The sequence below is a fragment of the Actinomycetota bacterium genome (genome assembly GCA_030018275.1).
Lineage (GTDB): Bacteria > Actinomycetota > Aquicultoria > Subteraquimicrobiales > Subteraquimicrobiaceae > Subteraquimicrobium.
Map to the genome: position 1 here is coordinate 1 of JASEGB010000004.1, position 57,671 is coordinate 57,671.

A 57,671-nucleotide genomic window follows, 5' to 3' on the forward strand; every position below is an offset into this window, starting at 1 on the left:
TAAAGAATAAATTTGAAAACTAAATTTGCCAAAATTTGGAGGTTTTAAAATATTTACATTTTGATTTGTGATTTTTATTTTTGATTTTTGCATTTTGCATTGACCTGGATAAACAGCATGCTGGAAGGAACTCCTATGAACGAATTATGTCCAGGGTTAAAGCTCATTTTTGTGGAACTAATCTATCCTTACTTTCCCCACAATCTCCCAAATGGCTTCAAACCCTTTTTCTTCTAAGAACTTTTCCAACCCCCTGATGATTTCGATGGTTATCTGAGGATTGATTAAATTGGCCGTTCCAATGGCGATCGCCGTTGCTCCCGCCAGAAAAAACTCGATTGCATCCTTCACACTCGCAATTCCGCCCATACCTATGATGGGAATATCGATGGCCTGGGCAACTTGCCAAACCATCCTTATGGCTATGGGTTTTATAGCCGGACCGGAAAGACCTCCAATAATGCTCGCCAATTCCGGACGGAAAGTTTCCACATCTATACACATTCCCAAGAGGGTATTGATCAGTGATACACCATCAGCTCCTGCAATCTCGACAGACCTGGCTATCTTGACGATGTCGGTGACATTTGGGGTGAGCTTGACGATGAGGGGTAAATTGGTCACCCTCCTTACCTCGGTGACAACCTTCGATGCTGATCTTGAACTGGAACCGAAGATTGCTCCACCCTTTTTCACGTTGGGGCAGGAGATATTGAGCTCGATTCCGGAGATCCCATGCACCTGATTTAGCCTATCGCAGACGGCGACGTACTCATCGATGGTGCTCCCTGCAACATTGACGATAATTGGAACATTATAATTTCTAAGATATGGCAAATCCTCTTGAACGAAGCGATCGACACCCTTATTTTGAAGTCCTATGGAGTTAAGAATACCAGAGGCGGTTTCGCACATTCGGGGAGGTGGATTACCCCTTTGTTCCTTCAGAGTAATACTTTTAACCACAATCGCCCCCAGCTTACTTAAGTCTATGAACTGGGCATACTCCCAGCCGCAACCAAAGGGTCCCGAAGCGTTCATCACCGGATTCTTCATTTTAATTCCAGCTAAATCTATACTCAAATCTGGTTTCATACCCAATCACAACCTTTAACCTTGAACCTACCACACGATCTCAGTTGCATCAAAGACCGGACCATCGATACAAACTCTCTTGTAACCATCCCTCGTATCGCAAACACAGGAAAGACAGGCACCAATTCCACACCCCATGCGCCTTTCCATGGAAACTTGGGCGGGAATTTCAAATTCCGAGGAAATTTCGGCGACTTCCTTTAGCATTTCTTCAGGACCACAAGCATAGATGCAATCGGGCTTACACTCTTTGATTGCCACATGTAGAAGATCCGTGACAAGACCCTTGTGGCCAATGCTTCCATCCTCCGTAGCCAGAAAGATTTTTCTGGCTATCCTCTTTAAATACATGAAATAGAGTAATCTCTCTCTAGTTGCCGCTCCCTGGAGGATATAGAGCCTAATCCTTTGTAAATCGATTTCTTCTATCAGAGACACCAAGGGGGCAATCCCCATTCCTCCGGCGACAAGTATGGTGCTTTTGAGACCATCATCGATGGTAAAGCCACTTCCCATGGGACCGATGATGTCCAGAATCTCATGAGGGTGAAGTTGAGCCAGGCAGGAGGTCCCCTTGCCCACAACCTTGAAGAGTATCTCGAAGGTATCCGGACCCAGAATTCGATGGATGCTGAAGGGACGGCGAAGAATGAAATTTCTATTCTCTCCGCATTTAACGTGGATAAATTGTCCAGGTTTGGCTCTGGAAGCAATTTCGCGACAAAAAAATCTTAAGGTATAAATCCCCGGTGCTATTTGTTCCTTTAAAAGAACGTGCGCTTTCACTTGGAACATTTCTTTTCCTCCACAGCCGAAGCTGATTCGGTCTTGGTTTCTAGGAGAAATTCTTCAATGTGATAATCTTGAATGGCTTTAACGGCGATGTCGCCAACTATCATGGCCTCAATCCCCTTGATAGCTGCAGAAGCTCCTGCAATGGTGGTGATGCATGGAATACCATAGGCTGATGTAGTGGTTCGAATATAATATCCATCCGTTCGAGGACCTTTGCCCCAAGGGGTATTGATCACTAGGTCGATCTCCCCGTTCTTTATCAGATCTACCACATTGGGGCGACCCTCCCGAACCTTCAAAACTTCTTTGACCTTAACACCACTCTGGGTGAGCACCTCCGCTGTCCCCTTGGTGGAGACGATCTCAAAACCCAATTCCGCGAGTTTCTTGGCGATGTGAACTATGGCTTTTTTATCTCTATTGCGAACGCTTATAAAGATAGTGCCCTTTGTTGGTAGAGGCACGCCTGCACCCATCTGAGCTTTAGCGAAAGCCTGCCCGAAGCCTTGATCTATTCCCATAACTTCGCCAGTGGATTTCATCTCTGGTCCCAAGACCGTGTCCACCTCTGGGAATCTTCCAAAGGGAAGGACAACTTCCTTAATGGCAATGTGCTTTAATTCATGGCGTTCTTCGTAGCCTAACTCTTTGAGAGTTCTCCCAACCATGGCTCGAGCTGCAAGTTTAGCCAGAGGTATGCCCGTTGCCTTACTCACGTATGGCACCGTTCTAGAAGCTCGAGGATTAACTTCAAGCACATAGAGAGTTCCATCCTTTATGGCGTACTGGATGTTGATCAGTCCCACAACATTTAAAACTCTGGCCAGAGTGCGGGTACACTCCTTAATCTCCTCAATTTGATGATCAGTTATAGAAAGTGGGGGTATCACGCAGGCACTATCCCCCGAGTGGATTCCAGCTTCCTCTATGTGCTCCATGATTCCCCCTATGAATATGGTTTCTCCATCGGACACCGCGTCGACATCGATCTCTACCGCATCCTCAAGAAATTTATCGAGCAAAATGGGGTGTTCCGGCGAAGCCTTGACCGCCGAGGCGATATAACCATCGAGCATTTCCTCTGAGTAGACAATTTCCATGGCCCGACCACCAAGGACGTAAGATGGGCGAACCAGTAAAGGATATCCTATTCCTCGGGCGACCTTTAACGCTTCTTTAAAAGAGGTTGCCGTGCCATGAGGTGGTTGGTTTATCCCTAACTTCCTCAACAATGCTCCGAATCTCTTTCTATCCTCGGCGAGATCGATGCTATCAGGTGAAGTACCTAGGATTTTGACTCCAGCTTTCTCCAGAGGAACAGCCAGTTTTAGAGGCGTTTGTCCACCAAATTGAAGGATGACCCCTTTGGGTTTCTCTGCTCCAACGATGTTCAAAGCATCCTCCAAGGTAAGAGGCTCAAAATAGAGTCTATCGGAGGTATCATAGTCTGTGGAAACCGTCTCTGGATTGCAGTTGATCATGATGGTCTCAAAACCTTCTTCCTTGAGAGCAAAAGCGGCATGGACGCAACAATAATCAAATTCTATTCCCTGACCAATGCGATTGGGACCGCTTCCGAAAATGGCTATCTTTGGCTTAGTTGATGGTCTAATCTCACTCTCAACCTCATATGTAGAGTAATAGTATGGTGTGTACGCCTCAAACTCAGCTGCACAGGTATCAACGAGCTTAAAAGTGGGAGTAATTCCAGAATCTTTTCTTTTCTCGCGAACTGCCTCCTCGGTCGACCCCGTAAGGTAAGCAATTTGAACATCTGAAAAACCATGCCTTTTTGCTTGTTTAAGAAGCTCCTTGGGAAGGGTTTTCAAATTATACTTCGAGATTTCTTGCTCCACTAGGACAATTTCTTGAATTTGGTACAGGAACCAGGGATCGATTTTGGTCAGCTCATAGACCTCTTCAACGGACATTCCCATGGATAGAGCATATTTAATGTAAAAGATTCGATCTTGAGTGGGAACGGCTAATTTTTGATGGACTTGCTCCTCGATAATCTCCTCGCGCCCGTCAGCCCCCAAACCATATCTATCGATTTCCAGAGATCTAATGGCCTTCTGAAGTGCTTCTTTGAAGGTTCGCCCGATGGACATCGCTTCTCCCACGGATTTCATCTTCGTGGTGAGGCGTGCATCGGCTTCGGGAAATTTCTCAAAAGTCCATCTTGGGATCTTTACCACCACATAGTCTATGGTCGGTTCAAAGCAAGCCGGAGTCTCCTTGGTGATATCATTTGGAATTTCATCCAGAGTGTATCCCACAGCAAGCTTAGCAGCGATTTTGGCGATGGGAAAACCGGTAGCCTTGGAAGCAAGGGCTGAACTTCGAGAAACCCTGGGATTCATTTCAATGACCACCAGACGCCCTGTTTCGGGATGAACAGCAAACTGGATGTTGGATCCACCGGTTTCCACCCCTATCTCCCTCATGATGGCGATGGCAGCGTCTCGAAGTTGCTGATATTCCTTATCGGTCAGGGTTTGAGCAGGAGCAACGGTGATGCTATCTCCGGTGTGGATCCCCATGGGATCAAAATTCTCGATGGGACAGACGATGACCACGTTGTCCTTGAGATCTCTCATCACCTCTAGCTCGTATTCCTTCCAACCGATCACCGACTCCTCGATTAAAACTTCATTTATGGGGCTGAGCATGAGACCCGTAGAAACAATATTTCTAAACTCCTCCAGATTATAAGCGATGCCTCCACCGGTCCCACTCAGAGTGAAACTGGGTCGAATGACTATGGGAAAACCGATATCCTCCACAATTCTTAAAGCTTCACTTAAGCTATAGGCAAAACCGCTGCGGGGTAGGTCCAGTCCAATTCTACTCATTGCCTTTTTGAACAAGCTTCTATCCTCAGCCTTTTTAATTACCTCGAGTTTCGCTCCAATGAGCTCAACTCCAAATCGATGAAGCACGCCACTTTCAGCGAGAGCAACGGCGGTATTAAGTCCCGTTTGACCACCCAACGTTGGTAGCAAAGCATCGGGTTTTTCCTTTTCAATTATCTTTTCTACGACCTCCGGTGTTATGGGCTCAATGTAGGTTCTATCGGCGAACTCGGGGTCGGTCATGATGGTTGCCGGATTGGAATTGACCAGGATGACTTTGAATCCATCCTGCTTTAAAACCTTACAAGCCTGGGTCCCCGAATAATCAAATTCGCAAGCCTGTCCAATGATGATGGGTCCCGAGCCAATTATCAAGATTTTTTTAATATCCGTTCTTCGAGGCATGATATATGTTCTCTCCCTTATGCCCTTGACATAACTCTAGAAATTAAGTTTGCAAACCCTAAATTCGAAATCCTAAATCCTAAACAAATTCAAAATCCAAATTTTTTGAAATCCTAAACCTTGTTTCATTTTGTTTTGAACTTTGGATTGTTCAACTGAGTTCACAACGAAGTTTTGGTCATTTAATATTGTTTAGAATTGGCAAAAAAAGCTTCTGCCGTAGGCGATTTATGTCTAACCTATGTTCTCTTCCTCCATTAACTTCACAAACTGCTCGAATAAGTACCTGGAATCATGGGGACCCGGTGAAGCCTCTGGATGATACTGCACAGAGTAGGCGGGAATATCCAGACATTGCAAGCCTTCCACAGTCCCATCATTCAAATTAATGTGGGTGATCTCGATGCTCCCAAACTCGGTTTCTCCTTTCCACCCACCAATTGGGATCGTCTTTCCCACACGCCATTCCCTCTCGCTAACCTTAAGAGAATTTTGATCCACGGCAAAGCCATGGTTTTGGGCCGTTATTTCAACGCCTCCTGTCAGCAGATTTTTAACTGGCTGATTTCCGCCTCTATGACCGAACTTAAGCTTATAAGTCCTGCCCCCTAAAGCTAAGGCAAGTATCTGATGCCCCAAACAAATTCCAAAGATGGGTTTTTTGCCTAGGAGTTTTCCTGTAGTTTCAATGGCGTAAGGCACACCCGCGGGATCTCCCGGACCATTGGATAGCAAAATTCCATCGGGATTTAAGGCTAACACCTCTTCGGCCTTGGTGCTGGCGGGCACAACGGTTATCTTGCACCCTACCGTTTCAAGAGATCTTAAGATACTGCGTTTTATGCCAAAATCAAAGGCGACGACATGAAAGTGCTTAACTCTCTTCGTTTCCCACCATATATGGGGTTTATCAGTGGTAACGTTTTTAACCAAGTCTCTGCCTATAAGTCCTGGAGATGCCTTGGCTTTCTCCACTAGGCTCTGGGTGTCCAGATCAACTGATGAAAGAACGCCTTTCATGGCTCCCTCGCTTCGAATGTGCTTGGTTAAAGCTCTGGTATCGATATCCTGAATCCCCACAATGCCGTAAGAATTAAGGAAATTTTCCAGGGAATCCTCAGCCCTCCAGTTACTATAGATTCTGGAGTATTCTCTGACCACAAATCCCTCCACAAAGGGCCCTCGAGACTCGTAATCCTCGGAATTTACCCCGTAATTGCCGATATGAGGGTAGGTCATTGTTACTATTTGACCCGCATAGGAGGGGTCGGTCAACACCTCTTGATACCCAGTCATACTGGTGTTAAAGACGACCTCTCCTACTGCCTCACCAATTGCCCCAAAAGCTGTTCCCTCATATGTGGTTCCATCTTCCAATGCCAATATCGCCCTTTCCCTCATATCACTATCCCCTAATGTCTTCGACTCTCGTCCCTCGATTCTCAATGCTCGACCCTCGACTCTATTCCGTAACCTTTGACGATATTACCTTCCCTTATAACTATCTCCCCCGCCACTAAAACATATTTCACAATACCATTCAATTCCCAACCGTGGAAGGGGGAATTTTTGCTCTTGGATTCAAATTTGTCGATATCAACCTTAAGTTTAGATTTGTGATCAAATATGGTGATATCAGCATCACTTCCTATGGATAAACTTCCCTTGTGAATTCCTAGAGTATTTGCGGGATTTATCGCTAACTTTGCGATCAACCGCGGCAAATCAAGCACGCCAGTTTCCACGACCTTGGTGAGCATCAAGGGAAGGGTCGTTTCAAGCCCCACAATTCCAAATGGAGCGTGGTCAAACTCCCTCTCCTTTTCATGCAGCGCATGTGGAGCGTGATCGCTGGCAATGGCATCAATTGTCCCATCGGAAAGTCCCTTCAAAAGTGCCTGCACATCTCGCTGGGATCTGAGCGGGGGATTCACCTTAAAATTAGTGTCGAAATTCATTAAAGCCTTGTCAGTGAGTACCAAATGATGAGGAGTAACATCGCAAGTCACCCGAATTCCCGCCTTTTTAGCCATGCGGATTAAAGCTACGGTCCCCTCCGTACTAACATGGGCTATATGAAGTCTTCCCCCAGTTACCCCAGCTAGAATAATATCTCGAGCGACCATGACCTCTTCAGCAGCCGCTGGGATGCCTTTCAATCCAAGCAGTGTGGAATAAAAACCTTCATTCATCTGACCATGGAAAGAAAGATTTTTGTCTTCCGAATGAGCAATCAGTGGGATGTTAAACATTCGTGAATATTCAAAGGCTCTCCTCATCACCTCGGCATTCATCACCGACTCTCCGTCATCCGAGAAAGCCACCGCACCTGCTTTAACCAACTCGCCCATCTCAGCGAGTTCTTTACCCTTTAAACCCTTGGTGATGGCAGCGACTGGAAAGATACTGGCCATTCCCTCTTCTCTGGATTTCTCCAGTATCATCTCGATCACAGATGCTGTATCGGCAACTGGATTTGTGTTTGGCATGCAAGCAACGGAGGTGAAACCACCTTTAATAGCGGCTCGGGTGCCAGTTCTTATGGTTTCCTCATCCTCTCTACCGGGTTCACGTAGGTGGACATGCATATCTATGAGACCAGGTGTTACAATCATATCCCTGGCCTCAATAGTTTCAGCATCCTCTGCCGCTAAATTCTCCGCAATGCTCATTATCTTTCCATTTTTAACCAGAATATCCAAGGTGGCATCAACTTCATTTGCGGGGTCGATGACTCTCCCCCCTCTTATTAGCACCTTAGACACTCTCACCGCCCCCTATAAGCAAGTATAGTATGGCCATCCTCACCGCCACTCCATTCGTTACCTGATCCGTCATCACCGATTGGGGGAGATCTGCAACTTCAGAGGTTATTTCTATCCCTCGATTCATGGGTCCCGGATGCATAATGAGTGCGTTTTCCCTAGCCCTTGTGATCCTCGCCATATTCAAACCGAACAGCGTTGTGTACTCTCTCAAAGAGGGAAAGAGATTTTCCGTTTGACGTTCGAGTTGCATCCTCAGGCAGTAGACGACGTCGACCTCTTTTATGACCTCATCGAGATTATAGCTTACATCCACGCCGAAGGCCTCGATGTTCACTGGGAGTAAAGTAGGTGGAGCAACCAGGGTAACCTTTGCTCCCATCTTTGTGAAAGCCAGAATATTGGAGCGCGCTACCCGACTGTGAGCGATGTCACCAACTATGGCTACATACAAGTCCTCGATTCTTCCAAGTTTCTCCCTGATGGTGAACAAATCGAGGAGGGCCTGTGTGGGGTGTTCGTGAGCTCCGTCTCCTGCATTTACTACTCCGCATCTGACCAGCCTGGCTAAAAGATGCGGTGCCCCGGCGGCGGAATGCCTGATGATTACAAGGTCCGCATTCATGGCCTCGATGGTTTTGGCAGTATCTTTAAGACTTTCCCCCTTCACAGTGGCACTGTCTTTACCCGAAATATTCACAACATCAGCACTCAAGCGCTTAGCGGCCAGTTCGAAGGATGTCCGTGTGCGAGTACTTGGTTCCAGAAAAAGATTGACTATTGTTCTTCCCCTTAAAGTAGGAACTTTTTTGATGGTACGAGTGGAAATCTCTTTGAAAGACTCGGCTGTATCCAGAATCAATTCGATCTCCTCGCGATTTAGTTCTCTTATTCCCAAAAGGTTCTTGCTTTTAAGCTGGATTTTAATTTTCACTTAAGAAACCTCCCCAATGACCACGGTATCAAGGCCATCCTCCTCCTTTAAATTCACCTGTACTCGTTCCTTACGAGAAGTTGGTATATTTTTCCCCACATAATCGGGCCGGATGGGAAGCTCTCTGTGTCCTCTATCGATCATCACAGCAAGCTGAATGCTTGCTGGTCGACCGAAGTCAAAAATGGCATCCATAGCTGCCCTTACACTTCTCCCGGTGTATAAGACATCATCTACTAACACGATATCCCTACCGGTGACGTCGAAATGTATCTGCGTGGAGGAAACCCTGGGTTGTGGATGAGTGCCTATATCGTCTCGATAAAATGTGATATCCAACACTCCCACGGGAGGAGTCATATTTTCTATCTCGCCTATTTTTTGGGCCAACCTTCGGGCTAAATGGACTCCCCTGCTCCGAATCCCTACGAGTGCCAAATTCCTAGCGCCCTTATTCCTTTCCAAAATCTCATGTGCGATCCTTATGAGAGCCCTTTGAATGCCATTCATATTCATTACGGTGGTTTTCTCCTTAAAGACCATTATCTTCTCCTTTAAAATGCCATTATATTTCCAAATGGACCTGCAGGTTTTGAGACAAAAAAATACCTTCCTGTCCGACACAAGAAGGTATTCGTATTCATGTTTATTTTACCTCCTTCCTAGCCTCGCAGGACTAGATTTAAAGGTTTTTTTTATCATAACAGAACAAGGATTTGACGTCAACGCTTTGCTGGAATAAAATGCTTTTAATCGTAACTGATTTGAAAATAATTGTAACAGTAATATAATTTAAGTTGAGACTCTGGTGGCCATAGCGGAGGGGAAACACCTCTTCCCATTCCGAACAGAGAAGTTAAGTCCTCCAACGCCGATGGTACTGCCCTGGTGACGGGGTGGGAGAGTAGGAAGCTGCCAGGGTCTTATTGTTGTTAGTACTTTGGGCTACGTGAACTGTGCATTTTCTTCCAAGATTCAAGTATCAATCTTTTTGCCCTGCTCTTTTTAATTTTTTTAGCCCAAGCTATCTCGGTACTCAACAGGTAAAGTCCTCTTTTAAGGAGTTCTCGTTCCCTCAAACTTAAATTTTTTCTATTTCTTTTACCCAAGAAATCAGCCACGGCTTCGGCAACTTCGAGTATATTTGAACTCTCTATCTTTTCAAGGCAATTAGCATACCATTTGTAATAGTCCTTATCCTTGGAGCATAGATGATTTCTTTCCTCCAGGATGCGAAGAACCTTGGGGACATCTCGTGATGAAATAACCCTCCTTAATCCCACACTCTCCGCGCGCTCAATGGGGATCATTACCTTCATTTCCTCGGGGGATATATCTATTACGTAATATTCCTGTTCATGTCCTTGAAAATCCCCCACTATAATATCTTGAACTGTTCCAATGCCGAAATAAGGGTAGTATACCTTATCCCCGATACGATGCACCTCATCACCTTCAAATCAAATTTGATTAATTCTATTATACCGCTGACAAGGAATTCTGCCAAAAATTTACATTCATATTTTAATGAGTGTTGAAAAAAATTTGACAAAAAATTGACTCGAACATTAGTTCGTTATACAATAAATTGAGTTAATTTTACTCTTTCGCTACTAGATACTGTATAGGAGGAATTGTGCTGAAGCATAGGTCATGTGAACGAAACTTAAGACTTAGCTTTTCTTCCATCGCGGTCTATCAAAACTGCCCCCTTTCCTATAAGTTTCAGTTCATTGACAAACTTCCCACTAAGAAGACTCCTCTTCGGAGCTTCGGTAGCAGTGTTCACGCCGCTTTAGCTCATTTTTACAATGTGCCCATTCCTAAACCACCCACACTAGATGAACTCCTAAAGCTTCTGTCAAAGGTATGGGAACCGGAAGGATACAAGGACCGAAGCGAGGAATCCATCTATTTCGAGCACGCCAGGGAAATATTGACAAATTTCTATTACACCAACGTCAAAGATTTTCGTATTCCAGCGGCGCTAGAGCATAAATTCCAAATAGAGTTAGATGGCGAAGGCTTAGAGAAATTCACTCTGAGTGGTGTCATTGACAGGATGGACAAACTCCCCGAGGGAGGCTACGAAATAATCGACTATAAGACGAGCCGAAGGCTTCCCCCTCGCTCAAAGGTCGAAAGCGATCTACAACTTTCAATTTACCACCTGGCAGCTCAAAAAATTTGGGGAATCGAACCGGAAAAATTGACTCTATATTTTCTCATCCCCAATGAGAAAATAAGCACCAGTAGAACGCGGGAGGATGTTGAAGAAACCAAGGATATCATGAGACAAGTTGTTAAGGCTATTAAGTTGGGTGAGTTTGAACCGAGGGAAAATACTCTCTGTCCCTGGTGTGATTTTCAAGCCCATTGTCCTCTCCGTAAGCACAAATTTTTAAAGGGAGACGGAGGCTCCCTACGGGTCTGTAGCCCATCCAGGGGGATGCAGGAAGCCGCCATCGAGGTCGAAAAAGTCGTGGATGAATATGCGGAGCTTAAAAGGAAATTAAAGGAGATCAATTTGAAATTAGATGAGCTACAGGAAATCATCCATGATTATTGCGAAAAACATGGTCTTTCCCGTCTTTATTCGGATAAGGTGGCAATCTCACGCAAACCAAGGCTCATTCAAAGCTATAACATTGACAAATTAAGGAAGGTTTTAGAGCCCTTAGGGCTTTGGGAACGCATCTTAAGGGTAGACGGGAGAGCCCTTAAAGAACTATTAAATAGCGATGATATAAAGGAAGAAGTCAAGGGATTAATTGAAAGTGCCAAAGAGGTTGAGGATATAACGTACGCTCTCTATGTTAGAGAAATTCAAAGGGAGCCGGATTGGTCGATGATTGATAGATCATAGTTGTCGTTCGAGGTTCTAGGTTGAAGTTAAACTTATATTAATCATAGACATTGGTTACACCCTTACACGGTTCACAGTAATTATATCGAGATTAAGTTCATATTTTGGGACGGATATCCTGGAGAGTGCATCTTAAGAGAACCGTTAAGCCCCGACTCGTCGGGGCAGCAGCTAGCACTCGGAAGGATGCCCCAAACAATATATAAGTGTTACCAATATGCGTAAACATTAGTTAAAGGTTAAGGTTCAGGTTAAAGGCTGGGTTTAGGGAGTGATTACTGATACGGCATGGGGCAATATCGTGAAGTGCATTGGAGTTTGCCCTATGAGTTCCCCATCGGCTTGAACCAGTGTTGATACTGGTGCAATAATTTGGATTCGCTTGGCTCTCCTATAGTAAACATCTGAATACGCGAGATGCTTTCTCAATAAAACTCCCGTGATGTACCGAACGAAGCTTGCGATATCCCCTTTTTTGAAGATGCAGATATCCAACCATCCATCTTCAATGCTCGCCTGAGTTGTGATGCTGAAATAGCGTCCAGCATAACACCTGGCATTGCCGACAACCACAAAGTAACCCTTCTCCTTTTTCTCTCCATCGAGCTCGATTTCCATCAAAGTGGGCTTATAAGTGAAGAGAGTCTTTATACCAGTTAGAATATAGGCTAAATCCTTGAGCATCCTTTTGACTTCGGGGTCAACTTCCTGCACAATCTGAGCGTCAAATCCTACTCCAGCCATGAGTACAAAGTGACGATCATTAACTCGCCTCTTTTTGCTTCGGGGCACAACCGGGCAAGCTTTCCCAATATCGATTTTCCTGGTTGAACCGCTTAAAATGACTTCGCAAGCCTTAAAAAGGTTAAAGGGTATACCCATCTCTGCAGCGAATACATTTGTTGTACCGCAGGGAATCACACCCAAAATGGCTTTTGAACCAATAATTCCATTGACCACTTCGGAAACCGTTCCATCACCGCCCATCGCCACTAATATTTGAGAATCTTGATTTAAAGCCTTTTTAGCTATGGGGATACCATCTCCAACCCTCTGAGTACGATAAACTTGCAGATTAAATACCTCTTTGAGTTTTCTTTTCACTTGTGGCAAAGCTTTCTCTGTTCTTCCTTGCCCCGCTAAGGGATTAACGATTAATGCCAGTTTCAATCTCATTTCCCCTCTAATTCGCGTGTCCACCTGGCGGCAGGTGATCTGAACTATTAACGAGTTAGGTTTGAATTTTAAAACATTCGAGGAGGGGTAAGTGTGTTAACCCGTCTTGTTAATAATACAGGTAATCCTAAGATTATAAATGGTCACCGCTGCGTAAAAGAGTTAGCACTTTGTTTAGATCCTCTGGGAGTTTATCTTCGAAGGATATACTCTTTTCCGTTCCGGGATGGGTAAACTGCAAACGATGGGCATGTAAAAATTGTCGATTTAAACCCAATTCTTTTCTAGCCTTTCGATAGCCATACTCCGGATCTCCAACTACCGGATGTTTAATATAGGACATGTGAACCCGGATTTGATGAGTCCTTCCCGTTTGTATATCAACCTCCAAGAGGGTATAATCTTTAAATCTCTCTTTGACCTTAAAGTTGGTCACGGCATGTCGACCGGCGCTGATGACCATCATTTTCTTCCGCAGGTGAGGGCTCCGACCGATGGGAGCTTCAATTGTTCCGGAATCAATATCGAAGGTTCCGTGCACCAAAGCCAAATATATTCTTCGTAGTTTCCTTTTTTTAACCTGCTTCGCCAAACTCAAATGGGCCATGTCATTTTTGGCCACTACCATGAGTCCGGAAGTATCCTTATCGAGTCGATGTACAATCCCTGGGCGTTTGACTCCACCGATTCCGGAGAGATCCTTGGTATGAGCCAAAAGAGCATTCACTAGAGTCCCCGTGGTATGCCCATAGGCTGGATGAACTACCATACCCGCTGGTTTAGAAAGTACAATTATGTCCTCGTCTTCGTAAATGATGTTCAGGGGTATGAGCTCGGGTAAAATCTTGGGTTCCTCGGGAGAGGGAATCGTAAGTGAAATCGTCTCTCCTTTTTTTAAGCGATGGTGTTTGGTCATGATTTTACCATTAACCTGAACTAAACCTTGAGAGATCAAATTTTGGGCAAATGAACGGGATGGGATTTTGCGCCTTTTAGCGAGAAAGGCATCGAGGCGTTGCCCCACGTCACTGGCTTTGACCACTATTTTGTAAACTTCCCTTTTCTCATCAGGCATTTTAACCTCAAATATATAAGTCATAATTTCAGAATTTGCTACATGATTGTCTAAAGAAAAATATTCGGGATTTATGACCCACTTATAACATCAAGTATCATGACAATTTTCTGCGGGAGAAGTAACCAGTTGCTAAAGCGACCGAGGCTAAGACGCAGATTCCAATGCTGGTGAATTGAGAAGCTGTGAGCCCCAAAGCTGCCCTTGGACTCTCCCTCAAAAACTCTACGCCAAAACGCGCTGCAGAATACATGAGCACGTATAGCCAGAAAAGAATTCCAGGACGAGCTACCTTAGCTCTCAAAGACCATAAAATGCCAAAGATAATCAAGCTATAAAGGGAACTGTAAATTTGTGTGGGATGGCGTGGGACGTCAAAAAAGTTCACTCCCCAGGAAAGATTAGTTGGGCGACCATAACAACATCCATTAAAAAAACATCCAATACGGCCGATGGCATATCCCAGGGCAAGACACGGTGCAATCATATCCCCAATCTCCCAAAGGGGAAGCTCTCTCAACCAAATAAAGAGGATTACAGCGAGGGTGCCGCCGGCGAGTCCCCCGTAGAAAACCAATCCTCCCTCCCATATGGCAAAAATTCTCAAAGGCTTCGTCAAAAATTCCCTTAAATGGCCGATCACATAGAAGAGTCTGGCTCCCACTATTCCACCAATAGCCGCGTAAGGGACCAGATCGAAGACAAGATCGGGGTTTAGCTCTCTACGCCTCGCTTCCCGGCGTGCCAAAAGTATACCCACTACGAAGGCAAGAGCGAGCATGAATCCATAAGATTTAATGGTTATTGGTCCTATGCGGAATAAAATTGGATACATGTAATCCCCCTGAAATCCGTTATTCGGGGCTCGGAATTCGGGACTCGTTACTCGAAACTTGATGCCCGTTTTTGTCTTTTTCCCAACAGCAAAGTCAGAACCAAGAGAATGAGACCAATCACGATAGCCGAATCGGCTACATTAAATACGGGCCAAATGCGAAAATCTAGAAAATCTGTGACCAAACCGTAAGCCGTGCGATCGATGAAATTCCCTACGGCACCTCCCAATTCCATACCCAAGGCCACCTGCATGAGCATTTCTCGCGGTCGGATGCGACCATAATAAAAAAATATGAATACAATGACAATAAATGTCACCAGGAGAAGAAAGAAATGATGATTGGGTAGAAGACCAAAGGCGGCACCAGGATTGTTAACATATGTGATATGAAAAATACCATTTATGATATGGATTGATTGTCCAGGAGAAAGGATTTGACGCACAAGGCTCTTTGTCAACTGATCCAGTATAATTACAACCCCTGCAATGATCAGAAAAATCAATAAAACCTCCGTCGAAATTCATCGACGATTGAAATTAAACTCCATTTTACCAACTTTCCTCTTCCTTCTTCTTGCAGGTAATACATAAATCGGCATAAGGGAGGGCTTTCAGACGAGCCATGTCTATCTCCTTGCCACAAGAGGCGCAAATGCCATAAGTTCCCTTTTCAATCTTTGCCAAGGCCATATTTACTCTCTGGAGGATATCCTTAATATTCCTTTCTAGGGAAAGATCTCTTTCTCGCTCAAAAGTAGCTGTAGCACTATCAGCGAAGTGGTCTTCATAGGAATTTTCCCCGAAAAGTTCAGATTGAGACTGACCTAATATACCAGTATCGATTGCCTTGAGCTCACGCTCCAAGCGAGATTTTTCCTTCAATAATATTTTCTTGAAATAAGCTAGCCTTTTTTGATCCACAATAACCTCCAACTTTGTGCGTCTACTTAGAATCTCACTTAAGGTCTTCGATTTCCCTTGAAAGTAAAAAAAGTTGAGGCAGCAGTATTAACCGCTTTGATTATATACATTTTGCCAAGGAAAGAAAAGACTATACTCTCAACCGGTGAAACTTTTCACCACTTCAACGCAGCGAGCACAAAGTTTTTTATGCTTGGCATCCCTTCCTACACTTTCACTGAAATTCCAACATCGTTCACACTTTTCCCCCACAGCTTTTGAAATCAAGATGGAAACGTCCCTCAATCTCTCGCTTCTGAAGGCTTTGCCTGGAGCCTCCGTTGAGGGAGATAAGTTAACCTGTGAAACGATGAAGATAGTGGGTAGCATATCTTTATACCCGTCGAGAAAGCCATATAAATCGGAAGGAGCATGGATGGTCACCGCCGCTTCCAGAGAGTTGCCTACGAGCTTTTCATCGCGTGCAATCTCCAAAGCCTTCAATACTTCATCTCGAACCTCAAGCAACCTATCCCATCTTTCCTCAAGATATCGGTCTAAATATTCCTCCTGCACTTCCGGCCAGGGACAGAGCTGCACGCTTATTTTGTCTCTGTATTCTTCGGGGATATTTTGCCAAATCTCCTCGGATGTAAAGGCCAAAATGGGTGAAAGAATCTTCGCTAAGTTAACCAAAATCTCAAATAAAACCGTCTGAGCCGAACGGCGTTTCGGAGAATCCACCTTTGATGTGTATAGTCTGTCTTTCAGAACATCCAGATAGAAAGCACTCATATCCGTCACGCAAAAATTGTAAATGGCATGGTAAACAAGGTGAAACTTATATTCTTCGTAAGCCTTAGTCACTTTGAGCAAAAGTTTGTGGAGCCTGAGTAGAGCCCACTTATCTATCTCCTCTAAATCCTCGTAGCGGAGGGCGTCTTTCCTGGGATCAAAATCATGAAGGTTCCCCAAGAGATACCGAGCCGTATTTCTAAGGCGACGATAGGCCTCGGAGATTCGCTCCAATATCTCCCGGGATACGGCGATATCGGTAGTGTAATCCGCCGAAGCAACCCACAACCGCAAAATATCCGCACCTGACTCCTTTATTACCTCCAAGGGATCGATGACATTCCCCAAAGACTTGGACATTTTCCTCCCCAGCTGATCTACCAGGAAACCATGGGTTAAAACTGCCCTATAAGGAGCCCTGTCTTCGACTCCGACAGAGGTTAAGAGAGAGGACTGGAACCAACCTCGATGTTGATCGCTCCCCTCGAGATAAAGGTCAGCGGGCCATACAAGCTCGGAGCGGTTTTTAAGAACCGCGGCATGACTGATCCCCGACTCAAACCATACATCCAGGATGTTTGTCTCCTTCGTGAATTTGGAACCGCTGCATGAGGAACAGACCATCCCAGAGGGTAGTATCTCTTCAGCCGACTTTTTAAACCAGGAATCTGCACCCTCTCTCTTAAATAGATCAACCACGGCTGCAATCGTTCCCTCGCTTACGAGCGGTTTCTGACAGTTCTTGCAGTAAAAAACGGGGATGGGAACGCCCCACGATCTTTGACGGGAAATACACCAGTCGGGTCTTTCCTTGACCATGGAGGCTATTCTATTCTCACTCCACTCGGGAATCCACTTTACCTTGGTTATCTCCTCTAAAGCTTCTTTCCGGAGCCTATCCTTATCTACCGAGATAAACCACTGCTCCGTAGCCCGAAAGATAACTGGCTTTTTACACCGCCAACAGTGTGGGTATGAATGAATGATGGTTGTGTTGTATAAGAGTAAATTCCTTCTTTTCAGATCATCTATGATGAATTGGTTGGCCTCAAGGATGTGTTTTCCTCTGAACTTTCCAGCTTCCTTGGTGAAGAAACCCTTGCCATCAACGGGCATCGGAGCTGGGAGGTGGTGTTGTAGACCTACTTCGAAATCCTCCTGACCATGTCCAGGGGCGATGTGCACACAACCCGTTCCCTGATCAAAGGCAACAAAATCGGCGAGCACCATGGGGCAATCCCAACCCTGCAGCGGCTGCACATAGACGAGGCCTTTAAGCTCCTTCCCCTTAAACTTCTTCAAAATTTTGTAGTTTTGAATCCCCACCTCTTTGAAGACCTGCTCCAGTAAATGATCGAGTAAGAGGTAAATCTCTCCATTAACCTCAACTGCGGAATAGTAAACATCGGGGTGAACGGCCACGGCTACATTCGCTGGAAGTGTCCAGGGGGTGGTGGTCCAAATGAGCACAAATTTGGGCTTTTTATGACGACCTAATGGAGCAAAATTGCCCTTGATGGGAAACTTCACATAAATCGATGGAGATTTTTCTTCTTCATATTCGATCTCAGCCTCAGCTAGAGCGGTTTCACATCGATAACACCAATAAATGGGCTTCTTTCCCTTATAAATCAAACCTCGACCATAAAGCCTCCCAAATATCTCGATATTGGTAGCTTCGTAGCTGTAATCCAGGGTGAGGTAGGGATTTTTAAAGTCCCCACGCACTCCAAGACGTTTGAATTGCTCTCGCTGCCGGTTGACGTATTTTAAAGCATAGTTTTTACACCGCTTCCTCAACTGCATCCGGCTTATCTTGCTTCTCTCCACACCCAGTCTTTTCTCCACCTCGTGCTCGATGGGTTGCCCATGGCAATCCCAACCGGGCACAAAGGGGCAAAAGTATCCCCTCATGGACTTATATTTGACCACGATGTCTTTGAGGACCTTGTTTAAAGTGTGTCCTAAGTGGATATCCCCATTGGCATAAGGTGGACCATCGTGCAGAACGAAGACGGGTCTACCCCTTGTTTGCTCTAAGACGAGTTTGTATATATCCACCCCTTCCCAAAATTTGAGTATATCGGGCTCCCTCTGGGCCAGATTGGCCTTCATGGGAAATGCCGTCCTGGGAAGATTCAATGTTTCCTTGTAATTAATACTCTTGGACTCATTCATCTCTCAAAGTCTCGCCTTCTTTCAGACCTGCCCGTCCGGCAGGCGGGTCCGTCTGGACATCCTTACCTGTTAGTCATTTTCGCTCCCGACTACCGCCCAGACGGGCGCCTGTATAGGCGACTAACAAACTCCGAACTTAATGGAAGACCCTCTCAGACGTCAAGGACGAGAGAGGGTCTTTATCTCGCGGTACCACCTTGCTTCCCCGATATTTCACACGGGACACTTAAGCTTGGCCACACCTGCCCGTCCGGTCCCAAAGGGAGGCTTCGCTCCAGGCGGGCCTGTGGCTGTAGCAATGTAACGGTTGCACCCGTCGGAGTCTACTCATCTCATTCACCGTTCACGATTCACAAGCTTTCGGTCCGAAGCTCCAAGGTGATTTTCAGTTAGCTTCGATGCCGAGCTTCCACTCCCCCTCGGCTCGCTTTAAACTACCACTAACCTACTCGTCCTCTTCACAGCCTTTAAACCACTTATGCTTCTATATTTTGGATTTTGATAAAAAGTAGCATAATGCTATTCCACTGTCAACTTCAAAGCAACGGAAAAAACTGAATTAAGCAGGAAAGATTCGCGAAGAGTTTCAATCCCTCATAGGTAGGCTCAAATGTGTTTCTTCTTGAGATTTGCCTCTAGGAGATCGGAAAATTCATTTTCAAAGGGAGAGTAGTAATAGGTTTTCCTCTTACCATCGGGTGACTTTGGGTACTATACATCGTCACGGGTGAAAGCATTACGACAAGAAAATCGGAATCAAATTGGGGCTCGAAATAAACATTTATGGACTCCAAGAATGCAGGTGCCTAAAAAATTGCATTTGTCTTGCGTGACTCCTTCAACGAAAATTTGAAAACATATTTGGTTCCACCAAGTTCACTTAATAAAGCATGGAGCAAACCTAAAAATCAATTTTGAATGCAAGTATCTTCTTCATGAGCAAAGAAATTTAGGATATCTCTTGGATGTCGTTTTCTTCGCTTACCTGCTTTGGGGCTTTTTGTAATCTCTTTAAAATTTCCTCAATGTCCTGACTTCTCTTCTTTTTGGATTCTTTTTTGGTCTCTGTCTCCTCTGCCATCTTTACTTCCTCTCCGGCACCTTCCTCCCCAAGCGGCTCAAAAACTGGGGCTTCGATGGTTGCTTCTTCCTCAGCGAGTTCTTCCGCCCTCTCAGCGAGCTCCTCCACATGCTCCTCGGCAATCTCTTCCTCAGCCGCGGGAACCTCTTCGACTTCCTCGCCTTTCAATTCCTTTTCAGCCTCGGCTATCATACCCAGGTAAGATTCTAGCATTGCCTTAAATCTCGCGCGAAACTCCTCCTCAGCCTGTTTTAAATTGCTGTAGGTAGCTTGGAGGTTTTGCTTTTCTTCCAGTATATCCTGGATCGTTGCCTTCGCCTTAAGCTCCGCATCCTTCACAATAAGCTCCGCTTCTTTCTTGGCGTTGGCTTGAACTTCCTCAGCCATCTTTTGAGCAGTAACGAGAGTTTTTTGAAGAGTCTGTTCAATGTTTTCGTATTGTGTCACTTTTTCCTGGAGCTTCTCAAGCTGCTCCTTTAACTCGATGTTTTCCTTAAAGAGCCGCTCAAATTCCTCGGCTACTTCATCAAGGAATGCATCGACTTCCTCTTCACTGTAACCTCTTATTGCGCGTCGAAACTCTTTGTGGTGAATATCTAGGGGAGTTAATTTCATCTTCCTTCCTCCTTCTTTGAGATTTGCTTAAAGCATGAATTGGAATAGGATATTTAAAACCAACCTACGTATAAAATGTAATACTATAATGGCAATAATTGGTGATAAGTCGAGACCCATTCCACCCAGACTTACCATGGGTAGCAATCGCCGAAATAATCTCAGGTAAGGTTCGGTGATATCATACACAAAACTCCTTATCCGCTCCACAAATTCACTCGAGGACAGTGGAATCCATGAAAAAATTATCCGAACGATGATCAACCAGAAGTAGACGGTGAATGCAAAATCAATGAACCGAACGACCGCTACCAGCCTTTTTAACCTCCCAACTCCACAGCGCGTTTGATCGCAGCTTCGATGGCTTTAAAGGTAGCCGCTCGCAAGCCTCCCTCTTCGAAAGCCTCCAGAGCAGCTATGGTTGTCCCTCCTGGTGACGTCACCATTTCCCTGAGCAATGCGGGGTGTTTCCCAGTTTGTTTTAACATGGCACCCGCTCCGATCAATGTTTCAACCACTAATTTAGTAGCTATCTCTCGAGTGAGCCCAGATCTAACACCCGCATCGATGAGAGCCTCCACGAAAAGATAGAAATAAGCAGGACCACTACCGCTGATGGCCGTTGCCTCATTCTGATACCTCTCATCTAATTGGATGGTCTCGCCGACTCCCGAAAAGAGCTTTGAAACCAAATCTATGCTCTCCCTTGTAGCATATCTACCGGGACTGGTCACGGAAATTCCGGCACCCACTAGAGCCGGGGAATTTGGCATAACTCGAACAAGGGGTATTTTTTTGTCTAGTTTATCGTAAATATGTTTAGTGCTTATCCCAGCGGCGATTGATATTAAAATCTGTTTTTCCTTAATTACCCGACTTATTTCTGTTAAAACACCATCTATCTGCTGGGGTTTCACAGCTAATATGACTACATCGGATTTTTCAAGAGCATTGATGTTATCTTTTGCCACCTCGACCTGATACTTCGCCTTAAGTTCAGAAAGTCTATCCTTCCTTATATCGCTCAAGATTATCTGACCGGGACTCAGGATACCTGATTTCAGGAAACCCTTGAGGAGAGCTTCACCCATCTGGCCAGCACCAATTATTGCCACCCTCTTACCGAGCATCTGTACACTTCCCATCAATTTTAGTATTTTTCACTAATGCTCTCGGCTTTCAGCCCCTCAGAAGATAATTTGAGCTGAATGCTGAAGGCTGAAAGCTAATCTTTAGTATTGGTTGAAAAGTCCTCTCTCCTGCCATCTCCGTTTTTCTGCTTCTGAGACCTCAACATTGCTCGGGGTGAGCAAGAATACCTTTTCAGCAACCCTTTGTATTCCCCCATCCAATCCATAAGTTAGACCACTGGCGAAATCGATCAGGCGTTTTGACAGATCGGTATCCGCTAATTGCAGATTCACGATGACTGGGACGTTGGCCTTAAATTTATCGGCGATCTGTTGAGCATCGTTGAAACTTCTGGGTTCTACGATGTGGACCTTCGTTTGAGGCATGGCAATGGCTCGCAGCGCTGCAGCGCGCTGAGTTCTCTCAAGGTCCGGAGAACGGACGATCTTTCTTACGGAAGGTGGTGCTTGCTCATACAAATCCGTATAATCTTCCTCTTCCTCAAATTCCTCATATTCATCTTCCTCGGCCAATCCAAAATAGATGAGCGCTTTCCTCAACAGATTTCTCATAATCTCACCTCACCATCTTGGTTGCTGGGTATTACCTAATCACCTTTAAAAATACCGGTTCCGATTCTAACCATATTTGAACCTTCTTCTATGGCTATTTCAAAATCGTTGGTCATGCCCATGGACAGGTACTCCATTTCAACCCGAGAAAGATTTAATTCCTTCACATGCTCTCCAAGCTCTCTCAGGGTTCTGAAGACCGGTCTTATTTCCTCAGTATCTTCTACCAAAGGAGCCAAAGTCATTAACCCTTTAACTACGATGTGATCGAGTTTTGCAATTTCTTTCATAAAGCTCACGAGTTTTTGAGGATCGATTCCAAATTTACTTTCCTCCCGGGAGACATTCACCTCCACCAATACCTTCTGAATCCTATTTGCTTTTTGAGCACGCTTCTGTATCTCTTGGGCCAGTTTCAAGCTATCAACGGATTGGATGAGCTCCACAAAATCTATAATGTACTTTACTTTATTCGTTTGCAAATGTCCAACGAAGTGCCATGTTACGGCATTCCCCAGTTTTCCGAATTTTTTCCTCATCTCCTGAACTCTATTCTCTCCTATATCGGTTATCCCTGCCTCGATGGCTTGATTGATTTCTAAGACGGGGACATTCTTGGTCACAGCCACGAGTTTTATTTCCGTTGGATTACGACCTACCCTTGATGCGGCTTTTGCCATTTTATCTCTTATCAATCTTAAATTTTGGGCGATAACCAAACTCATACCCGAAATATCCTTCAAAACTCAGCCAATATTACATGGGCGATGCTATCGGTGTGATCACCTGTTCTCTCCAAGTTTCTCACAATATCCACGAACAATATCCCCGCCTCGGGTAGACAGATACCATCCTCGATTCTCTTAATGTGATCAGCATGAAGCTTTTTCTCAATATCATCGATTTCACTTTCTCCCTGTATCACTTTATAAGCTATCTCACTATCCTCATTTTTTAAAGCCACGACTACATCATCATATACCTCGTTTACCTTAGAGAACATATATTGTAGTTGATCCATAGCCTTTGCGGAAAAGGGCAGATTTCGATTTATTTTATGTTCAGCTAACTGTGCAATATTATTGACATGGTCTGCTATCCTTTCGATCTCGGTTATGACATGGTTAAGTCCAGCTAACTTTCGGGATTGATCTTTAGTCAAAGGCTTCTGAGAAAGTTTCACCAAATAATCGCTAATCGCCAGGTATATTCCATCCGAAGCTTCCTCCATTTTCACCAAGGTTTTAATCAAGGTTTTAATCAGCTCGCGATTATTGCGATTGGAGTTCAGAAAGATTCGCTGGCAATCATGGAGCATCTTCGCGACCATCTCGGCGAGTCTTATGGTCTCCTTGGTTGCCTGGGTCAAAGCCACTGAGGGCATGACCAGAATGTGTTTCTCAATGTATTTTATTCCTCTATCTATGACTACTTCCTCGCCAGGAACTATCCTTTTAACCATGGCTACCAGAAAAGATATAAATGGAAGTACGATAAGTGCATTACCCACATTAAACAGAACTTGGGCATTCGCAATTTGTCTAGGAAGGTAAGTCGATGTCCTCGAAACGACCTGCACGAAAAGGGGCAAAATGAGGAGAAATATTAATACGCCCAAGACATTGAAGAGTATGTGGGCTACAGCCGTTCTTTTAGCGGAGATCGATGTACCGATTGAGGCTAAAAGGGCGGTAACACAGGTTCCAATGTCTGCTCCAAAAATTAAACAGATAGCTGAGGTTAGATTTAACAACCCTTGCATCGAAAGAGCAATAACCAAACCGATTGTCGCACTACTACTTTGAATAACGGCCGTAAATAACGCAGCGGCAAATACTCCTAAAATCGGTTGTTTTCCGAAATTTACAAGCATATTTACGAAAAAAGGTAGCTCTCTAAGAGGTTTGGCTCCCCCGCTCATGAAATTCATTCCCAAAAATAAAATTCCGAATCCTATTAGAATTTGCCCCGGTGATTGGTATTTATCCTGTGGCATAAACCACAAAAGACATCCGATCGCTATTATGGGTAAAGCGTACATTCCAACCTTGAATGCGACGATCTGAGCTGTGACGGTGGTCCCAATGTTAGCCCCCATGATCACACCCACGGATTGTTGAAGGGTCAAAACCCCCGCGTTTACCAATCCCACAAGGGTAACCGTGGTAATACTGCTGCTCTGTATTATAGCCGTAATACCGGCTCCGACCATTATGCCTCTCAAGGGACTTCCAGTAAATGTCTCTAAAATTTTACTGGTTCTTTCCCCAGCGACCTTCTGGAATCCCTTGCTTATCAAGGAGATGCCATAGAGGAAGAGCGCTAACCCACCAATTAAACTGAAGACTATTTGCGCAATCATTCCCATCCCTCCGCATTTAGTTTTAGGGATTTTTAGAGTAAAGCAACGAGACCCGCTTGGCGACCGGTCTTGCAATTCTCGGCACGATAGGAAAAGAATAAGTCAGTATTGCAAGAGGTACATATATCTGCCGAATAAATATTCTGCCTCGGTATCCCCACTCCTTCAAGCTGTTTTATATTAAGAGCTTCGAGGTCAAAGGAGTCATTTTGATGGACTTCCATCAACCGGGGAAATTCCCTCTTAAATCGATCGAGCTTTGTGGATTCCAACCAATAACAACAAGGACCAATGCAGGGGCCCATAAATACCAGAAGGTTTGAAGCTTGGCAATTAAAGCGACTCATCATGAGATTTGCTAGATTTGAACTGATTCCAAGGTAAGTGCCTTTCCAACCCGCGTGAGCGATGCCTATTACCCTCTTTATTGGATCAACAATGGCAATGGGTACACAATCCGCAAAGAATAAAGCGAGGGATACCGTATTAAGGTTTGTAACAAGGGCATCTACTCCTGGTATCGGTATTCCTCCAAATGCTCCTTGTCCAACAGAATCTTCATTTACTTGAGCGACCCGATCTTCGTGGGTCTGTTCAGCAGTAGTAAACGATGCGGCATCTAAACCGAGAGCTAAACAAAGCATACGCCGATTCTTGATCACATTTTCCCACTTATCTCCTACATCGAAAGCAAGATTGAGAGAATTATAGGGGGATGGGCTAACTCCTCCCATCCTCGTGCTAAACATTACCAAGATAGATGCCTCATCCAACAATTTCGGAGAGGTGAGAAACTTGATATCTCCTCTTTCTTTATATAGCAAATCAAAAGCCAAGAGCAGTGCTCCTCAAGCGCCTTGGATTTGTTTTAGCTCAGATTTAACCTGGACTATTAACAAGATGGGTTAACACTATGGTCGGGATGAAGTGCTTCGAATGTCTAAAGTTTTCATAGATGTAAACCTAACTCGTTAATAATATATTAACCTGGTCTAAAACAAGCTCTATATAGCTTACCCGAGACCATTATAAACTGCAAGACTTTTTTAATTTTCAAGGTTGTAGATTTTTGAATATAAATAAGCACAGCCCGTACGGACTGTGCTATGAAAGCGACAATCAAATCTCGCTCAAATTGACTAGGATTTGTAATTTCTTTTCCTCAAAAAAGTGGGAATATCCAAGTCCTCCGTGTCAAAGGTGGGGACTTCTTTCTCTCCCAGCAATTCCAATCTTTCCTGCTTTCTTACATCGAAGCCGGTGGCGATCACGGTAACCCTAACTTCATCGCAGAGTGAATCATCGATAACCGCTCCGAAGATGATATTCGCATCGGGATGAGCGGAGTTCGCAATGATCTCAGCAGCCTCATTGACCTCAAAGAGACCGAGATCTGAACCACCTGAAATGTTTAAAAGGACTCCCTTTGCTCCCTCAATGGATGCTTCAAGCAAGGGGCTGGAGATGGCAGCTTTTGCGGATTCGGTCGCCCTATTCTCGCCACTGGCAACACCTATTCCCATCAGTGCTGAACCTGCATTAGTCATAATCGCTCGCACATCGGCAAAATCAAGATTAATCAACCCCGGGACGGTAATTAGATCGGTTATCCCTTGGACACCCTGGCGAAGGACATCATCAGCGACTCTGAATGCATCTAAAATGGTGGTTTTCTTTTCGACAACCTGAAGTAATCTGTCATTGGGGATAATGATTAGAGTATCCACCTTTTCCTTGAGTTTGGTTATTCCCTCATCGGCTTGTAAACCCCTCTTTCTGCCTTCAAAACCGAAGGGCCTTGTAACCACACCTACTGTGAGTGCATCCAGCTCTTCTCTGGCAATTTCCGCTATCACAGGAGCAGCTCCCGTTCCTGTACCGCCCCCCTTACCGGCTGTGACGAACACCATATCCGCGCCTTGTAAGACCTCTTTTATTTGTTCACGGTTTTCTTCCGCAGCTTGATAACCAATTTGTGGATCGGAACCAGCTCCAAGTCCTTTGGTTATATTGGCACCTATGTGAACCTTATAGTCTGCATCAGACATCAAAAGTGCTTGGGCATCGGTATTTATCGCTATAAATTCCACACCAGTTAAACCAGCCTCTATCATCCGATTAACTGCGTTAGTTCCTCCGCCACCGATTCCTACAACCTTAATCACGGCTAAATAATTCGCTCCGGCATCAAACACAATTTCACCTCCTCAACCTTCAAGTAGAACTTAAGAGTTTTTCTTACCTGATAGCCTAATTCTCGGCAATAACCTTATCTCATTCCAAAAAAAATTGCAACCCGAAATTTCTTAAACTTGGCAAAACTCAAGGATAATAAGGAAGAAAAAATTTGTTTTCAACTTGAAGGTTTAAACTGAAGGGTGAGCGCTTAAGTTATTTTTAATGCCAGAATTTACCAATATTAAATACCTCCCTAAACCAACCCTTTATACGTTCTATGATCTCCTCCACGAAATTAGATTCCCTAGCGGCTAGGAGGGGCTCGATCTCGGGGCTCTTTTCCGCGTAATGCAAAAGCCCAACCCCCGTTGAATAAATGGGGTTATTTACCGCCTCCACCGCACCCACAATTCCCTTGGGAAAACCAATCCTCACCGGTAGGTCAAACATTTCAGAAACCAACTCCGGTAGACCTTCTAATAGCGAAGAACCGCCGGTGATGACCACCCCGCCTGGGAGGAGTTCAAACCTACCCGTCGCTATCACTTTTTCCCTAACCAAATTGAATATTTCCCGCATCCGGGCTTCAATTATTTCCGCCAGTAGCTTTCTGGGTATGGGTTTTCGCCCACGCTTGCCGAATGTGCTTACTTCAATGATCTCCAACTCATCAACCAGTCCACTAAAGGCACAACCATACTCAATCTTCAGCGATTCTGCCTCAGAGAGAAGAACCTTTAACCCCACAGCTAGATCGTGAGTCACCTGGTTTCCTCCCAGTGGAAGAACACTGCTATACCAAATGCTCCCCTCGGAAAAAATAGCTATGTCCGTAGTTCCTCCACCGATATCCACCAGTATGGTTCCCAACTCTCTCTCCTCATCGGAGAGAACGGCCTCGCAGGAGGCAATGGGTTGGAGCACTATATCTTCAACATCGATTCCGGTTTGATTGACACATCGAACGATATTTTGTATGGATGTAACCGCTCCCATAACGATGTGAACTGCAGCCTCCAGGCGCAGGGCAGCCATTCCTAAAGGATCTTTGACCCCCTCTTGTCCATCAATGAAGAATTCTCTGGGAACTATGTGAATTACCTCACTATTTGATGGAATATCCACAGCACAAGCTGCCTCAATAGCTTTATTACGGTCTTTCTCGGCGACGATGTGATCTCCATGAGTTATGTCAATGCCTCCGCGACTATTGAGGGAAGTGACATGGGCTCCGGTGATCCCCACATAAGCGGATTTTATCTCCGTTTTACATGCTCTTTCGGCTCTTTTCAGAGCCGCGGAAATAGAAGCCGCTGTCCTTTTCATGTCCACGACAATGCCCTTCCGTAAGCCGTAAGATGGACAGGCTCCAACACCCATGATCTCTATTTCTCCATCAATCGGTCTCCCCACAATGGCACAAATTTTAGTGGTGCCTATGTCCAAAGCCACTATGGCTTCTCTTCTCGCTTTACTCACTTTTTGGAACTCCTTCTAAGCGTTTGACGACGGGGTTTGAGACCACCCTCACATCGATGAAGATGATCTTCCCCCGCGGTTCAGATAGAATCTTTTTGATTATAAAATTCTTCTTTGAATTATTTTCCGCTTTTCCATAAAGTATCTCCACATCATCCTTTGTGTATAGTGAGAGCTTATCCACGGAAGAAGCGGAAACCAAGTTAAGAGAACCCCTAAGGTCCGGATCGAGTTCTCTAAGGCAGGTAAGGGCATTAGAGAGAGATTTTGATCTTAATCTTTTCCCAACCTGGAAGGAGCCAATCTTTAAATCACTGATGACCGGCATATTTGATCCCCTTAAGTCCTCCTTGCATTCCAGAACAAAACCCTCACCATCGATGAGGATAAAAGAATCATCGATGGGAATAATAGCTATGGGTCTTCGCTCCGTTATCCTAATTTCGAGCGTATTTGGAAGATGACGTAGGATTCCTACCTCCTTTATCCATGGTTCTTGAAGAAGTCTATTTCTTATTTGCTTAAGCGGAGTCTTAAGCAGACTAGTTTTCCGGGTTACCTTGGCAAGTTTTACGATGTGCTCATCGGATAGGTGACTGTTTCCAGTTACATTAATCCTTTTGATATTAAATAAGTCGGAGTTGTAGATTCTTATTCCACCCCACACAATTAAGGCTAATACCAGTAAAATCAGCAATAATCTCAAACGTCTTTGTCGCCTGATCCGAGCAACTTTTTTGCGGCGTTCTCGGACCTTTTCCTCGACGGTCTTCATGATGTCACCTTTTTACCCTGAGCTGGACTATTAACGAGTTTGGTTTACACATATATTTAAGGGAGGAGTAAGTGTTAAGAAAGTGTCGGAGCCTCGCTTATGAAAACTTTTGAACAGACTCACAGTTCTGTAGCGAGGCGAGACCCGAGCGGCCCCGAAGGACTCGTTTCACTCGCCAACGGGGTAAACGGCCGTAACTGCGTCTGCCCCGTAGACGCGACAGCGTTCTTCGGGGTGTTTTCGGAGCACTTCACCCGACCATAGTGCTAACCCATCTTGTTAATAATACATCTGAGCCTTCCAGCTTAAACTCAAAAATATATGGAAGCCCTAGCAATCTCATTCAAAGTCGCCAACCAAGGTAACCTCGGGTTCCAACAAAATCCCCTTAACTCTGAATACCTCCTCTTGAACCATCCGCATTAGAGAATAAACATCACGAGCAGAAGCATTGCCCAAATTAACGATAAAATTGGCATGTTTGAGCGAAACTTGAGCATCTCCCGTTCGAAGACCCTTACACCCGACTTCCTCGATGAGTTTACCAGCTGAAAGACCCGGTGGATTTTTAAAAATACTTCCCACATTTGGGAGTTTAAGGGGTTGCGTTCTCTTCCTTTTTCTGAAGTACCTTTCCATCTCAGCTCTAATCAGATTGAATTCTCCCTTCTCTAACCTCAGAACCGCTTCCACGATTACCCCTTGGGAAGATAAAGAGCTACTTCGATAACCAAAGGAGATTTCAAACCCATCAAATGCTTTAAGTTCACAATCTGAGGTATAGACGGTCACATTCTTGACTACGTCTCCAATGGCCTGACCATGAGCTCCCGCATTTAACGTCAAAGCCCCTCCCAAACTCCCTGGGATACCAATGGCAAAAGCGAGTCCCTTTAATCCATTCTCAAGAGCTTTTTGAACTAAAACCTGTAAGGGAACACCGGCGCCCGCTCGAATATGGCAACCATCCACGGAAATCCCTTTAAAATCCTTACCTAATACCACAACTATTCCTGGGAATCCCTTGTCTGAAACTAAAAGATTTGACCCTTTTCCCATAATGAAGCAGGGAAGTTCAAAATCAGCGGAGGTTTGCAACAGCAGGCGAAGTTCTTCCAAAGAATTGGCGATGGCGAAGATGGTTGCAGCTCCACCAACTCTTAAGCTTGTATACTTTGAAAGAGGCTCGTCTCCAACTACATTGCTTTTTAACTTGTATTTTAATCGATTGAGGGCTTCACAAGTCGCCACACGATTCACTTCGCACCTCTAACCTCAAGTGGTTTGACCTAAAGATTCAAGGAGTTCTTGCCCCACAGTCCAGATATCACCAGCGCCCATGGTTAGAACCAAATCCCCGCTCTCTACAATACTAGCCAGAAATCTCTTTGCCTCAAATTTGGTGGGAAGATATGCAACTTGACTTTTGGGATTGTTTTGTAGCACCGCTTCCAAAATCAATTTTCCACTCACGCCGGGAATGGGTTCCTCCCCAGCTCCATAAACGTCGGTGAGAATCACCAAATCCGCATCATCGAAAACATCAGCAAATTCTCGACTCAAAAACTTGGTTCTGGAGAAGCGATGGGGTTGAAAAAGACAAATTATTCTACTCCAATTCCCCTCTCGCGCGGTTTCTAGCGTCACCTTAACCTCCGTAGGAAGGTGAGCATAATCATCTATGAGGGTGACACCATTGTAGGATCCCACTACTTGATACCGCCTTTGAACTCCTTTGAATTGACCCAAAACATCGGAAATAGTTTCAAAGCGTAAACCAATGGACATACCTAGGGCAATTGTTGCCATTGCATTATAGATATTATGAATACCAGGGATATGTAATAATGTCTCTCCAAGCTTCTTATTGGCTTGATAAACCTCGAAACTACTACTGAATTTCTCCAATCTGATATCTTTAACACAAAAATCGTTTTCTTCCTTCACCCCGTAAGTAATGCACCTGCGATCGGTTCGCTCCAGTAGCCTTTGGACGTTAGGGTGATCCCCGCACACCACACCATAGCCTTCTTCGGGCAAGCTACTGATGAACTTGAGGAAAACCTCCTGAATTCTATCGAAAGTTCGATAATAATCGAGATGATCGGGTTCGATGTTCGTCAATACAATAATTTTTGGCTTCAGATACAGAAGGGAGCCGTCACTCTCATCAGCTTCAGCAATGAAGAAATCACCTTTACCATATTTTGCATTGCTTCCGATATCATTCAATTCTCCACCAATGAGGAAGGTGGGATCAAGATGGTTTTTCTGGAGAACCATTGAAATCATCGAAGTTGTAGTCGTTTTTCCATGGGTTCCCGCTACTGCAATTGCAATCTTATTTTCCGAGAGTTTGGCGAGCATTTCTGCCCGGCGAAGTACGGGGATTCCATTCTTGCAAGCATATTTCAATTCGCAATTATTTGGAGGGATTGCGGAGGACACCACAACCATATTCGCCCCTTCAACATTGCTAGGGTGATGTCCGATGCTGATCTTTGCCCCCAAATTCGAGAGTCTGAGAGTATTTCTGGATTCCTTAAGGTCGGATCCAGAGATTTGATATCCAATTTCAAGTAATACTTTGGCAATAGCACTCATTCCAGCGCCACCTATCCCAATGAAGTGTATCCCTTTTGTTTCCGCGTTTTTCACTAACTTTCTCCCCTCTTGTTACGAGTTATCATAATGGTAAATTCTAAAATTATGACCCGGCTTCGAGTTATTGCTTTTTAGCTAAGCTGAGTACTAGATTGGCTAATTCTCGTGAGGCTTGTGGCTTTCCCAAATTGCGAGAGTTTTCTCTCATGCTACTTAGGGATTTTTGATCGAAAATTAGTTTTGTCACCTGTTCAAAGAGTGTTTTTCCATTTAAATCTTCGTCGGGTATTGCCCGAGCGGCACCGTACTTCTCCAAAATTTTTGCATTCTTCCATTGATGATCATCCGTAGCATAAGGATAGGGAATCAGCAAAGCTGGTATCCCTCTCGCTGTGATTTCGGCGATCGTCGTCGCCCCCGCTCGGCAAAGTGCTAAATCCGCTACGGCATAGGCTAGATTGATCTTATCTAGATAGGGGAAACATTTATAAATCAATTTATCCTGCGGTTTCTCTATATTTTTTATGGCATATGAAACATTTTCAAAGTCAATCATACCCGTGGCGTGAACTATCTGCAAGTCATAAAAATTGCGAAAGAGTGGATAAGCCTCAACTACAGCATGATTTATTCTCCGTGCACCTCTACTTCCTCCAAAGATTAAGAGAGTTTTCCTCCCCGGATCCAATCCCAGAGCAAGAATTCCATCCTCATGAGTGGGTTTCAAAATTTCGCCCCGGATGGGATTTCCCGTTAGGATAATTCTCTTCCTTTTCGGGAAAAATTCTTCAGTATCGGCGTAGGATATGGCAATGACGATTGCAACTCGGCTCAATAGGCGGTTTGCCAAGCCGGGGATCACATTCTGTTCATGAATTACCGTGGGAATTTTTAAGAAGGCTGCAACTCCCACCACGGGTACGCTTACATACCCTCCCATACCCACCACTATGTGGGGTCTAAATTCCCTCAAAATTTTCAAAGAATCGAAAGCGCCCTTGCCCAATGAAAAAGGCGTTTTTAATAAATCAATGGCAAATCTTCGAGGAAGTCCCCTCGCATCGATGGTTTTGAGGGTATATCCCATTTGGGGCACCATCTCTGACTCCAGACCCGATTCAGTGCCCACAAATACAATCTCAATCTCTTCCACCAGTGATTTTAATTCTTCCGCTAGAGCGAGGCCGGGATAAATATGCCCGGCGGTTCCTCCTCCACCTATGAGTACTCGCATTTACCTTCGCTCCCGCTTTTCGTGGCTCTTGAGAAGCTATATTGAGCAAAATTCCGATGGAACATAGCGTAAAGAATAATGATGATCCACCGAAACTAATTAAAGGCAGGGGAATGCCCGTTATGGGAATGACTCCCGTAACTGCCCCCATGTTGATGAGCGCCTGAATCAAAATCATACAAATGATCCCAGCTCCTAATAACTTTCCAAATCTTTCGCGAGATTTTAAAGAAATTCTCAATCCCGCAATGGCAAGGATTGAGTATAGCACCACCACAAGAAGTGTCCCCAACAGACCAAGCTCTTCACCGATCACAGCAAAAATGAAATCCGTGTGTGAAGCCGGGAGATAAAAAAATTTCTGACGTCCCAGACCAAGTCCCACCCCTCTTAAGCCACCGGAACCAAAAGCGAGCAAAGATTGAATGATGTGAAATCCCGATCCCCGGGGGTCGGACCAGGGATTGAAGAAGCTTAGGAATCGCTGGCGCCGATATCCGGCGGAAAAAATGAGGAGAAAAATGGAGACACATCCCACCAAGCCCACGCCAAAAATATGGTGAATTCTTGCTCCGGCTAGAAACATTAAGATGAAGATGGAAAGACATATGGCAAAAGCGGTACCCAAATCGGGTTGGAATATCACCAGCAAAGCGATGAAGACCGCTATTGGGACGAGAGGGATCAAAAGATGAGATAAATTCGTGATTTCCCGACGTTTTTTAGTGAGGATATCTACAGCGAAGATGATGATGGCCAATTTGGCAAATTCCGAGGGTTGAAAGGTGAACTGACCAAAAGTCAACCATCTGCTGGCACCACCAGCAGTCCTCCCCATCCCGGGAATTAAGACCAGAGCTAAAAGAGCAATCGTGATGATTATTCCCGTGGTAGATAGCTTTCGTAATTTGTGATAATCGAATTTAGCTAGTAAACCCATGCTTATAAGTCCCAAAAAGGCCCATAAAAGTTGCCTCTTCAGGTAATAATAGCTGTCGCCTTCCTTTGTATACGCTGTACTTAAGCTTGCGCTAAAAATCATGATTATTCCGAACAATAGTAGCACAATGGTGGTACCCAAAAGCCAATAATATGAAATTGGCTTCCTCCTAAACCTCTTCATAAGCGTTAACTCCACCTATATTAGATTTATGCCATAGACATAATTTCAGAAAGGTGGCTCAAATCCTAAATTCAAAATGCTTTGTGCTTAGAATTTGAAATCATCCTTTGCTTAAAGATAATATTTTGGCAAAAGAGCTTCTGCCGCAGGCGATTTATGTCTAACCTATATTGGATTTCTAAAACTCAATACAGTCTCCTTGAAGACTTCCCCCCTCTCCTCAAAATTAGAGAACATATCGAAACTGGCACAAGCTGGAGAGAAAAGTACCACATCTCCCAACTTCGCCAGTTCCTTTGCCATAAAAACGGCTTCTGGAACGGAGGAGGCGCAATGAACCTTTGATCCCTTACCCAAAATAGCTTTAATTTCTGAGGTAGCCTCCCCGAATAAAACCACGGCTTTTACTCTCTTCTTAATCTCTCGAGCCATATCTTCAAAGCTATTTCCCTTATTCCTTCCCCCCAAAAGCAAAATTACGGGGCGATTAAAAGCCGTTAAAGCCTTAATCGTCGCCCCGGGATTGGTGGCTTTGGAATCGTTATAATAATCTATGCCATCGATGGTGAGGACATATTCCAATCTGTGTTCAACTCCCGAGAAATCGCAAAGGGCTTGATTTATGGCTTCCGGGGGAACCCATGATAAAAGAGCAGCTGCAGTAGCCGCAAGGGCGTTATCTAAATTATGCTCGCCTTTTATCTTCACTCCATCGACGTCGCAGATTTCGGTTTCATTGCCCCTCAAATTGGCCACAATTTTATCGCCTTTTATATAGACCCCCTTTCCGAATGTCCTAAATTTACTGAAGGGCATCAGGGTAGTTTTCACGGCGGGGAGAAGCCATCGAGCTAGAGGATCATCGTAATTTACTACGGCGTAATCTCCTTTATCCTGGTTTAAAAATATCCGACTTTTTGCCTGGATATAATCCTCGAAATTCACGTGCCAATCCAAGTGATCCTGTGTGATGTTGAGAAGTACACCGATATGGGATTTAAAATGAACTATATTCTTAAGTTGAAAACTCGAAAGTTCTACGATTAAGGTGACGCCGTCTTTGAGTTCTTCAATGCATTTTACCAAAGGATGTCCGATGTTCCCAGCAACGATGGCTGGGCGTTTGGCCCTTTTAAAAATCTCCCCCAATAATAAAATGGTCGTTGTCTTCCCATTGGTTCCCGTGACTCCAATTATGGAAACACTGAGCTCTCTCAAGTTAATGAGAGAATAGGCGAGTTCGATCTCGCTCCACACAGGGATGCCGCGTCGCCTCGCCTCTGCCAGGAATGGTATTTTATCGGGAACGCCCGGGCTGACAACCACCAACTCTTTGCCGTTGAGATCATCAAAACTATGATTCCCCAACCTGGTGCTGATATCCTTTTTCTCCAATTGCAAAGCCCTCTGTTCAAGGACAGTATTCCTGGCACAATCCACTATGGATACCGATGCGCCCAAATCATTCAGCTTCTCTGCAGCGGCCATTCCACTGCGAGCCATTCCCACTACGAGTACTTTCTTCCCAGAAAAATCCATATTTTAACCACCTTTCATGGCAGCTATGAAGTACAGAGCGAATCCCAACCCAGCTAAGGCTCCAGATACAATCCAGAATCTTATCATCACCTTTGTTTCCGACCAACCAAGGATTTCAAAGTGGTGGTGGATGGGGGTCATCTTGAATACCCGCTTTTTGAATCGCTTGTAGCAAACGACCTGAATGATGACCGATAGAGTCTCTATAACGTAGATACCTCCTATAAGGAGGAGGAAAAGCTCCGTTTTGGTCAAAACGGCTAGAGCTGCAATGGCTCCTCCCAAACCCAATGCACCGGTATCACCCATAAAAATATCAGCGGGATACGAATTATACCATAGAAAACCAATGCAAGCTCCACCCATAGCTGCACAAAAAATCGCTAAATCGAGGCAATCCTGTCGAAAGGCTATACCAGCATAGGCCATCATAACTAAAGTTACCGTGCCTGCAGCTAGACCATCAAGGCCATCCGTTAGATTGACGCTATTTGTGGTGGCAGAGATGATGAGAAAAAGAAATATATAATAAAACCAGCCGAGATCAAGAGTGATTCCGGTAAGGGGAAGGGCGACGGATGTCGAAAGGTGAAGATATTTTACGGCTATCCAACCAAAGGCAAGTGAAATAATGAGTTGCCAAGAAAGCTTGGTTCTGGCCTTAAGTCCTAAAGACCTCGCCTTTATAACTTTGCAATAATCATCAAAAAAACCCAACAATCCACAGGATAAAGCGGTCAGCAGCGCTAAAATGCTTGAGTACGTAAACCCTCTAAATCGGGACATCAGAAGGAAGGTGAAGGTTACAACCACGAGGATTAGAAGACCTCCCATGGTAGGAGTACCCTGTTTTTGTAAATGTTCCTGAGGTCCATCGGTCCGCACAATTTGTCCAATATTTCTCGATTTTAAAATCTTTATCCATAAGGGTATAAGAATAACGACTCCCAAAAGGGAAAGACCAGCTGTTAGAAAAAGTTGATAAGTTGGATAATAGTATATTCTTAAGATTACCATCTAATCTTCCTTATCCCAAACTATTGAAACTTGAAATTATGGAGTGTCGTAAATCTAATCTCTTGTGCCCTAAACATAAATAGAGTGACTTTAAGAGCCATCCTTACAGGCGCTAGCTGCTGCCCCGACTTGTCGGGGAGCCTGCGGCCTTTGAGCCGCGCGGATGACAATTTAGCACTGCAACAAGAGCAGTCTAAAGCGAACCCCAAGCTCAAGGCCCTTTGTTTTATTCACAACCAGGAACTATGACCCACACTTGAAATTGTGAATGTACATAGAAAGTTCTACAGCAAAGAATCGGCTACCTCCTCTAACTTCATTGCCCGAGAGGCCTTTATCAAGACTATATCCCCCTGTTCTAGCATCCGATTTAAAATCCGCGCTGCTTCGGTGGAAGTATCACAAGAGATAACTTCCTTCGAATCCATGCCACTTTGTAAGGCTCCCTCGGCTATTCGTTTACTCCTCTCCCCAACCGTGATGAGGGTATTTACGCCTACCTCTTTTACAAATTTACCTAGTTCGAAATGGGAAACGTCTGTGATTTCTCCCAGTTCCAACATATCCCCCAAAACGGCTATTTTTCGCGACTGCGATTTTATATCCCCGAGAGCTATTAAGGCTGCCCTCATGGAGGTAGGATTGGCATTGTAAGCATCATTTAAAATGGTGATTCCCTTGGGCGTGGTCAATAATTGCATTCGCATCCCGGATAAAGTGCACGTCTCCAAACCGTTTTTGATATCCTCCAGGGGTAGACCCAAATAGGAAGCTATGGCAAAGGTAGCCAGAGCATTGTAAACATTATGTCTCCCTAGAATGGGCAAATTCACCCAAATATCTCCCCTGTTCGAAAGGATTTTAAAGGAAGGCTTACCCATGGAATCCACATTAATATCGCAGGCACGAAAATTTGAAAGTTCTGAAAGTCCGAAGGTTAACACTTGTGCCAGGCTTAAGGATTTTAACCTCTCTGTCCAGAAGTCATCTTGATTCAAAAAGACAATGCCATCTTCGGGTATAGCTTCAACCAATTCGCTTTTTGCCTGGGCAATTAACTCCTCAGAGCCCAAGAATTCAAAGTGGGTTTTCCCAACATTCGTTACCAATCCTATTGTGGGATGAGCAATCTCAGCAAGCTCACGAATTTGGCCCAACCCTCGCATGGCCATTTCCACGACCAGTATCTGAGTACCCTGCTCGGCTTTAAGAATGGTAAGGGGGACACCGATTTCATTATTGTAGTTTCTTTCGGACCAAATCACCTTCATCCTTTGAGATAACACGTTGGCGAGCATATCCTTTGTGCAAGTCTTTCCCGTACTGCCCGTGATCCCAACGACTTCGACTCTTAGCTGTCCTCGCAAATACTGCGCTAAATCCTTAAGAGCTTTTAGACCATCCTCAACCCTTATTACAATTGTTTCCTCCTTTAACTCGCCAAAGATATTCTTTAACGCCTTATCCCACTTCTGGGTGAGGAAACCAAAAGCTCCTTTCTCCAAAGCGCACTTAAGAAACTGATGGCCATCGTAATGATCGCCTTTAATGGGAATGAATAAATCACCCGGCTTCAAGGTGCGAGTATCGATGCTAATATCGTTTATAACCCGCTGAGGTAAGCCATTCAAAAGTTCTCCATTTGTGGCCAATAGAATCTGAGATACAGTTAGTGGGAACACCTTCTCAACTCCCTTAAAATTTCATGAGCCACCAAGCGATCGTCAAAGGGAATCGTTTTATCAGCGAATATTTGGCCGACTTCATGCCCCTTCCCGGCGATTATAACAGTATCCCCCTCATTTGCTAGGGAAATAGCTCTATAAATGGCTTCCCTTCTATCCATAATTTTGCAATATTTTTCGGAAGTTTCCCGTTTTATTCCCTTCTCAATCTGGTCGATGATCTCCCCTGGATCCTCGCTTCGGGGGTTATCGGAGGTTATTATGGTATAGTCGCTCAAGCGACTCGACACTGCACCCATTAGGTGTCTTTTAAGTCTATCTCTGTCTCCTCCGCATCCGAATACTGTGATCACCTTTCCCTTCGTTATCTCTCGGGCTGTACTGATTACCTTATCTAAACTATCCGGCGTGTGGGCATAATCCACCACCACGGTGAATTTTTGACCACAATCGATGATCTCAAATCTCCCGGGAATACCCTTTACCTTCCTGATACCTGTTCTTATAACTCTAAGGGGGAGCCTGAGGCTTAGACTTGTTGAAATCGCTGCTAGTGCATTGTAAACATTGAACAGCCCTAGAAGGCACATTGAAAAATCACAATCTATACCTGAGCTTAAGACTTTGAATCTCGTCCCTTTATCGCTCAATCTAACTCGCGAAGCTTTAATATTTGCCAAGGGACCCAGACCATATAAGTAATTTTCCTCCGAATGAGAAATCTCAGCGATCCTTCGTCCATATGGATCATCTATGTTAACAATATGGCAGCTAGCATCGTTGCTTCTGAATAATTCGCTCTTTACCCTGAAATATTCTTCCATATTTTGGTGATAATCGAGGTGATCCTGGCTCAAATTCGTAAAAACCAAAACATCGAACTGACAATGATCGGTGCGATGTAAGTCGATGGCATGAGAGGTGACTTCCATAACCCCTACATCTACATGTTCCCGAACCATTTCCCCCAATATTTTCTGGAGATCACAGGACTCTGGAGTCGTTCTTTCCACGGGAAAAATCCTTTCCCCAATTTTATATTGGATAGTTCCCAATAATCCCACCTTATATCCCGCCTCGGTGAGAATGCTTTCCACGAGATGAGCGGTGGTAGTCTTGCCATTGGTACCCGTAATCCCCACTAAGGTAAGCCTAGAACTGGGACGTCCATAGAAAATATGAGAAAGATGAGCCAGAGCTTTTCTAGAATTGGGAACCAAAATTCGAGTGACGGGGGAAGCAATTTCCGTCCAATTCTCCATCACAATAGCCACAGCGCCATTAGTGATGGCTTCTTCTATATAGAGATGTCCATCGGTCTTCAATCCTTTAATGCACACAAAAAGATCTCCAGGTTTAACCCTTTTAGAATGATGGGAGAGACCTCTTATATCCACCTCGCGGTCCCCTTCGATTCTTAAAATGTTATCTACACAAGAGATTAACTCCACTAATTTCACTTGAATTCTCCTTATACAATGTCTACGGCTATAATATAATATCATTCGTCAGCTCTAGGTCTCAAATACATTTAAAAATCTTTAATTTTCGCGATTCTGTTTGAGAAAAGGCAAAAATTCAGTTTAGAAGGCAAAAGAGCTGCCTCGGGTATTTATGTCTAGCCTATAAGACCTTAATATTAGGGGGCAATCCTAAGGTGACGTAGACTGAACTCGGCTATTTCTTTAAAGATGGGGGCGGCTGCCACACTGCCCCAAATAGCATCCTGAGGTTCATCGATAACTACGAGAATAATGAGCTGGGGATCCTGGGCTGGTACGAATCCAACGAAGGAGGCGATGTACTTCCCAGATTCATATCCACGATTGTATTTTTTAACTTTCTGAGCGGTTCCCGTCTTTCCAGCTACTCGATAACCGGGTATCCTGGCAGTCTTACCAGTTCCCATGTTCACCGCTTGTTCTAAAATATCCCGCATTTGACGGGTGGTTTTAGAAGATAGAACCTTTTCACCCGAATCTCTGGAAAAGGTTTTTACCACTTTCCCTTGAGGACTGATTATGGAGGAAAGCAAATGAGGACGAACCTTCAATCCATCATTTGCAATGATGGAAATGGCCTGGATCATCTGTAAGGGGGTTGCGGATAAACCCTGACCAAAGGGAATATTTGCGATGGTTGTTCCATACCATTTATCCGGCGGTGGAACATATCCCTTGGATTCACCGGGAAAATCGATTCTGGACTTCTCCGTTAAACCAAAGGCGCTAAGATACTCATAGATTTTTTCCCTGCCCAATTTTAAGCCAATGGTTACTACCCCAACATTGCTGGACTCGGTGATAATCTGAGTGAAGGTGAAATTTCTTGGGGGTCTTGGATGAGCTTCCTTAATCACCTTATTTGAAACTTTAATGGTGCTGGGGAGGTAAAAAATGTTTTTCGGTGTAAATAATCTTTCCTCCAAAGCAGCGGAGGCGATGATCGCTTTTACCGTGGAACCGGGTTCATAAATGTCGGTGACCGCTCGATTCCGTATAACCTCGGAGCTCGTCTTTGAGAAATTATTCAAATCAAAGGATGGATAATTAGCCATGGCGTAAATTTCCCCAGTTTTGGGATTCATGACGATGGCGAGACCGCTCTTAGCATGGAATTTTTCAACACCCTTCTTAAGAGTCTCCTCAGTTTTAAACTGAATATCCCTATCTAGTGTAAGCGTTATGCTATTTCCGTCTGTGGGGGGCAATAACTGTAAAATTCCCCCGGGTATAGCTCTTCCACAAGGATCTTTCTCGACAATAAGCTCACCTGGTCTACCTCGCAAAAGATCATCGTAATAGAGTTCAAGTCCAGTGAGACCCTTATTGTCAACACCAACAAATCCTACGACCTGAGCGGCAACGGAATTACATGGATAGTACCTTTTATTCTCCTTTAAAAATCCTATCCCCTCAATCTCCAATGCCCTTACAGCCTCAGTTTTCTCCTGATCTACTTTGCGAGCGAGGTAAACAAAGCCACAGTCTCTGGTTAGCTTTTTGTAAAGAATCTCCTCATTCACATCAAGAATGGGGGAAAGTTTTGATGCAACATGAAGGGGTTTTTTGATGAGATAGGGGGTGGCATAAATCGTTTCCCTCTGAACACTTACCGCTAATTCCTGGCCATCTCTATCATAAATCGTGCCACGGTGAGGAGCTAACTCAATACGTCTTAGACGCTGCTTGAGAGCTAAAGTATCATATTTCTTGGCTTCAACTCCCTGAATAAAGATAAGGCGGGTGGCAATCCCCAATAGACCAATAATGATGATACCAAGGAGGAGAAGTATTCTTCGCTCCTCCTTCTTGCGCGACTGGACGTTTCCCATGAGATTCCTCTCAAACTATTATTAATTCTTTGCTTCGGCTTCTGGGCTTCTCAGGAATTTCTCGAGACGTCCAGCGAGCTTGCACAGTCTCCCAAGGATAGCCGATTCTTTAGAAGGAGGTGAACCTCGTGCAAATGATTCTCTCCCTCCCTGGAGATTCATCTCCGGAGGGAGAGTGATGTAACTAACCTCTGTCGGACTTATCATGCCCAGTTCCTCGCAGGCAATCTTTCTTATTCTCTCGGGGGATTTTAATTCCATCGCCTGCAAAAGGAGTTTCTCATTTCTGATTTGCTCCACATGAAGAGTTGTTTTAAGCTTTTCCATCTGAAGAGCATATTGGGCAATGAGAGCACGTTGAGAGAGATTAAGCATTACGAATAGGGCGAGGATGAAACTGAAGAGTAAAAAGTTTACAAAGGTGGAAGAGAACTTTCCATACCTTCGATTCTCGATGACTTTAAATGAGCGTAAGGGTTGACTTGGAGTTTTTGCTATTTTCCTTGCTGCTTGCATTGGTTCCCACCTTACCTGCCTGCCCGTCCGGCAGGCGGGCCTACCGGTAGGCTAGGTATCTTTTCCGCTGCGCGTAATCTTGCGCTATCCGCCCGCGGATTTGCTTCAATCTCTTCAGGACTTGGCCTTATAGGTCTCCTTGTTAAAATCTTGATCGAAGATTTTCTGCCACATTGGCAAATTGGTATCGAAGGTGGACATATACAACCCCTCGCCAACTCCTTGAAAGTATCCTTAACGATCCTGTCCTCCAAGGAGTGGTAAGATATGGTTACTATCCGACCTCCAGGTTTAAGCCACTTAACTGCATCCCTTATGGCTCTATCCAAATCCTCAAGCTCTTTGTTAACCTCTATCCTCAGAGCCTGGAAAGTTCTTCTAGCCGGATGTCCTCCTCTACGACGAGCCGAAGCGGGAATTGCGTCTTTTATGATCTCCACAAGTTGAGTGGTTGTTTTGATATGTTCCCTTTCCCTAGCTTCTACTATGAAGTGAGCAATTCTAGATGCCCACCTCTCCTCCCCATATCTTTTGATAATGGATGCTAATTCTGCCTCCGAATATGTATTAACCACATCCGCAGCAGTTAATTTCTGTGAAAGATCCATTCGCATATCCAAGGGAGCTTCAAATCTATAACTGAAACCTCTTTCGGGTGCATCCAATTGAGTTGAGGAAAGACCGAAATCAAAGAGAATGCCATCTATCGCATGAATACCTAAATTGTGAAGAATTTTATCGAGATTTTTGAAATTGTCCTTAATTAATTTGGTTTGCTGGCTGAAGCGTGCATTTTCTCTTGCTGCTTCAATTGCTGTTTCATCTACATCGATCCCTATTAAGAGACCTCCTGGTGCGATTAAATCTGCAACCGCCTTTGCGTGTCCTGCCCCGCCTAAGGTGCAATCTACGACGATGCTGCCATCCTTGCAATTAAGTTGCTTTAGGACTTCAGCCAGCAAAACCGGTTTATGCTCAAACTTTTTTGAAAAAAGTTTGATTAAAAATCACCCCCTGCCGGTCAGGCAGGTCTGTACTTTTGAAAGATCAATTCTATATGCTAAATTCGGGTAGATGCTCGGCGACCTCAGCATAAGATTTCTCAGCTTGCTTTCGGTAAGTTTCCCACTTCTCCCTATTCCAAATCTCCAATCGATTTGAAACACCTATTATGACCACATCTTTATTTAAGCCTGCGTATTTTCTCAAATGATCGGGGATCAAAACTCTACCTTGTTTATCTAAAATCCCTTCTTTCGCCCCTGAAAAGAAGCAGCGAGAAAATTGACGCGCATCTTTCTTAGTTAATGGCAAAAGCCTTATTTTATCCGCCAACTGTAGCCACTCCTTGCGAGAGAAGATGAACAAGCATTTTTCCATTCCCTTAGCAATGAACAAGCCATCCGCCAGAGCATCTCTAAACTCCGCTGGTAGTATCAATCGTCCCGTACTGTCCAATGTGTGATGAAATTCACCTGAGAACACGCCACTAAGATCTCCTCATCCCAATTTACCCCATTTCAAACCATTTCCTTCCATACCAACTATTCTATCCCAATACTAAAATTCCTTCAATTTTTTTCATAATTTTTTTAAAAATTTTAGTACTTGGGAAGGCGTTCCGTTTAAAGAGTTTGATGAGCTAGAGCAAACCCGAAGTTTTAAGGGCAGCCTTTGAGCACTTTGCATTGAATAATTCGATTCTAAAAGGAATCTTAGGGATTTCCGTCGAATAAAAGAAAAATGGAGGTGTATTAGATGATTATAGAATCGGTGCAAACACTTTGGGCTCTTTGTCTATTCGTGATAGCGATCCTCGCTATTGTGATGGGGGTAATAGCTTACCGCTCTATTAAATAAACTATAGGTTAGACATAAATGCCCGCAGCTCTTTTTGCCAAACTGTTCTTAAGCAAAGGATGATTTTAAATTCTAAGCACAAAGCATTTTGAATTTAGGATTTGAGCCACCTTTTTGAAATTATGTCTAGGGCATAATAAACCATTTTTGCTTCAAAATTCCCTGCATGTGTAAGGTTTTTGCTCACACTTCGGGCATCCCTTGCTATACTTATTCACTGCCATCTCCTCTAAGTTGACATCGCATAGAGAAGCCAAACTAACGAGCCAGGCAAGTACATCGGCGAATTCTCCCTTGAGTTTTGTGGTATCCCCAATCTTAAAGCCCGAGCCAGCTCCCCGACTTCTTCGGTAAACCACACAAAGGTTCCATCAATCCCCCTTCGATTGTCCTTTTCAAAATAAATCTCCCTTATAAGGTCTTGAAACTCGTAAATTCTCACTTCTACCTCCTTATGCTCCGCTAAGCAGCTTTATTCTTTATTTCCACGAATTTTGTTTGTGCTTGTCCCTTGATCTTGAAGACTGATGGATTTACCAGGAACCTTTGGAACCCTCGGGATCTTTGGTTTCGGAGGTGTAATGATTCTCCCCTTCTTAAGAGCCACCCTCTTCTTTGTCTCCAGCAACTAACAGCTTTATCTCACTGAGTCTATTTTCCGCGAATTTTAGGTGCAGCTGGGCTTTACTATAATCGTCAAAGGCAAAGACCAGTTGAACTCGTTCCATGGCTATCTTCAAGGGATAAAGTGGGAGTAAATGTATTCATAAACGCGATCGAAATAGATATCGTATAACATCCCAAAAGCTTCACTATCTCTTACTTTTGCTCGTTCCACAATGTCCTTTAAGTCTTGTGCTGTCTTTAAAGGTGTCATTAATTCCTCCGTTTGTATAAACGTGAAAAGAATTTGAAAGATATCTTCTAAAAGAACTCTTTTATTTATTTATGGAATCACCGAGATTTCCCTCCAAATAAATGGAATTTAATACCCTAATGCTCGCTCTCAGAAGAAAGCTCAGCAATGATGATGAGCCTCTGTCTAGCACTATGAGATGTCAGTGAATATCAGATACATAAGCATCAGAACGCCAATGACGATGAATAATTTTCCAATGGGTTTTAAAATGTTTATTTTCATTCCCTTCTCTAAAATTAAGCAAAGCGAACAGGCAATCCTATGATACCAAAATAAATATAATACTTTATAGCCTAGACATAATGTAGGCTCGCAGCAGCTAGCGCCTGTAAGGATGGCTCTTAGAGATCACTCTACTCTATGTCTAGGGCACGATACTTTTTAAATGGACAAGCGGGTGATCCTTCATCAGAAATCACCCGCTTTTTCTCTGAGATTCTAATTTATTTAGTTTTTTCATATCCTCCGGGAACCAACGAGCTGCAGAACAAAACCAACGATTATCAGGAGTATTGCTATTGCTAAATAGTATAATAACTCAAACCCAGTGGGAGGAAGCTCAGGTGGATAAGGCAATACCTCAGGTACAGCTTCTGGATAAGGTAGAACCGCTGGAACTACTTCTGCAACGGATATTTCGACCGATGCCTCCCTAGGTTCTAGAATCTCGTGACATCTAATTACCGCGATATTTTTAATGACTCCAGAGGCGGTACTGTCGACGGTGACTTGGAAAGTGACGGTTCCACTGCTACCAACGGGCAGCGCACCAATATTCCACGTAATTGTGCGCGTATTGGGATCATAGACGCCACCATGGCTTGCACTCCCCTCCACATAGGTCAAACCCTCTGGAATTTGATCGGATATTACTACACCCGTGAGGTCAACATTGCCCGTATTCTCAAAAGTTATAGTATAGGTGACAATCTCTCCCCTGGAAACGTTGATTTATCGGCTTGTTTTGTGATAGTGAGTTCGTAGGTTACCGGGGTTATTATTACCACGGGTATGCTCAGTGACCAACCCACCATAGTGGAAACAGTCATTCCCAAAGAATCGGTACCAGTTGCCGTGGCCGTGTTCACCAGGGGATCCGGATCTGTTGCGGATATGGTGTAGTCCTTGGTGAAGGTCTTCTCCTCACCGATGGCGAGGCTCTCACCGGTGACCACGGTTCCGGCTTTGTCGTCGACTATGGTGACATCGGTCAAGGGACAGTCCCCGGTGTTTTTCACGATATAGGTGTAGGTTATGGTATCACCCACGTGTGCCAAGCTTGGACCACTCTTGGTGATCGAAATTGCGGGATGTAGGATGTCCACCGAGTGTGAATCGGTATCGGTTACCGTGGCACCGAGCTCGTCAGTGCCTGTTGCGGTAACGGTGTTCACCAGGGGATCCGGAGCACCTTCTGGAATTGTATAGTCCTGGGTGAAAGTCACCTGTTCACCTTTCGGAAGATGACCGATATGGTGCTCCCAGCTTGCACCGAATAATGGGTCCGTAACGGAAACAGCAACAACAGGTAGATTCAGCCTCAATTCGACATCTTACTAATTTTTCCTACTAAAAAGCATAAATTAAGTACAAGCTCTTTGTGTCGCCCAAATTGCCGTGCATCCTTGAATATGATTTAATGAAATTGGAAGATATTACTATCCATTTAACCTTTATGAGTGAATATGAAGCCACTACTCCAAGTAGCTTTAGATATCACAGATAGGGAAAAAGCTTTAAGGTTGGCTGCGGAGACAGCAAACTTCGTAGATATCATCGAAGCCGGGACTCCATTGATTAAAACCGTGGGTTTAAGTATAGTACGCGAACTCAAAAGGTTATTCCCGAAAAAAAGTATTGTCGCGGATATGAAAACAGCAGATGTAGGAGCTCTCGAAGCGAAATTGGCGTTTGAAGCCGGTGCCGATTTGACCACGGTCCTGGGGTCAGCTTCCCTATTCACAATTGAAGAAGCGATCTTAGAAGCAAAAATTCACGGGAAAAAGGTGATGGTGGACTTAATCGGGGTGGAAGACAAGCTTACCAGAGCCCAAGAGATACAGAGATTGAATCCAGATTATATTGGGATTCACACTGGTATTGATGAACAAGTAAAGGGTAAAAGCCCATTTCAGAACATTCGGGAACTCATCAAGTTGAAAGTACCCCTCGCTGTTGCGGGAGGAATCAAACTTGAAAATCTGGAGCGCTTAAGGGAATTCAAACCGGCCATAATCATAGTGGGCGGGGGCATAATTAGAAAGGAAAAGCCAGGGGAGGCGGCAAAAGCAATCAAGGAAAAGATCAACGAGCTCTGGCCCCAAGATTAAAAGTATTCGAGGTGAAAATATATGTATTATCGGGAGCTCTTAGACAGGATTGATGAGGTTACCTCCAAAATCGATCCACTGGAATTTAAAAAAATTGTGGATATCATCAAAGAAGCACGAAGAATTTATATCATTGGTGCTGGAAGGAGTGGACTGGTGGCCAAGGCCTTCGCTATGCGCCTGGTGCACTTGAGGAAAAGAACCTTTGTGGTCGGGGAAACCGTGGTTCCGGCCATGCGTAAGCAGGATATTTTGATAGCCGTCTCTGGCTCCGGAAGAACCAAATCCGTAGTCGAAATCGCCAAAACAGCCAAGTCCATTGGAGGTAAAGTAGTAGCGGTAATCGGGGATAAGCAATCCGAACTTGCACAACGCTCGGATTTAATCGTGGAAATTCCAGTGCCCAAAGTGAAGGACGTCATCACCAGTTACGATTCCCGGCAGTTGATCGGTAAAATAACCCTAGTTCCTCTGGGCTCGCTCTTTGAACTCTCCGCCATGATATTCTTCGAATGCGTCATTGCCGAGTTGATGAGAAAGCTCGAAATCAGCGAAGAGGAAATGAAGCGGGAGCACACCATTTTAGAATAGCCATTAATTTTCAACAACACTTTTTGCGTTTTCTCTTGCCGCTGGGGAATTTCAGGATCAATAAAAGCGAGGCTGAAAGCCTCGCACTCCCACGTCTATGCCTTCTCGAAAAGTTTTGTCGCCCTTTTCACTAGGTAAGATTTAAGCTCTTCAAAGATTTGGGCTTGATTCTCAATTAATTGATCGGCTTTCTTCATCGAGATATCCTTCGCCTCCAAAATATAAGAGGCTGTACGACCATAATAAAGAGGTGTCATCATACTGACCAGTTTTTGCTTGTCCTTCTTCCACTTCTTATAATTTAACGCAAAATCGTAAACTACTCTCGCCCACAAATCCGATGGAAAGTTAAATTCATCGCGACTTAAGAACACACTTTCAACCTCGTTAAAGCTCTCTTCGGATAAAACTTCCCTCCACAAAGGACTAAAATGACCAAACCCAAGACAAAAATTTTCGATGAGATCCTGCACGGAGACCTTTATTGGTTCCGGTTCAACCTTTGGAGCTCGTCCATAAAAATCAACTTCATCACTTTCCTTAATCCTGTACAACTTATCCTCATGCTGAGCCATGAGGGTAAAAAGAGTCCCTGCGACCTGTCTAAACATGGGACCTAAAGTTGTCGGTTCCCTCCCGGTATGGACCTTTGTGCCCAGTCGAGATTGACAAATCTTGACTCCTTGCTCAATCGCCGTTATCGTAAGCCAGATATCGATACCATATTTGGCCACATCGGTTTCCCAAACATCCTGCTTTATATAGAAGTCAAAGAGCTCTCTAGAGATGCCAAACTCTCCTCCAATTGGTTGACGGATTCTTTTACCAAAAATGGCTCTAGTGAGGGGATAAGCGAGGAGCTTGGTGATGGTTCCATCATATTTGTGACGCGTATAATAGGGTGCTACGAATTCGTATTCACCCTTCAGAATGGGATCCGCAAGGAGTTCTATCCACTCGGGAACAATGCTTTTCAAGTCGGAGTCCACCACAATTATAACATCGGCTCTCAAAGCATAACCGATCTCAAATACTGCCCGGAGGGAAGAACCTTTTCCAGGTAGTCCCCGGTAAATGGTGACCAATCTCTCAACACCTGCTGAGCGGGGAAGGTCTTGAGCAATCTCACGGCTGTCGTCGGTGGAACCTCCATCGGAGACCACGATCAAAGATCTTTTATTAGGGGAATATTTACGCAAGCCGGTCTCAACGGTGTTTATAACATAACCCACGGTCCTCTGGTTATTGTAGCAGGGGATACCGACCAGTACATCAACCTGACCTATCTCTTTGATCCTTGATCTAGCTTCATCACGAAGTGCAGTGGCAAATATCGTAATAATCACCCCTTCTCAATATGTTCACCGTTCGCGGTTCACAGTTTGCCCCAAACAAATATAAGTATTAACAAGTTCGTAAACATTACTACTACCTACTAAGATCAATGACCTTATCCGCATAGGCATCATATCTATCACTGCAGGTAAAAAGGATTATCTGGTACTCCTTTGCGATTTCTTTGACCAATTCCATGGTGTTCCTCAATCTTTCATCATCGAAGGTGATAAAGGGATCATCGAAAAGCAAAGGAGGCTTTTTGCCCTTGGAAATGAGCTTGACCAAACCCAAACGAGCTGATAGATAGATCTGGTCGATGGTTGCCCGACTGAGTTCTCCGGCTTTTACATAGTCCTTCTTTTCCTCAGAGTAGACGAAAAACTCCAAATTTTCCTGATTTACTTTTACCCTGTTATATTTACCATTGGTTATTATGTTAATATATCTGGAAACCTCTTCCTCCAAGACCTTCGTCGCCGAGCGTAGAGTGGATTCTCGGGCTTCATCTATGCTTTTCAATACAAGCTCATAAACTCTTCGTCGCCTTTGGTAGAATTCCAGCCTCTGTTGTAAATCGGCGAGTTTCTCATCAATGGCTGCCAAATCCTCAGAGGTGGCTCTAGCTTTGGAGATGACGATCTCCAACTCCTTTTTCTCCTCATCGATTGCCCTTTTTTTCTCCGCCAGATCCTCTATTTCCTGGAGCAACTTCTGAAACTGCTCAGGATCGAGGGCTATGGGATCGAGGCTTTCCCACTCCTCCTTCTTGGCATTACGATCCAGAGCTAAGGTTCTTGACTCCTCCACCAAATCTTCAATCGATTTGTCCCCTAGAATCCCGCTCAATTCACTATCCTTCGCCAACTTTTCAGCGCGGAGGGGTTTATACTTCTCATATCTCTCCAAGCACTCAGTGGCAGTTTTACACCTCGCTTTAGCCAAAAGATATTTGATTTGATCATTTATTTCGGTTATCTGCTCTTCGACTTTAATCTTTTGATACCTTATTTGAGAAACTACCGTTCCCAGATCAACTTGGGGCTCGGGTTTTATGCGTAAAACTCCATAACCGGCTACCAGCAGACCAACAATGGCCAAAATGAGCATAAACTTTGAAAGAAAAGCACCGATAATGCCCAATAAGAGGAGGATCGTACCCAAGATCAAAGGGTAATTACCGGTGGGAGTGGACTGGAGCTGAAGATCTATCTGCCCTGCCGGTCCCAAAGGGAGGCTTCGCTCTAGGCGGGCCTCATGGTAGGCAAGGCTTGGTTCCACCAGTTGCTGCTCTAGAGAGTCCCTCATTTGCTCCAAAGATTGCTTTCTGCCAAGGAGAGTGCGAAGTGCATCCACGTCTTCATCCTCTATTTTCTCCAAGAAGCTGTAGGGTTTGAGCCTCTCATTAAGATCATCGATCTCGTGCTTTATACCAAAGGCGCGTTGGATATTCTGGTAGCATTCCTCGATTTTCTCCAGTTCTTGCTCAAGCCATCGCCTCCTCTCATTCCTACACTTAAGATTCATTTTGGTGGAAAGTTCTGTACTTAAATCCTTCAGTTCCCTTTCCACTTCAAAAAGTCTGGTGCTGGTTCTCCGAACTTCCTCTATCTCATCCTCCAGTTGTCTCCGCTTCTCCTCCAGTTCAGCAATGGCATTGGAAAGCTTTTGAATTTCCCCAGGATATTTTGTTATTTTGCCCTCCCCTTTGATCAGCTCTTTTAAAGTAACTTTTAACCTTTCACAAGCCCAAGAGGCGGTCACCTCATCCTCCCCCGTAATCGTTGCTTGGAGACTATCACCTATTTCTCTCTCCCCTTTGGATATCTGCGCCACCCTATCCTGCTCAATACAGGCCGTACTTTTGAACACGGCTGCTGAACTGAAGCCCAGCCATTGCCCCACTTTTTCACCGACTTTTACGGGATCGATGATCTCCCGAGGAAGACCATCACCAATCAAAGTGAGCTTCTTGGTTTCAAAATCCTTATGAAGTGCATAATTTGCACCTTCATCTTCGACATCGAGGCCTATTTCGTACATCCTCTCTGAACCCCAAGAGATCAAATTCCTGACCTCCTTCCGCCTGTGGGAAGGATTAAAGAATAATCCAGCAATTAAGGCAGAATGGAGCGTGGATTTTCCAGCTTCATTGGGTCCCTTAATCACATTGAGACCGGGAGAAAGCTCCGCCTCTAAATCTCGAAAACGTTTGAATCTCTGAAGCTTTATCTTCTTTATGATCATCTAAGAACATTTTCCCCTTTCAGCAAAGCTACGCCTAGCTTGAGTGCTTCCTCAATGACCCTTCTCTCTTCTGCTGTGGATTGCTCCAGCCTTTCCTCCATAATCCGAATGAATTTGCCGATGATCATATTTTCCGGTAAATCTTCGACCGATATTTCCTCAAGTTTTGGATGGGATTCATCGATCACTCTCAAACGAAAGAAGAATGGCTCTAACTCTTGCTCCAACTCCTGTGGATCAATTTCAAGATGAAAGCTCGCCAGTCCCTGGAGTTTTACCTCGATTATGAGATCTGGGTCGGAATGAGCCTTTATGGCCTCATTGATCTCGTTCACACTACTCATCATATCCACCGGTAATTCCAGCATCTTGAAGAGGCGCTTCCCCACTCGTCTTGGTTCCACATTCACTGAGCCATCCGGATCGATGAATACTAAGAGAACATTGCCCGATCCTTTCTGGTGAATATCCAGTGCCTCTGGAGAGCCACAGTAGCAAGCCTTGGTTCGACCCCTGGAATAATCGGCGAAGGAATGCCAATGCCCCATGGCTATGTAATTCATGCCACTGCTCTCTACCTCCTCTAGGGTGAAAATCGCTCCATCCTCCTCTACCTTTTCGGAAATTTTCATAGCTCCGTGGATGAGAGCGATGTGAAATTTTGTCCCCGTTTGAGGATGAATACCTTCAAGGGGACTTTCTTCTAAGATCCACGGGGTGAGAGCCTTTCCATAGACTGTTAAATCCAAATTCTTGAAAGTTTTGAAGGTTACCTCATCGGTGAAAAGGGTAAGATTGGGAAGAGCATCATTGAAATTGTAATGGCGATAGATGGAGGTTGCATCATAACGGTCATGGGTACCAGGTATGAGACAGATTGGAATGTTCCTCTGCTCTAGTTTCTTGAACAGCTGAACGACTCCATCCAAAGTTCGCCGGGAGGGATTATTGGAATCAAACAAATCACCCGCGATGAGGAAGAGATCCACATTTTCTTCAATGGCGAGATCAATTACATTTCCAAAGGTTTTAAGGATTTGAAGGCGTTGTTCCTCTCCTTTTTCACCAAGCATAGAGAATTTAGCTCCGAGATGGATGTCGCCGGTATGCAAAATCTTCAAATCCATCACCCTTTTTAAGCCATGAGCCGTAAGCTATAAGCCTAAGATAAGTAGTAGTAGTCATAAATCCGTTCCCAACTTCCTCCTTCACTACTGGTTAATGCTACAGCTCGTTGACCAAATTCCAAAGCTTTCTGGAATTTTCCTTGCATGCCATAGAGTCTTCCTAGGGCGCGTAAGGTGAAGCATAGTCCCCAGGTATCATGCAACTCCTCGAAGATCGCCTTTGATTCCTCCACTAATTTCAAACCCTGTTTAAGTTCCCCCATCTCCGCCAGCGTTTCACCCATCGTCCAGAGGACCCATCCCCGCACCCGTCTGTATCCGAATTCCTCAACGATTTCCAAAGCTTGATGTGACACCCTTAAGAGACAGCTCATAATCTCCCTCCATGCGATGGACCATGGCGATATTACATAAAGTGAGGGCCATATCGTGTTTGTTTCCCAACTCCTGTCTCAATCGTAGGGACTTGTTGCTCATCCGCAGAGCATCGGCAAATTCTCCCCTCCCCAAGTAAGGGATAGCGAGGTTATGGAGAACAGAAGCTTGGGTAGCCTTATCCCCCACTTTTTGGCTAAGTGTAAGGGCTCTTTCAAATAAAGAAAGAGCCCGTTCAGGATCCATACGAAGGTGGCAACTCGCCAAACTACATAGGATGGATGCCTGATCTTTCTCCTCAAGATAATTCAATGATTGATCGAGAAGAGAGATCGCTCTTTTATAATCCGCCTTTAATCTATAGAGCTCGCCACTTCTGCCAAGACTTATCCCCGCGCCTTGCTTATCCTTTCTCCTCCTGAAGATGAGGAAAGCTCTTTCGTACAGAGCCAAGGCATCATCCCATTCCCCCTGAATTTCCCGGATTTTGCCCTTGTGGATCAGCAACCAAGGCTCTCCTTCAAGAATCTGATAAGGAATTCTATCAATCCATGATTTAAGAGTGGAAAACCTACTGGTGCTTATCATCTCACCAGCAATTTTTGAGATGAGCTTTGCTGCTTCACGGGGTTTTTCCGCTTGGAAATAATGGTAGATCGCATGATCCCACTCGCCTGTACTCTTGAAATAACGTGCGGCTTTCTGGCGAAGATTAAGGATTGTTGCTTTGCTCTCGGTTTCGATGGATTTGGCTTCCAAGAACTTTTGGAATAGATGGTGATAGCGGTATATGCCATCCAAACGCGTGGTAAAAACATGGCTTTTCTCCAAATATTCTAAAATATTTTGAGAATCTTTAATGCCCACTAAGATATTGCCGAGATCTGGATTTATAAATGGTACAATTGAGGTTCTTTTAAGAAAAGTCTGAATCCTTGGGGATTCTTGCTCAAAAACCTCCTGGGCTAGATATTCGTAGATATCTCGAGTACCCATAAAGTGATCTATAAATTCTTTCCTCTTAAGCGGTTCGAGATTCTTCAGGGAATCGTAGAGGAGCAAAAGACTGGCGATCCAGCCCTCAGTTTTAGTTGCCAGATTATTCAATTCCTCATCATCCAAGGAAAGAGGATAAAAATCATTGAACAGTTGGCGAATCTCTGGAGAGGTAAATTTCAAATTATCGGTCTCGATTTCAGCCACCTCTCTCCGCGCCTTAAGTATTGCCAAGGGGAGATTTGGTGTAACCCGAGAAAGGATAACGAAATGAACTTTTGGAGGTAGCTGGTCAAGAAGGAATTTGATGATTTCACTTATTTCTGAATTATCATTCACATGGTGATAGTCATCCAAAATGAACAGCGTATCCTCTGGGATAATTTCCATTAACTCATTGATGAAAATGGTTGCCACCGATTCCCTTTCCTTGGAAAGATCTACTGTTTCTCTTAACCTATTTTTGGTTTGAGTACCAAAGCGAGGAAACTCTTTCCTAATCGCCTCCACTAAATAACTCAAAAAAACGGCGGGGTCATTATCACCCGGGTCCAGACGATACCAAATTACCTTAAATTTTGTGTCGGAGGCGAAATCCGCAAGGAGCGTTGTCTTACCATATCCACTCTGAGCACATACAACTATAAGTCTTCGGTCGACATTTGCGTGCAGGAGCTCAAGCAATCTTCGCCTTTTGAGAATACTTTGTGCTTTTGGAGCGAGCAATTTTGTGCGCAAAATTGGAGTTTGATAAACCATTAAAAACCTTCTTCCCCTTTGTATCGGTTCTTCAAAGTCGTGTGCACGTTCTTATTATAATTTACAAACAGTCTGGAAACCAGATTTTTAAAGAACAAAGACCCACACGTGGTGGGTCTTTGCAATTGATAAAATCCGGGGGCATCACACAAAGCGAAGATATGTCTTTTTCCTATGGTACCAACAACGACTCACTAGTATCCACGTTTAAGGTGGAATCGTAGGTCCAATCGAGCTTTACCACATCGGTTACCGTTGAGGTATAAGTTCCAGTCGCCTTTGTCGGGCCATACACAAAGGTCACCGTTCCATCAGCACCTGTGTTGCCACTACCACTAGCAATGAAATTACCATTTAAAGTCATTTCAAGATAAGCCGTAGCACCCTCAAGGCCAACGTTGTTCGTATCAACTACCTTCACGGTAGTGTATATTTTGGCGTTCCATATGACCAACGATATCTCTGCTTCCAAAGACCGCTCAAATCATTCGGTGCCTCAGTCCAAGCCACAGCGTGGTCTTCGTAACATATCTTGTAACCCAACTTTCGAATGCTCATAGTCATATCAGTGTCTTCGGCAAGGGTCTCACTGCTGAAATATCCCGCCTCTTCAATTGCTTCTCTGCGAAAAGCACCCACAGGACCCGGAACGACAGTTATACAGTTGAGGATGGACATCATCCTCCGATCCAGATTGCAACTCATGATGTATTCCATCGATTGCCAGAGGGTGAGAATGGTATTACGATTGCCGACCTTGATATTACCCGAGACCGCACCGATTTTAGGGTCTTTAAAATGTCTGACCAATTCTCCCACGGTATTCGGTTCAAACTTTGTGTCCGCATCCATCATCACCAAAATCTCGCCGTCTGAATTCCTAATCCCCTCATTTAAGGCCGATGCCTTACCCCCATTTGGTTTCCGAATGAGTTTAACCTGATAATGGGCAAACTTTAAAACTTCATCGGCGGTACCATCCGTGGATCCATCATCGACCACGATTATCTCGTAATTGGGATAGGTTGTTTGCAGTAACCAATTTATGCAATTTCCAATCACTTTTTCCTCGTTATATGCCGGAACTAGAATACTTACTCTCGGATTATGATTTAAAACCGCGGGTATCCTCCTCCCTATGTAAACCTTTTGAAAAAGAGCGAAAAGAGCGACCAATATTGTTCGAATGAATGTGAGGAGAATTGCCAGAATGAAGATGACCACAAAGAATTTTTTCGCCCACAACCATGCGCGGTAGGTGCCAAGGACCGTATAACCCATGAATTGTTCGGCTCTTGAAGCGGGACGCAAGACCTCTGCTCTATTTAAGAGGAGAAGCTCCGAAAGGGTCACGAATTCGAAGCCCTTATCCCTTAAGGAAGTGATGATTTTGGGGAGGGCCTCGACCGTCTGACTACAATCCCTACCGCCATCGTGAAGGAGAATGACACTACCTCTCTCAACTTCCGAGAGACAGCTCTTAAGCATCTGTTCCACTCCGGGACGCTTCCAATCCTGAGGGTCGATTCCGTACAATACCGAAATATATCCAAAATCCTGTGCAATTTTGATGGCTTTTAAGCCTTCATAATTGATTTTGTCGCCCACGAAGAAAACTTCAGGGGGTCTGAAAAGCACAAAGGACTTTCTGGTTATAGCCTGCAACAGACGTTGAGTCAGAGTAAGCTCGAGATGAGCTTGTAATCGCGAGGTCTTAGCGAGATGGACGTGGGAAAAAGTGTGATTGCCGATCTCATGTCCTTCATCGAATTCCTTACGGACGAGTTCGGGATGGACAAGAACTTTCTGCCCAACCACGAAAAAAGTTGCTTTTACATCGTGTCTCTTGAGAATCCTCAGGATTTTTGGAGTATATAATGGGTCGGGACCATCCTCAAAGGTAAGCACGATTTTCTTCTCACCGTATCCATATCTTTTTACCTTGTATCCTTTCTGTCCGTGGATATACCTTTCAAAAACTTTGATTACTGCTCCCTTGCCCTTAACTTCTAGAACAGGGGATCCATAAGTGGTAGCAATTGGTAACCACACTGCAATGGTAAACACGCCTATAAGGAGGACTAAAAATCCGCTGAATTTCGATAATTTTCGCTCCATAAGTTTTACCTGATTTACTCTGTGAACTGTGAACTAATAAGAGAGGGGTGGGATTACTCCTCGGTTAATAAAAGTGGGAACACGATATCGCTAATACAGCAGGGGATCATCACCGCGAGAACCACTATTATGAAGACACTCCCTATGAAATCCATCCAATTCATTAATCCAAAAGCCGTTAAATATAAAATGGAGGCCATACTACTCACCATAACGTGTATGGCATGAGAATACTGGGTACTTTTTGAAATTGCCAAGGGAGCCAGAAATCCCGCCACGATACCAACCAATACGAAAGGTAGAATCATACCAGGATGCTCTAAGATGCAGATATGCAGATGCATATTTACACCAAGCAAACTGCCTCCAAGAAAGGGAAGCACGATGTCACTTAAACCACATATAACCACCGCGCCAAGGAATCCTATGATCAGAGCCTTTAAAAATCTTTTTTCGTGGCTCCAAAACATAGCCGTGGTCGCTGCAGCGCTTAAGAGTAGATGTACGGGGTGAAAGACATGGAATAATTCTTTTGAGGCTTTGGGCAGAACCTCCTCGGCCTTCAGTAACATACCAATATAGGAAAGAACCCCCAAAAAGAGCAGTCCCATCGCAGCACTGAAGATGGAATATGGCAAATGTTCTCCGAGTTCTTGAAGTACATGATAGGTTTTTCTGTGCATTGCTTCGATCCTGAAATTGGTAGCGCAGACTGCCGTAGGCAGGGAGTTCATCTCCCGCATTCCTTTAGTCGGGGATAAACCCCGACTCTACATTAATAAAGGTGATTCCCACCTAACTGGTATTGTGATATGATACCTTTATGCTTGATAACCAGGCAATATCCCTGGCAACTAGTCTGCCAAAAAGTAGACGACTTTTTGTCAAGCTCAGATGGGGCAGAAGAAGGATCTGCTCGCATCCCCCTTAACGAAGTCGTACATCTTCGCTACCTCTTCTGTCTGGGTGTTCCAGGCTACAGAACAAGGCTTTACCTTTCCCACAATCTCTCCACCACCCACAGAGCTTTTAGGCTCTTCAGGGAAGCCATCTATGACGCTTCTCTTGCCGAAATGGAGGCCCTCTCCGGAG

The 57,671-nt window shown here is 44.5% G+C and carries 51 protein-coding genes, 1 rRNA gene, 1 pseudogene and 1 other annotated feature (1 of these 54 running past the window's edge); of the genes and pseudogenes, 4 read left to right on the forward strand and 49 right to left on the reverse strand.

The features are described 5' to 3' along the window. Positions 1–177 precede the first annotated feature (177 nt). The 7 genes from QMD66_02280 to pyrR all read right to left on the reverse strand — a co-directional run bounded on the left by QMD66_02280 (position 178) and on the right by pyrR (position 9,392). Positions 178–1,095, reverse strand: coding sequence for a dihydroorotate dehydrogenase (locus tag QMD66_02280; GenBank protein MDI6821693.1), 918 nt, complete (start codon positions 1,093–1,095; stop codon positions 178–180). Between the two features lie 27 nt (positions 1,096–1,122). Further along, positions 1,123–1,890 carry a dihydroorotate dehydrogenase electron transfer subunit gene (locus QMD66_02285; GenBank protein ID MDI6821694.1) on the reverse strand — a complete coding sequence of 256 codons (768 nt, stop codon included), beginning with the start codon at positions 1,888–1,890 and terminating at the stop codon, positions 1,123–1,125. Then, complete coding sequence (gene carB / locus QMD66_02290) at positions 1,878–5,150, reverse strand: carbamoyl-phosphate synthase large subunit (protein ID MDI6821695.1); 3,273 nt, start codon at positions 5,148–5,150, stop codon at positions 1,878–1,880. Before carB ends, QMD66_02285 begins: the two co-directional genes overlap by 13 nt. A gap of 234 nt (positions 5,151–5,384) precedes the next feature. Next, the gene (carA, locus tag QMD66_02295) at positions 5,385–6,551 is read right to left on the reverse strand and encodes a glutamine-hydrolyzing carbamoyl-phosphate synthase small subunit (protein MDI6821696.1); all 1,167 of its coding nucleotides are present in this window, start codon (positions 6,549–6,551) and stop codon (positions 5,385–5,387) included. Between the two features lie 41 nt (positions 6,552–6,592). After that, on the reverse strand, positions 6,593–7,915 hold the full coding sequence (locus tag QMD66_02300) for a dihydroorotase (GenBank protein ID MDI6821697.1): 1,323 nt from the start codon (positions 7,913–7,915) through the stop codon (positions 6,593–6,595). Then, on the reverse strand, positions 7,908–8,849 hold the full coding sequence (locus tag QMD66_02305) for an aspartate carbamoyltransferase catalytic subunit (protein MDI6821698.1): 942 nt from the start codon (positions 8,847–8,849) through the stop codon (positions 7,908–7,910). Before QMD66_02305 ends, QMD66_02300 begins: the two co-directional genes overlap by 8 nt. Beyond that, a complete protein-coding gene (gene pyrR, locus QMD66_02310) occupies positions 8,850–9,392 on the reverse strand; it encodes a bifunctional pyr operon transcriptional regulator/uracil phosphoribosyltransferase PyrR (protein MDI6821699.1) in 543 nt (180 codons plus the stop codon). It lies immediately after the preceding gene. A 261-nt stretch (positions 9,393–9,653) separates the two neighbouring features. Here pyrR and rrf point away from each other — a divergent pair. Next, positions 9,654–9,770 (forward strand): 5S ribosomal RNA (rrf, locus tag QMD66_02315). Between the two features lie 11 nt (positions 9,771–9,781). Here rrf and QMD66_02320 read toward each other — a convergent pair. Next, positions 9,782–10,294 (reverse strand): CarD family transcriptional regulator, encoded by a 513-nt coding sequence (locus QMD66_02320; protein ID MDI6821700.1) that lies wholly within the window; start codon positions 10,292–10,294, stop codon positions 9,782–9,784. Between the two features lie 191 nt (positions 10,295–10,485). Here QMD66_02320 and QMD66_02325 point away from each other — a divergent pair, with 191 nt between their 5' ends. Beyond that, a complete protein-coding gene (locus QMD66_02325) occupies positions 10,486–11,715 on the forward strand; it encodes a PD-(D/E)XK nuclease family protein (protein ID MDI6821701.1) in 1,230 nt (409 codons plus the stop codon). A gap of 264 nt (positions 11,716–11,979) precedes the next feature. Here the strand turns inward: QMD66_02325 and QMD66_02330 are convergent, their stop codons facing one another. The 32 genes and pseudogenes from QMD66_02330 to QMD66_02485 all read right to left on the reverse strand — a co-directional run bounded on the left by QMD66_02330 (position 11,980) and on the right by QMD66_02485 (position 46,245). Then, positions 11,980–12,885, reverse strand: a complete 906-nt coding sequence (locus QMD66_02330) for a diacylglycerol kinase family lipid kinase (protein ID MDI6821702.1) — start codon at positions 12,883–12,885, stop codon at positions 11,980–11,982. Positions 12,886–13,024: 139 nt separating this feature from the next. Then, complete coding sequence (locus QMD66_02335) at positions 13,025–13,966, reverse strand: RluA family pseudouridine synthase (protein MDI6821703.1); 942 nt, start codon at positions 13,964–13,966, stop codon at positions 13,025–13,027. A gap of 97 nt (positions 13,967–14,063) precedes the next feature. Then, on the reverse strand, positions 14,064–14,801 hold the full coding sequence (gene lgt / locus QMD66_02340; GenBank protein MDI6821704.1) for a prolipoprotein diacylglyceryl transferase: 738 nt from the start codon (positions 14,799–14,801) through the stop codon (positions 14,064–14,066). 47 nt (positions 14,802–14,848) lie between these two features. Next, complete coding sequence (lspA, locus tag QMD66_02345) at positions 14,849–15,307, reverse strand: signal peptidase II (protein ID MDI6821705.1); 459 nt, start codon at positions 15,305–15,307, stop codon at positions 14,849–14,851. A 46-nt stretch (positions 15,308–15,353) separates the two neighbouring features. Then, entirely contained in the window at positions 15,354–15,725 is a 372-nt protein-coding gene (locus tag QMD66_02350; protein ID MDI6821706.1) for a TraR/DksA C4-type zinc finger protein, read from the reverse strand. A 138-nt stretch (positions 15,726–15,863) separates the two neighbouring features. After that, positions 15,864–18,677 (reverse strand): isoleucine--tRNA ligase, encoded by a 2,814-nt coding sequence (gene ileS, locus QMD66_02355; protein ID MDI6821707.1) that lies wholly within the window; start codon positions 18,675–18,677, stop codon positions 15,864–15,866. A 158-nt stretch (positions 18,678–18,835) separates the two neighbouring features. Continuing rightward, positions 18,836–19,148, reverse strand: a binding site (T-box leader). A 478-nt stretch (positions 19,149–19,626) separates the two neighbouring features. Next, entirely contained in the window at positions 19,627–20,373 is a 747-nt protein-coding gene (locus QMD66_02360) for a DivIVA domain-containing protein (protein MDI6821708.1), read from the reverse strand. Between the two features lie 27 nt (positions 20,374–20,400). Further along, the gene (locus QMD66_02365) at positions 20,401–20,667 is read right to left on the reverse strand and encodes a YggT family protein (GenBank protein ID MDI6821709.1); all 267 of its coding nucleotides are present in this window, start codon (positions 20,665–20,667) and stop codon (positions 20,401–20,403) included. Between the two features lie 26 nt (positions 20,668–20,693). Then, on the reverse strand, positions 20,694–21,503 hold the full coding sequence (proC, locus tag QMD66_02370) for a pyrroline-5-carboxylate reductase (protein ID MDI6821710.1): 810 nt from the start codon (positions 21,501–21,503) through the stop codon (positions 20,694–20,696). Positions 21,504–21,605: 102 nt separating this feature from the next. Further along, positions 21,606–22,076, reverse strand: a complete 471-nt coding sequence (sepF, locus tag QMD66_02375) for a cell division protein SepF (protein ID MDI6821711.1) — start codon at positions 22,074–22,076, stop codon at positions 21,606–21,608. A gap of 35 nt (positions 22,077–22,111) precedes the next feature. Further along, positions 22,112–22,801, reverse strand: coding sequence for a YggS family pyridoxal phosphate-dependent enzyme (locus QMD66_02380; GenBank protein ID MDI6821712.1), 690 nt, complete (start codon positions 22,799–22,801; stop codon positions 22,112–22,114). Positions 22,802–22,815: 14 nt separating this feature from the next. Next, positions 22,816–24,438: a Na/Pi cotransporter family protein gene (locus QMD66_02385; protein MDI6821713.1), complete on the reverse strand. Its 1,623-nt coding sequence runs from the start codon at positions 24,436–24,438 to the stop codon at positions 22,816–22,818. Between the two features lie 32 nt (positions 24,439–24,470). After that, the gene (gene pgeF / locus QMD66_02390; GenBank protein MDI6821714.1) at positions 24,471–25,274 is read right to left on the reverse strand and encodes a peptidoglycan editing factor PgeF; all 804 of its coding nucleotides are present in this window, start codon (positions 25,272–25,274) and stop codon (positions 24,471–24,473) included. A 303-nt stretch (positions 25,275–25,577) separates the two neighbouring features. Next, complete coding sequence (gene ftsZ, locus QMD66_02395) at positions 25,578–26,633, reverse strand: cell division protein FtsZ (GenBank protein MDI6821715.1); 1,056 nt, start codon at positions 26,631–26,633, stop codon at positions 25,578–25,580. 202 nt (positions 26,634–26,835) lie between these two features. Next, positions 26,836–28,095 carry a cell division protein FtsA gene (ftsA, locus tag QMD66_02400; GenBank protein ID MDI6821716.1) on the reverse strand — a complete coding sequence of 420 codons (1,260 nt, stop codon included), beginning with the start codon at positions 28,093–28,095 and terminating at the stop codon, positions 26,836–26,838. Beyond that, positions 28,088–28,870: an FtsQ-type POTRA domain-containing protein gene (locus tag QMD66_02405; GenBank protein ID MDI6821717.1), complete on the reverse strand. Its 783-nt coding sequence runs from the start codon at positions 28,868–28,870 to the stop codon at positions 28,088–28,090. The genes ftsA and QMD66_02405 overlap by 8 nt, the downstream gene beginning before the upstream one ends. 339 nt (positions 28,871–29,209) lie before the next feature. Further along, complete coding sequence (gene murB, locus QMD66_02410) at positions 29,210–30,130, reverse strand: UDP-N-acetylmuramate dehydrogenase (GenBank protein MDI6821718.1); 921 nt, start codon at positions 30,128–30,130, stop codon at positions 29,210–29,212. A 15-nt stretch (positions 30,131–30,145) separates the two neighbouring features. Continuing rightward, complete coding sequence (gene murC / locus QMD66_02415; protein ID MDI6821719.1) at positions 30,146–31,528, reverse strand: UDP-N-acetylmuramate--L-alanine ligase; 1,383 nt, start codon at positions 31,526–31,528, stop codon at positions 30,146–30,148. A gap of 67 nt (positions 31,529–31,595) precedes the next feature. Next, the gene (gene murG / locus QMD66_02420) at positions 31,596–32,708 is read right to left on the reverse strand and encodes an undecaprenyldiphospho-muramoylpentapeptide beta-N-acetylglucosaminyltransferase (protein MDI6821720.1); all 1,113 of its coding nucleotides are present in this window, start codon (positions 32,706–32,708) and stop codon (positions 31,596–31,598) included. Continuing rightward, positions 32,614–33,831 carry a putative lipid II flippase FtsW gene (gene ftsW / locus QMD66_02425; protein MDI6821721.1) on the reverse strand — a complete coding sequence of 406 codons (1,218 nt, stop codon included), beginning with the start codon at positions 33,829–33,831 and terminating at the stop codon, positions 32,614–32,616. Before ftsW ends, murG begins: the two co-directional genes overlap by 95 nt. A 165-nt stretch (positions 33,832–33,996) precedes the next feature. Beyond that, complete coding sequence (murD, locus tag QMD66_02430) at positions 33,997–35,370, reverse strand: UDP-N-acetylmuramoyl-L-alanine--D-glutamate ligase (protein ID MDI6821722.1); 1,374 nt, start codon at positions 35,368–35,370, stop codon at positions 33,997–33,999. A gap of 3 nt (positions 35,371–35,373) precedes the next feature. Further along, a complete protein-coding gene (gene mraY, locus QMD66_02435; GenBank protein ID MDI6821723.1) occupies positions 35,374–36,387 on the reverse strand; it encodes a phospho-N-acetylmuramoyl-pentapeptide-transferase in 1,014 nt (337 codons plus the stop codon). A 284-nt stretch (positions 36,388–36,671) separates the two neighbouring features. Then, positions 36,672–38,069 (reverse strand): UDP-N-acetylmuramoyl-tripeptide--D-alanyl-D-alanine ligase, encoded by a 1,398-nt coding sequence (murF, locus tag QMD66_02440; protein MDI6821724.1) that lies wholly within the window; start codon positions 38,067–38,069, stop codon positions 36,672–36,674. Further along, positions 38,057–39,532: a UDP-N-acetylmuramoyl-L-alanyl-D-glutamate--2,6-diaminopimelate ligase gene (locus QMD66_02445; GenBank protein ID MDI6821725.1), complete on the reverse strand. Its 1,476-nt coding sequence runs from the start codon at positions 39,530–39,532 to the stop codon at positions 38,057–38,059. Before QMD66_02445 ends, murF begins: the two co-directional genes overlap by 13 nt. Before the next feature lie 179 nt (positions 39,533–39,711). After that, positions 39,712–41,406, reverse strand: coding sequence for a penicillin-binding protein 2 (locus QMD66_02450; protein MDI6821726.1), 1,695 nt, complete (start codon positions 41,404–41,406; stop codon positions 39,712–39,714). A gap of 21 nt (positions 41,407–41,427) precedes the next feature. Continuing rightward, positions 41,428–41,922 carry a septum formation initiator family protein gene (locus QMD66_02455; GenBank protein ID MDI6821727.1) on the reverse strand — a complete coding sequence of 165 codons (495 nt, stop codon included), beginning with the start codon at positions 41,920–41,922 and terminating at the stop codon, positions 41,428–41,430. A gap of 11 nt (positions 41,923–41,933) precedes the next feature. Further along, complete coding sequence (rsmH, locus tag QMD66_02460) at positions 41,934–42,923, reverse strand: 16S rRNA (cytosine(1402)-N(4))-methyltransferase RsmH (protein MDI6821728.1); 990 nt, start codon at positions 42,921–42,923, stop codon at positions 41,934–41,936. A gap of 52 nt (positions 42,924–42,975) precedes the next feature. Then, entirely contained in the window at positions 42,976–43,407 is a 432-nt protein-coding gene (mraZ, locus tag QMD66_02465) for a division/cell wall cluster transcriptional repressor MraZ (protein MDI6821729.1), read from the reverse strand. A gap of 527 nt (positions 43,408–43,934) precedes the next feature. Next, a pseudogene (locus QMD66_02470) lies at positions 43,935–44,224 on the reverse strand (MazG nucleotide pyrophosphohydrolase domain-containing protein). A 154-nt stretch (positions 44,225–44,378) separates the two neighbouring features. After that, complete coding sequence (locus QMD66_02475) at positions 44,379–44,522, reverse strand: DUF5667 domain-containing protein (GenBank protein ID MDI6821730.1); 144 nt, start codon at positions 44,520–44,522, stop codon at positions 44,379–44,381. Between the two features lie 635 nt (positions 44,523–45,157). Then, a complete protein-coding gene (locus QMD66_02480; protein ID MDI6821731.1) occupies positions 45,158–45,616 on the reverse strand; it encodes a DUF11 domain-containing protein in 459 nt (152 codons plus the stop codon). Further along, positions 45,613–46,245: a hypothetical protein gene (locus tag QMD66_02485; protein MDI6821732.1), complete on the reverse strand. Its 633-nt coding sequence runs from the start codon at positions 46,243–46,245 to the stop codon at positions 45,613–45,615. Before QMD66_02485 ends, QMD66_02480 begins: the two co-directional genes overlap by 4 nt. A gap of 141 nt (positions 46,246–46,386) precedes the next feature. Between QMD66_02485 and QMD66_02490 the strand changes: the two genes are divergently transcribed. Both QMD66_02490 and hxlB read left to right on the forward strand, forming a co-directional pair. Next, positions 46,387–47,031, forward strand: a complete 645-nt coding sequence (locus tag QMD66_02490; GenBank protein ID MDI6821733.1) for an orotidine 5'-phosphate decarboxylase — start codon at positions 46,387–46,389, stop codon at positions 47,029–47,031. Positions 47,032–47,052: 21 nt separating this feature from the next. Next, positions 47,053–47,622, forward strand: a complete 570-nt coding sequence (gene hxlB / locus QMD66_02495) for a 6-phospho-3-hexuloisomerase (GenBank protein ID MDI6821734.1) — start codon at positions 47,053–47,055, stop codon at positions 47,620–47,622. Between the two features lie 95 nt (positions 47,623–47,717). On the opposite strand, the gene QMD66_02500 is transcribed toward hxlB, so the two are convergent. From QMD66_02500 to QMD66_02540, 9 genes are all read right to left on the reverse strand, one after another. Further along, positions 47,718–48,968: a glycosyltransferase gene (locus QMD66_02500; protein ID MDI6821735.1), complete on the reverse strand. Its 1,251-nt coding sequence runs from the start codon at positions 48,966–48,968 to the stop codon at positions 47,718–47,720. A gap of 82 nt (positions 48,969–49,050) precedes the next feature. Then, positions 49,051–51,204 (reverse strand): AAA family ATPase, encoded by a 2,154-nt coding sequence (locus QMD66_02505; GenBank protein MDI6821736.1) that lies wholly within the window; start codon positions 51,202–51,204, stop codon positions 49,051–49,053. Continuing rightward, the gene (locus tag QMD66_02510; GenBank protein ID MDI6821737.1) at positions 51,201–52,331 is read right to left on the reverse strand and encodes a DNA repair exonuclease; all 1,131 of its coding nucleotides are present in this window, start codon (positions 52,329–52,331) and stop codon (positions 51,201–51,203) included. The genes QMD66_02505 and QMD66_02510 overlap by 4 nt, the downstream gene beginning before the upstream one ends. A gap of 35 nt (positions 52,332–52,366) precedes the next feature. Further along, complete coding sequence (locus QMD66_02515; GenBank protein MDI6821738.1) at positions 52,367–52,705, reverse strand: tetratricopeptide repeat protein; 339 nt, start codon at positions 52,703–52,705, stop codon at positions 52,367–52,369. Beyond that, positions 52,659–54,461: a tetratricopeptide repeat protein gene (locus tag QMD66_02520; protein ID MDI6821739.1), complete on the reverse strand. Its 1,803-nt coding sequence runs from the start codon at positions 54,459–54,461 to the stop codon at positions 52,659–52,661. The genes QMD66_02515 and QMD66_02520 overlap by 47 nt, the downstream gene beginning before the upstream one ends. A 172-nt stretch (positions 54,462–54,633) precedes the next feature. Next, positions 54,634–54,915 (reverse strand): hypothetical protein, encoded by a 282-nt coding sequence (locus tag QMD66_02525; protein MDI6821740.1) that lies wholly within the window; start codon positions 54,913–54,915, stop codon positions 54,634–54,636. Then, positions 54,879–56,579 (reverse strand): glycosyltransferase, encoded by a 1,701-nt coding sequence (locus tag QMD66_02530; GenBank protein ID MDI6821741.1) that lies wholly within the window; start codon positions 56,577–56,579, stop codon positions 54,879–54,881. The genes QMD66_02525 and QMD66_02530 overlap by 37 nt, the downstream gene beginning before the upstream one ends. A 53-nt stretch (positions 56,580–56,632) precedes the next feature. Beyond that, entirely contained in the window at positions 56,633–57,313 is a 681-nt protein-coding gene (locus QMD66_02535) for a hypothetical protein (GenBank protein ID MDI6821742.1), read from the reverse strand. 156 nt (positions 57,314–57,469) lie between these two features. Further along, a protein-coding gene (locus QMD66_02540; GenBank protein ID MDI6821743.1) for a hypothetical protein crosses the window boundary here: on the reverse strand, positions 57,470–57,671 show its 3' portion. It continues 254 nt past the right edge of the window; the window shows 202 of its 456 coding nt (coding positions 255–456); its start codon lies beyond the right edge, outside the window — the gene reads right to left on this strand; its stop codon occupies positions 57,470–57,472.

Excerpts from the sequence above, each read along its gene's own strand:
- ftsW (MDI6821721.1), bottom strand. The coding sequence starts at position 33,831 with ATGAAGAGGTTTAGGAGGAAGCCAATTTCATATTATTGGCTTTTGGGT.
- QMD66_02520 (MDI6821739.1), bottom strand. The coding sequence starts at position 54,461 with ATGGTTTATCAAACTCCAATTTTGCGCACAAAATTGCTCGCTCCAAAA.
- QMD66_02385 (MDI6821713.1), bottom strand. The coding sequence starts at position 24,438 with ATGATTGCGCAAATAGTCTTCAGTTTAATTGGTGGGTTAGCGCTCTTC.
- carA (MDI6821696.1), bottom strand. The coding sequence starts at position 6,551 with ATGAGGGAAAGGGCGATATTGGCATTGGAAGATGGAACCACATATGAG.
- QMD66_02405 (MDI6821717.1), bottom strand. The coding sequence starts at position 28,870 with ATGAAGACCGTCGAGGAAAAGGTCCGAGAACGCCGCAAAAAAGTTGCT.
- murD (MDI6821722.1), bottom strand. The coding sequence starts at position 35,370 with ATGGATTTTTCTGGGAAGAAAGTACTCGTAGTGGGAATGGCTCGCAGT.
- ileS (MDI6821707.1), bottom strand. The coding sequence starts at position 18,677 with ATGAATGAGTCCAAGAGTATTAATTACAAGGAAACATTGAATCTTCCC.
- QMD66_02285 (MDI6821694.1), bottom strand. The coding sequence starts at position 1,890 with ATGTTCCAAGTGAAAGCGCACGTTCTTTTAAAGGAACAAATAGCACCG.
- QMD66_02490 (MDI6821733.1), top strand. The coding sequence starts at position 46,387 with ATGAAGCCACTACTCCAAGTAGCTTTAGATATCACAGATAGGGAAAAA.
- QMD66_02530 (MDI6821741.1), bottom strand. The coding sequence starts at position 56,579 with ATGGAGCGAAAATTATCGAAATTCAGCGGATTTTTAGTCCTCCTTATA.
- hxlB (MDI6821734.1), top strand. The coding sequence starts at position 47,053 with ATGTATTATCGGGAGCTCTTAGACAGGATTGATGAGGTTACCTCCAAA.
- QMD66_02455 (MDI6821727.1), bottom strand. The coding sequence starts at position 41,922 with ATGCAAGCAGCAAGGAAAATAGCAAAAACTCCAAGTCAACCCTTACGC.
- murG (MDI6821720.1), bottom strand. The coding sequence starts at position 32,708 with ATGCGAGTACTCATAGGTGGAGGAGGAACCGCCGGGCATATTTATCCC.
- QMD66_02380 (MDI6821712.1), bottom strand. The coding sequence starts at position 22,801 with ATGAGTTTGGTTATCGCCCAAAATTTAAGATTGATAAGAGATAAAATG.
- QMD66_02360 (MDI6821708.1), bottom strand. The coding sequence starts at position 20,373 with ATGAAATTAACTCCCCTAGATATTCACCACAAAGAGTTTCGACGCGCA.
- QMD66_02280 (MDI6821693.1), bottom strand. The coding sequence starts at position 1,095 with ATGAAACCAGATTTGAGTATAGATTTAGCTGGAATTAAAATGAAGAAT.
- QMD66_02335 (MDI6821703.1), bottom strand. The coding sequence starts at position 13,966 with ATGCCTGATGAGAAAAGGGAAGTTTACAAAATAGTGGTCAAAGCCAGT.
- QMD66_02510 (MDI6821737.1), bottom strand. The coding sequence starts at position 52,331 with ATGGATTTGAAGATTTTGCATACCGGCGACATCCATCTCGGAGCTAAA.
- proC (MDI6821710.1), bottom strand. The coding sequence starts at position 21,503 with ATGCTCGGTAAGAGGGTGGCAATAATTGGTGCTGGCCAGATGGGTGAA.
- carB (MDI6821695.1), bottom strand. The coding sequence starts at position 5,150 with ATGCCTCGAAGAACGGATATTAAAAAAATCTTGATAATTGGCTCGGGA.
- QMD66_02535 (MDI6821742.1), bottom strand. The coding sequence starts at position 57,313 with ATGAACTCCCTGCCTACGGCAGTCTGCGCTACCAATTTCAGGATCGAA.
- QMD66_02450 (MDI6821726.1), bottom strand. The coding sequence starts at position 41,406 with ATGGGAAACGTCCAGTCGCGCAAGAAGGAGGAGCGAAGAATACTTCTC.
- QMD66_02515 (MDI6821738.1), bottom strand. The coding sequence starts at position 52,705 with ATGAGCTGTCTCTTAAGGGTGTCACATCAAGCTTTGGAAATCGTTGAG.
- mraY (MDI6821723.1), bottom strand. The coding sequence starts at position 36,387 with ATGGTAATCTTAAGAATATACTATTATCCAACTTATCAACTTTTTCTA.
- sepF (MDI6821711.1), bottom strand. The coding sequence starts at position 22,076 with ATGAGAAATCTGTTGAGGAAAGCGCTCATCTATTTTGGATTGGCCGAG.
- QMD66_02505 (MDI6821736.1), bottom strand. The coding sequence starts at position 51,204 with ATGATCATAAAGAAGATAAAGCTTCAGAGATTCAAACGTTTTCGAGAT.
- pyrR (MDI6821699.1), bottom strand. The coding sequence starts at position 9,392 with ATGGTCTTTAAGGAGAAAACCACCGTAATGAATATGAATGGCATTCAA.
- lgt (MDI6821704.1), bottom strand. The coding sequence starts at position 14,801 with ATGTATCCAATTTTATTCCGCATAGGACCAATAACCATTAAATCTTAT.